The organism is Streptomyces sp. NPDC019443 (genome assembly GCF_044389785.1).
Taxonomy (GTDB): Bacteria; Actinomycetota; Actinomycetes; order Streptomycetales; family Streptomycetaceae; genus Streptomyces.
On the sequence record NZ_JBIRYJ010000011.1, the window covers coordinates 57,001 to 113,228 of the forward strand.

52 protein-coding genes and 4 pseudogenes (1 of these 56 running past the window's edge) are annotated in these 56,228 nt (G+C 68.6%); 32 read left to right on the top strand and 24 right to left on the bottom strand.

The features are described 5' to 3' along the window. The first annotated feature begins 239 nt into the window (after positions 1–239). The 3 genes and pseudogenes from ACH492_RS28695 to ACH492_RS28705 all read left to right on the top strand — a co-directional run bounded on the left by ACH492_RS28695 (position 240) and on the right by ACH492_RS28705 (position 3,064). Positions 240–1,381, top strand: a pseudogene (locus ACH492_RS28695) (transcriptional regulator). Positions 1,382–1,642: 261 nt separating this feature from the next. After that, entirely contained in the window at positions 1,643–2,059 is a 417-nt protein-coding gene (locus ACH492_RS28700; RefSeq protein ID WP_398990575.1) for a hypothetical protein, read from the top strand. 186 nt (positions 2,060–2,245) lie between these two features. Further along, positions 2,246–3,064: a hypothetical protein gene (locus ACH492_RS28705; protein ID WP_398990577.1), complete on the top strand. Its 819-nt coding sequence runs from the start codon at positions 2,246–2,248 to the stop codon at positions 3,062–3,064. Positions 3,065–3,633: 569 nt separating this feature from the next. Here ACH492_RS28705 and ACH492_RS28710 read toward each other — a convergent pair. Both ACH492_RS28710 and ACH492_RS28715 read right to left on the bottom strand, forming a co-directional pair. Further along, positions 3,634–3,929, bottom strand: a pseudogene (locus tag ACH492_RS28710) (serine/threonine protein kinase); the annotation flags it as partial. Between the two features lie 18 nt (positions 3,930–3,947). Beyond that, a complete protein-coding gene (locus ACH492_RS28715; protein WP_398990578.1) occupies positions 3,948–5,474 on the bottom strand; it encodes a substrate-binding domain-containing protein in 1,527 nt (508 codons plus the stop codon). A gap of 263 nt (positions 5,475–5,737) precedes the next feature. Between ACH492_RS28715 and ACH492_RS28720 the strand changes: the two genes are divergently transcribed. From ACH492_RS28720 to ACH492_RS28730, 3 genes are read left to right on the top strand one after another with little or no spacing between them, the layout of a single operon-like run. After that, positions 5,738–6,004, top strand: a complete 267-nt coding sequence (locus ACH492_RS28720) for a hypothetical protein (protein ID WP_307662067.1) — start codon at positions 5,738–5,740, stop codon at positions 6,002–6,004. Beyond that, positions 6,001–6,441, top strand: a complete 441-nt coding sequence (locus ACH492_RS28725; RefSeq protein ID WP_398990580.1) for a hypothetical protein — start codon at positions 6,001–6,003, stop codon at positions 6,439–6,441. Before ACH492_RS28720 ends, ACH492_RS28725 begins: the two co-directional genes overlap by 4 nt. Continuing rightward, a complete protein-coding gene (locus ACH492_RS28730; RefSeq protein WP_398990582.1) occupies positions 6,357–6,689 on the top strand; it encodes a hypothetical protein in 333 nt (110 codons plus the stop codon). Before ACH492_RS28725 ends, ACH492_RS28730 begins: the two co-directional genes overlap by 85 nt. Before the next feature lie 44 nt (positions 6,690–6,733). On the opposite strand, the gene ACH492_RS28735 is transcribed toward ACH492_RS28730, so the two are convergent. Genes ACH492_RS28735 through ACH492_RS28745 form a run of 3 tightly spaced genes read right to left on the bottom strand, consistent with a single transcriptional unit; the run spans position 6,734 to position 9,199 of the window. Further along, positions 6,734–8,110, bottom strand: a complete 1,377-nt coding sequence (locus ACH492_RS28735) for a cytochrome P450 (protein ID WP_398990584.1) — start codon at positions 8,108–8,110, stop codon at positions 6,734–6,736. Between the two features lie 19 nt (positions 8,111–8,129). Continuing rightward, complete coding sequence (locus ACH492_RS28740) at positions 8,130–8,366, bottom strand: DUF397 domain-containing protein (RefSeq protein WP_398990586.1); 237 nt, start codon at positions 8,364–8,366, stop codon at positions 8,130–8,132. Next, positions 8,363–9,199, bottom strand: a complete 837-nt coding sequence (locus tag ACH492_RS28745; protein WP_398990588.1) for a Scr1 family TA system antitoxin-like transcriptional regulator — start codon at positions 9,197–9,199, stop codon at positions 8,363–8,365. The genes ACH492_RS28740 and ACH492_RS28745 overlap by 4 nt, the downstream gene beginning before the upstream one ends. Before the next feature lie 158 nt (positions 9,200–9,357). Here ACH492_RS28745 and ACH492_RS28750 point away from each other — a divergent pair, with 158 nt between their 5' ends. Further along, positions 9,358–9,765: a hypothetical protein gene (locus ACH492_RS28750; RefSeq protein WP_398990590.1), complete on the top strand. Its 408-nt coding sequence runs from the start codon at positions 9,358–9,360 to the stop codon at positions 9,763–9,765. A gap of 140 nt (positions 9,766–9,905) precedes the next feature. Beyond that, entirely contained in the window at positions 9,906–11,225 is a 1,320-nt protein-coding gene (locus ACH492_RS28755; RefSeq protein ID WP_398990592.1) for a S1 family peptidase, read from the top strand. Positions 11,226–11,229: 4 nt separating this feature from the next. On the opposite strand, the gene ACH492_RS28760 is transcribed toward ACH492_RS28755, so the two are convergent. Continuing rightward, the gene (locus tag ACH492_RS28760; RefSeq protein WP_398990594.1) at positions 11,230–12,882 is read right to left on the bottom strand and encodes a serine/threonine-protein kinase; all 1,653 of its coding nucleotides are present in this window, start codon (positions 12,880–12,882) and stop codon (positions 11,230–11,232) included. 296 nt (positions 12,883–13,178) lie between these two features. Between ACH492_RS28760 and ACH492_RS28765 the strand changes: the two genes are divergently transcribed. After that, on the top strand, positions 13,179–13,346 hold the full coding sequence (locus ACH492_RS28765; RefSeq protein WP_398990596.1) for a hypothetical protein: 168 nt from the start codon (positions 13,179–13,181) through the stop codon (positions 13,344–13,346). Here ACH492_RS28765 and ACH492_RS28770 read toward each other — a convergent pair. Both ACH492_RS28770 and ACH492_RS28775 read right to left on the bottom strand, forming a co-directional pair. Next, positions 13,306–13,788, bottom strand: a complete 483-nt coding sequence (locus tag ACH492_RS28770) for a MarR family winged helix-turn-helix transcriptional regulator (protein ID WP_398990598.1) — start codon at positions 13,786–13,788, stop codon at positions 13,306–13,308. The two genes, ACH492_RS28765 and ACH492_RS28770, sit on opposite strands and share 41 nt — an antisense overlap. An 8-nt stretch (positions 13,789–13,796) precedes the next feature. Continuing rightward, positions 13,797–14,387 carry a type 1 glutamine amidotransferase family protein gene (locus ACH492_RS28775; protein ID WP_398990600.1) on the bottom strand — a complete coding sequence of 197 codons (591 nt, stop codon included), beginning with the start codon at positions 14,385–14,387 and terminating at the stop codon, positions 13,797–13,799. Positions 14,388–14,694: 307 nt separating this feature from the next. Between ACH492_RS28775 and ACH492_RS28780 the strand changes: the two genes are divergently transcribed. Next, positions 14,695–16,050: an aspartate aminotransferase family protein gene (locus tag ACH492_RS28780; RefSeq protein WP_398990602.1), complete on the top strand. Its 1,356-nt coding sequence runs from the start codon at positions 14,695–14,697 to the stop codon at positions 16,048–16,050. A gap of 217 nt (positions 16,051–16,267) precedes the next feature. Here ACH492_RS28780 and ACH492_RS28785 read toward each other — a convergent pair whose 3' ends face one another. Continuing rightward, on the bottom strand, positions 16,268–17,200 hold the full coding sequence (locus ACH492_RS28785) for an NADP-dependent oxidoreductase (protein ID WP_398990604.1): 933 nt from the start codon (positions 17,198–17,200) through the stop codon (positions 16,268–16,270). 105 nt (positions 17,201–17,305) lie between these two features. Here ACH492_RS28785 and ACH492_RS28790 point away from each other — a divergent pair, with 105 nt between their 5' ends. Beyond that, positions 17,306–18,340 (top strand): GlxA family transcriptional regulator, encoded by a 1,035-nt coding sequence (locus tag ACH492_RS28790; protein WP_398990606.1) that lies wholly within the window; start codon positions 17,306–17,308, stop codon positions 18,338–18,340. Here ACH492_RS28790 and ACH492_RS28795 read toward each other — a convergent pair. Then, positions 18,320–18,760, bottom strand: coding sequence for a hypothetical protein (locus ACH492_RS28795; RefSeq protein ID WP_398990608.1), 441 nt, complete (start codon positions 18,758–18,760; stop codon positions 18,320–18,322). The two genes, ACH492_RS28790 and ACH492_RS28795, sit on opposite strands and share 21 nt — an antisense overlap. A 155-nt stretch (positions 18,761–18,915) precedes the next feature. On the opposite strand from ACH492_RS28795, the gene ACH492_RS28800 reads away from it, so the two are divergent. The 4 genes from ACH492_RS28800 (at position 18,916) to ACH492_RS28815 (ending at position 23,845) form a co-directional block, all read left to right on the top strand. Beyond that, entirely contained in the window at positions 18,916–19,605 is a 690-nt protein-coding gene (locus tag ACH492_RS28800) for a GntR family transcriptional regulator (RefSeq protein ID WP_398990610.1), read from the top strand. After that, positions 19,602–22,028, top strand: coding sequence for a dolichyl-phosphate beta-glucosyltransferase (locus ACH492_RS28805; protein WP_398990612.1), 2,427 nt, complete (start codon positions 19,602–19,604; stop codon positions 22,026–22,028). The genes ACH492_RS28800 and ACH492_RS28805 overlap by 4 nt, the downstream gene beginning before the upstream one ends. Positions 22,029–22,118: 90 nt before the next feature. Next, positions 22,119–22,769, top strand: a complete 651-nt coding sequence (locus ACH492_RS28810) for a hypothetical protein (RefSeq protein WP_215097229.1) — start codon at positions 22,119–22,121, stop codon at positions 22,767–22,769. Positions 22,770–22,864: 95 nt separating this feature from the next. After that, positions 22,865–23,845, top strand: coding sequence for a class I SAM-dependent methyltransferase (locus tag ACH492_RS28815; RefSeq protein ID WP_398990614.1), 981 nt, complete (start codon positions 22,865–22,867; stop codon positions 23,843–23,845). A gap of 181 nt (positions 23,846–24,026) precedes the next feature. Here ACH492_RS28815 and ACH492_RS28820 read toward each other — a convergent pair whose 3' ends face one another. Then, positions 24,027–24,770 carry an SLATT domain-containing protein gene (locus tag ACH492_RS28820; RefSeq protein ID WP_398990616.1) on the bottom strand — a complete coding sequence of 248 codons (744 nt, stop codon included), beginning with the start codon at positions 24,768–24,770 and terminating at the stop codon, positions 24,027–24,029. 273 nt (positions 24,771–25,043) lie between these two features. On the opposite strand from ACH492_RS28820, the gene ACH492_RS28825 reads away from it, so the two are divergent. From ACH492_RS28825 to ACH492_RS28870, 10 genes are all read left to right on the top strand, one after another. Beyond that, positions 25,044–25,379, top strand: a complete 336-nt coding sequence (locus ACH492_RS28825) for a YbaB/EbfC family nucleoid-associated protein (protein WP_215097232.1) — start codon at positions 25,044–25,046, stop codon at positions 25,377–25,379. 54 nt (positions 25,380–25,433) lie between these two features. Further along, positions 25,434–26,033, top strand: a complete 600-nt coding sequence (recR, locus tag ACH492_RS28830) for a recombination mediator RecR (protein ID WP_398990618.1) — start codon at positions 25,434–25,436, stop codon at positions 26,031–26,033. Beyond that, a complete protein-coding gene (locus ACH492_RS28835; protein WP_398990620.1) occupies positions 26,026–26,685 on the top strand; it encodes a DUF5063 domain-containing protein in 660 nt (219 codons plus the stop codon). Before recR ends, ACH492_RS28835 begins: the two co-directional genes overlap by 8 nt. A gap of 154 nt (positions 26,686–26,839) precedes the next feature. Then, the gene (locus tag ACH492_RS28840) at positions 26,840–27,187 is read left to right on the top strand and encodes a hypothetical protein (protein ID WP_398990622.1); all 348 of its coding nucleotides are present in this window, start codon (positions 26,840–26,842) and stop codon (positions 27,185–27,187) included. Between the two features lie 93 nt (positions 27,188–27,280). Beyond that, complete coding sequence (locus tag ACH492_RS28845) at positions 27,281–27,946, top strand: ABC transporter ATP-binding protein (RefSeq protein WP_398990624.1); 666 nt, start codon at positions 27,281–27,283, stop codon at positions 27,944–27,946. Beyond that, positions 27,943–30,153 (top strand): hypothetical protein, encoded by a 2,211-nt coding sequence (locus ACH492_RS28850; protein WP_398990626.1) that lies wholly within the window; start codon positions 27,943–27,945, stop codon positions 30,151–30,153. Before ACH492_RS28845 ends, ACH492_RS28850 begins: the two co-directional genes overlap by 4 nt. 276 nt (positions 30,154–30,429) lie before the next feature. Beyond that, entirely contained in the window at positions 30,430–31,701 is a 1,272-nt protein-coding gene (locus ACH492_RS28855; protein WP_398990628.1) for an aspartate kinase, read from the top strand. Beyond that, a complete protein-coding gene (locus ACH492_RS28860) occupies positions 31,698–32,801 on the top strand; it encodes an aspartate-semialdehyde dehydrogenase (protein WP_398990630.1) in 1,104 nt (367 codons plus the stop codon). Before ACH492_RS28855 ends, ACH492_RS28860 begins: the two co-directional genes overlap by 4 nt. Positions 32,802–33,140: 339 nt before the next feature. Beyond that, positions 33,141–33,716 (top strand): SigE family RNA polymerase sigma factor, encoded by a 576-nt coding sequence (locus tag ACH492_RS28865; RefSeq protein ID WP_398990825.1) that lies wholly within the window; start codon positions 33,141–33,143, stop codon positions 33,714–33,716. Positions 33,717–33,832: 116 nt separating this feature from the next. Then, the gene (locus tag ACH492_RS28870) at positions 33,833–34,903 is read left to right on the top strand and encodes a hypothetical protein (RefSeq protein ID WP_398990632.1); all 1,071 of its coding nucleotides are present in this window, start codon (positions 33,833–33,835) and stop codon (positions 34,901–34,903) included. 45 nt (positions 34,904–34,948) lie between these two features. On the opposite strand, the gene ACH492_RS28875 is transcribed toward ACH492_RS28870, so the two are convergent. Together ACH492_RS28875 and ACH492_RS28880 are read right to left on the bottom strand one after the other, a co-directional pair. After that, positions 34,949–35,704 carry an SURF1 family protein gene (locus tag ACH492_RS28875; RefSeq protein ID WP_398990634.1) on the bottom strand — a complete coding sequence of 252 codons (756 nt, stop codon included), beginning with the start codon at positions 35,702–35,704 and terminating at the stop codon, positions 34,949–34,951. A 433-nt stretch (positions 35,705–36,137) separates the two neighbouring features. After that, positions 36,138–38,009, bottom strand: coding sequence for a prolyl oligopeptidase family serine peptidase (locus tag ACH492_RS28880; RefSeq protein ID WP_398990635.1), 1,872 nt, complete (start codon positions 38,007–38,009; stop codon positions 36,138–36,140). 70 nt (positions 38,010–38,079) lie between these two features. On the opposite strand from ACH492_RS28880, the gene ACH492_RS28885 reads away from it, so the two are divergent. Together ACH492_RS28885 and ACH492_RS28890 are read left to right on the top strand one after the other, a co-directional pair. Next, positions 38,080–38,907 carry a class I SAM-dependent methyltransferase gene (locus ACH492_RS28885; protein WP_398990637.1) on the top strand — a complete coding sequence of 276 codons (828 nt, stop codon included), beginning with the start codon at positions 38,080–38,082 and terminating at the stop codon, positions 38,905–38,907. Positions 38,908–38,989: 82 nt separating this feature from the next. Continuing rightward, positions 38,990–39,364 carry a nuclear transport factor 2 family protein gene (locus ACH492_RS28890; RefSeq protein WP_398990639.1) on the top strand — a complete coding sequence of 125 codons (375 nt, stop codon included), beginning with the start codon at positions 38,990–38,992 and terminating at the stop codon, positions 39,362–39,364. Here the strand turns inward: ACH492_RS28890 and ACH492_RS28895 are convergent. Then, entirely contained in the window at positions 39,358–39,654 is a 297-nt protein-coding gene (locus tag ACH492_RS28895; protein WP_398990641.1) for a DUF6191 domain-containing protein, read from the bottom strand. The genes ACH492_RS28890 and ACH492_RS28895 overlap by 7 nt on opposite strands. 80 nt (positions 39,655–39,734) lie before the next feature. Continuing rightward, positions 39,735–40,433 (bottom strand): 4'-phosphopantetheinyl transferase family protein, encoded by a 699-nt coding sequence (locus ACH492_RS28900; protein ID WP_398990643.1) that lies wholly within the window; start codon positions 40,431–40,433, stop codon positions 39,735–39,737. Positions 40,434–40,524: 91 nt separating this feature from the next. Here ACH492_RS28900 and ACH492_RS28905 point away from each other — a divergent pair, with 91 nt between their 5' ends. Beyond that, positions 40,525–41,163, top strand: a complete 639-nt coding sequence (locus tag ACH492_RS28905) for a TetR/AcrR family transcriptional regulator (protein WP_398990645.1) — start codon at positions 40,525–40,527, stop codon at positions 41,161–41,163. Positions 41,164–41,225: 62 nt separating this feature from the next. Here ACH492_RS28905 and ACH492_RS28910 read toward each other — a convergent pair whose 3' ends face one another. Next, a complete protein-coding gene (locus tag ACH492_RS28910; RefSeq protein WP_398990647.1) occupies positions 41,226–41,801 on the bottom strand; it encodes a TerD family protein in 576 nt (191 codons plus the stop codon). 228 nt (positions 41,802–42,029) lie between these two features. Between ACH492_RS28910 and sigJ the strand changes: the two genes are divergently transcribed. Further along, positions 42,030–42,914: an RNA polymerase sigma factor SigJ gene (sigJ, locus tag ACH492_RS28915; protein ID WP_398990649.1), complete on the top strand. Its 885-nt coding sequence runs from the start codon at positions 42,030–42,032 to the stop codon at positions 42,912–42,914. 212 nt (positions 42,915–43,126) lie between these two features. Here sigJ and ACH492_RS28920 read toward each other — a convergent pair whose 3' ends face one another. Continuing rightward, positions 43,127–43,387, bottom strand: coding sequence for a DUF6355 family natural product biosynthesis protein (locus ACH492_RS28920; RefSeq protein WP_398990827.1), 261 nt, complete (start codon positions 43,385–43,387; stop codon positions 43,127–43,129). Continuing rightward, a complete protein-coding gene (locus tag ACH492_RS28925; protein ID WP_398990829.1) occupies positions 43,284–43,964 on the bottom strand; it encodes a type ISP restriction/modification enzyme in 681 nt (226 codons plus the stop codon). The genes ACH492_RS28920 and ACH492_RS28925 overlap by 104 nt, the downstream gene beginning before the upstream one ends. Here ACH492_RS28925 and ACH492_RS28930 point away from each other — a divergent pair. Further along, a pseudogene (locus ACH492_RS28930) lies at positions 43,896–44,036 on the top strand (LacI family transcriptional regulator); the annotation flags it as partial. The gene ACH492_RS28925 and the pseudogene ACH492_RS28930 overlap by 69 nt on opposite strands. Positions 44,037–44,705: 669 nt before the next feature. Here ACH492_RS28930 and ACH492_RS28935 read toward each other — a convergent pair. The 6 genes and pseudogenes from ACH492_RS28935 to ACH492_RS28960 all read right to left on the bottom strand — a co-directional run. Next, positions 44,706–46,718, bottom strand: coding sequence for an N-6 DNA methylase (locus tag ACH492_RS28935; RefSeq protein ID WP_398990651.1), 2,013 nt, complete (start codon positions 46,716–46,718; stop codon positions 44,706–44,708). Beyond that, the gene (locus ACH492_RS28940) at positions 46,715–47,455 is read right to left on the bottom strand and encodes a restriction endonuclease subunit S (RefSeq protein ID WP_398990653.1); all 741 of its coding nucleotides are present in this window, start codon (positions 47,453–47,455) and stop codon (positions 46,715–46,717) included. Before ACH492_RS28940 ends, ACH492_RS28935 begins: the two co-directional genes overlap by 4 nt. After that, a complete protein-coding gene (locus ACH492_RS28945) occupies positions 47,433–47,648 on the bottom strand; it encodes a hypothetical protein (RefSeq protein WP_398990655.1) in 216 nt (71 codons plus the stop codon). Before ACH492_RS28945 ends, ACH492_RS28940 begins: the two co-directional genes overlap by 23 nt. Positions 47,649–47,859: 211 nt before the next feature. Continuing rightward, positions 47,860–48,354 (bottom strand): hypothetical protein, encoded by a 495-nt coding sequence (locus ACH492_RS28950; protein ID WP_398990657.1) that lies wholly within the window; start codon positions 48,352–48,354, stop codon positions 47,860–47,862. 235 nt (positions 48,355–48,589) lie between these two features. Beyond that, entirely contained in the window at positions 48,590–49,237 is a 648-nt protein-coding gene (locus ACH492_RS28955) for a hypothetical protein (RefSeq protein WP_398990659.1), read from the bottom strand. Between the two features lie 447 nt (positions 49,238–49,684). Next, positions 49,685–50,283, bottom strand: a pseudogene (locus tag ACH492_RS28960) (serine hydrolase); the annotation flags it as partial. Between the two features lie 533 nt (positions 50,284–50,816). On the opposite strand from ACH492_RS28960, the gene ACH492_RS28965 reads away from it, so the two are divergent. After that, complete coding sequence (locus ACH492_RS28965; RefSeq protein WP_398990661.1) at positions 50,817–53,858, top strand: helicase-related protein; 3,042 nt, start codon at positions 50,817–50,819, stop codon at positions 53,856–53,858. Beyond that, a protein-coding gene (locus ACH492_RS28970) for a DUF1156 domain-containing protein (protein ID WP_398990664.1) crosses the window boundary here: on the top strand, positions 53,855–56,228 show its 5' portion. 374 nt of this gene lie beyond the right edge of the window; only the first 2,374 of its 2,748 coding nucleotides appear in the window; it begins with the start codon at positions 53,855–53,857; its stop codon lies off the right edge, out of view. Before ACH492_RS28965 ends, ACH492_RS28970 begins: the two co-directional genes overlap by 4 nt.

Consider the following 56,228-nt stretch of genomic DNA (forward strand, 5'->3'; position numbering starts at 1 on the left):
CAGGTCGCCTTGGTGGTGAACGGCCCGGCGCTTTCGGCGAGTTCCTCGGTGCGACCCACGCGCGGCGGCGTAGAGCGCGTCGGCCGGGTAACGATGGAGGCACCTGCGCAGGGTCGTGTCACCGGCACCTCGTAGGCTCCCGCCCATGAGCGACGGGGAATCCGGCAGACGGGTCATCGACGGCGCTTCGAGCTGGAGGCGGTCCGTCACGTCGTCGGCGCGCTGTCGCCCACCGCTGCCTGGTGCTGTACTCCTACAGCTTGCTCACTCAGGTCGAGAGCGGCCACAAGCCTGCGAGTCCTGACCTGGTCGCCACGGTCGCCAAGGTCCTGTGTGTCGACGTAACGTCGCTGACGGGGCAGCCTTACGTGACCGAACTTCAGCAAGATCGGCTGGCAGAGCTGGTCCGCCCATCAGGGAAGCATTGGATCTCTACGACCTGGGGCCAGATTCCGCGATCGCACCCCGCCCCACGCCTCAGCTCGTGGCGGCGGCCGAGAACCTGTGCCGCCTGGTGCGGGCGACGAAACTCCATGACGCTGCGCTCGAACTTCCCGATGTCATCGCCGAGATCACCACGGCCGCCGACCGTGCGCCGTGGTCAGAAATCTGGGCGGCGCTGTCCAGTACGTATCGCACTGCTCACGACGAGACGGTGAAACTCGGCTACTACGACTTGTCCACCGTGGCGCTCGATCGCGTGGACTGGGCCGCTTCGCGTGCCTCTGATCCCTTGCTGGCGGCGGTCCGGCAGTACATGCGGGCGCTGGTGTACTTCCGGGAAGGCGAGTACACCATCGGCCAGCGCCTCATGGTGGCTGGTCCACCCTGGGACAGGCTCAGTCGTCTCGGGGAACGCTTCGCCGTGGCGGGTCAGCTCCACCTCGGAGCGTCGATCATCGCTGCTCGCGCTCATGATCACAGTGAGGTCACGGCACATCTGGCAGAGGCACGCGCCTATGCCTCCCGGGTGGGCGAAGCATCGGATGTGCTGTGGCTGTCGTTCGGTCCGACGAATGTGAGGATTCACGCGGTGTCGGCCCATATCGAAATGGGCGAGTTCGGCGAAGCACTGCGTCAGGCCGAAGAGGTGCGTATACCGAATGACTGGGCGGTGTCCCGGGCTTCCCACTTCTACGTGGACCGAGCTCGCGTGCAGATGGAGGCCGGCCGCACCGAGGCGGATGCAGACGCAACTGCTGCGGCGGGACTCGGCTCCCTGCTCGACGGGGGGACGCAGAGGCGCGCCATGGCCGCCATGAGCGGGCGCTACCCGTGCGTTGAGGGGTGTGCCGACCTTCCGTGGTCCGGGACACACCGGCATTGGCTGCTGTGGGGGCCGTGCTCGAGCAGGGCCTCTACCCACCGCTCGGGCTCGTAGCGAGCAGGTCATCGTCGTCGAACTGGTTGATGTACGAGGCCAGACATTCGGTGCAGCCCTCGAACGGCGGACGCTGGGAAAAGGCCAGTCAGAGAGTACGTTATGCGGACAATAGCGGTCCTATATTGGCATTTTCGGCTGCCTGCAGATGACGTTTCCTTCTCAGGGATAGTCGGATGATCGCATGCATGTTAAAGTCTGAAAGTTAAATTGAGAGAGTGGTCAGCGATGCCTCTTCGCGGCGCTCGGCAACATGAAGGGATGATTGAAGTGAAGCGAAAGCTGCTGAGGGTGACTTTGGTGTTGGCAAGCTCGCTCGGATTGAGTGTGGCGTCGACGAATTTGGCGCATGCCGGTCCCGGAGGGACGTGCGCATCGGGAGAGGTTTGCCTTTACTATAATTCGCTCGAAAATAACCTTAATGCATATTTCGTGCAAACTTCAGATATCCCTGATTATCAGGGATATAGTTTCAGGCAGTCGCAGTATGGCAGTTACGGGGCGGGGCAGGGTGTGAAGAATAATGCCGCCGCTGTAAATAATCGAAGCTCCTATCATTTCCGTGTTTTTTACAATAGCTACTACAGTTGTGCGGTTGCTTGCCAGCAGATCCCATCTCTCACATTCGTGAATCTGAACTCGGCAATGAAAAACAACAATGCGTCCGGCTCGATGTGATGATTTTTCGTCTCTGTGGTAAGGCATGCCGCCGGAGGGGCAAGGTCTAGTATGCCCCGACCTCCTAAACCTCCGGGGCGCAGGTCGATGGTAGTGATCTTTGCGGTGATGGCAGTGCTCGTTGGCTGTGTGGCTAGGAAAGAAGGGGAGACCACGCGACAGCACGCCGATACGCAAGTGCCTCGCTTGACGAATGCCAACAATCAAGAGATGCCGCTAGATCAATATCTCTTGAACCCTGATCAACTGGAGTCGGTTTCTTCGGCTTACTCCCTGCGTGTCGCAGGCTGTATGCATAAGTACGGGCTTTCGTTTGAGGCTCCGAAGCAATCGATCGGTGCTGGTATAGGGGCTGATGCGCCGAGCAGTCGCGTAGACGGTCGCTTCGGTTATCAGAGTATGGCTCACGCGAAGGAGTGGGGTTATCACCCTGCTGGCGGCTTCCCTAAAGGTGAGACGTGGAAGACCAGCCCAGATAATGATCCTGAAAAGTGGTTCGTGTTGACCGGGGCTCGAGATACGGATGTTCTATCTGGTCCTGGCGGGCTTACCCGAAGTGGCAGTAGAGTGCCTAGTCATGGCTGTGTCGGTTCTGCATTGATGGAAATCACGGGCTCTCGCAATGGGCGCATCGGGGATGCTGACATTGCGACAAATCTTAAATTCGACACCCTGGTGGCGGCTCAGAAAGATCCTCGAACACTCAGGGTATTCTCGCTCTGGTCGCACTGCATGCAAAAACATGGCTACTCTTATCGCAGCCCGCTTGACGCACTGAGTGATCCGCGATGGGTGAAGTCGAGTCGGCCGTCTAGCGCAGAAATTGAAACTGCTGTGGCTGATCAGGAGTGCCGAGCTCGGCATAATGTTGTAGGTGTTTGGTTCACGGTTGACTTCTCTTATCAAGAGCGGGCCGTGGCGGATAATCGGGATGAACTCCTCAAAGTGAGGAAGCGGATAGATTATCAGGTGAAGGCGGCTCAAGAAATCCTCAATAAAACCTAAAAGACCACTGAGATTCTTGAAATCGCGCCCGGCTTGCACCGGTTCAACACGATTGACATTTACTGGCAATCCGGCATGAGTCGGGCGGCCGGAGCAAGATCTTCAGGGCCGTTGTGGAGCGCTGAACGGCGGGCACCGGCTGGAGCTGGAGCTGACCTGCCCTCTTCCGGCACCTCGACCACCGGCATTCCTGCGGTTGAGGCTCGCCCCGGTCGGCCTCTCCGCCGCCCGGGGCGCTCTGCGTTCTTACGGACCCGTTCTTACGGACGCCAGTACTCGCGGGGCGAGTTGCCCGTGTCGAGGAAGGTTCGATTCAGCGTGCTGCCGCACCGTCAGGACCGACGAACCGGCCCGCCGCGCAGTCGCCGCTCAGTACCCGGGAAGGACCGATCACAACGCGTTCTCCCCCGAGAACAGCTCGGCGCCCGACGTGCAAGTCGCGCCGCCCGTCGTTGTGGTGAAGGTGACAACGGGGCTGCCCACCGCGCCCTGCGAGACCGTCAGCGGCTGCGCACCCGCGGAGCTGCTCAGCGATCGCTCCCAGATGCACTGGAAACGTTCCTGGGCAGCAACGAGGGTCCGGCGACATACCCGGTCGCCACCCAGGTTCCGCCGCTTCGGTGTCCGCGTCCAGCACGGGCGCGGTCCACTCCCCGCCGACCCGGCGCGCGGCGGCCACCTCCTGCCGGAACTGGTGACGGAACTCCGGCTGCCCGGCGAGCTCGGACTTGATGAGCTTGACGGCGACCGTGCGGCCGTCCGCGGAACGCGCAAGGTAGACCCGGCCCATACCGCCCTCACCAAGGCGGCCGAGCAGACTGTACTCACCTATGGAGGGCGGATCCTGGGGCGCGAGCTGTTCCATGCGCCGAAGCCTGCGCAGTCAGCCCTCGCCGCAGATCCGCAGCCCCTTCGGCGTCGCGCACGGCAGATGGCCGTGCGTGCGGATGACGTCCTGCCCGTTTCCCCGGCTCATGTAGCCGAGGAAGCTGGAGGCCAATGAGTCCGCCGGCGGCTGCCCGTAGGTGTACGCGTACTCGATCTCCCGGTACGGATACGTGCTCTCGCCGATGTCGTCCACGGACGGCGGCTCCCCGTCGATGTTCAGCCGGTGCAGCCCCTTGAGCCCTGCCCCGGCCCGCAGTTCGCTGTAGCCGATCGCTCCCGGCAGCCGGGCCACGGTGTTCAGCACCTGTTCCGTGCTGTCGAGCTCGCAGCGTACGACCTTGGCCTCGCCGTCGTCCTTGCTCTCGCAGTCGCGCGAGGAGTTCGCGGGCTCGTTCCGCCGCAGCACCCGGCGCTGGAACACCTCGCGGGTACCGGAGTTGGCGTCCCTGCTGACCAGCAGCACGGGCATGTCGGGCCCGGTCAGCTGGTTCCAGTTGTTGATCTCGCCGCGGTAGAGCCTGCGTATCTCGTCGGCCGACAGATTCCGCACCGGCACCCGGTCGTTGACGACGAGCGCGAAGACGGAGACGGCGACGCGGTTCTCGCGCAGCTGCGGATAGCCGCCCGGCTTGGGCCCGTCGGCAAGGGCGATCAGTGCGGGGGAGCCGTTCTTGGCCTGTGCGCCGGCCTCCGCGAGCGCTCTTATCCCGGCGGTGCTGCCGTGCGCGTCGACGATGACGGTGGAGCCCTCGCAGTCCTTCTCGTACTTCTTCGCCAGCTCCTTCACCACCGGCGCGAAGGCGGTCGAACCGGTCAGCGTCAGCGTGCCTTTGGCGCAGCCGATCGGAGGCCGGGTGTCGTCCCGTACGACGATGATCGACGCGAGCGTGACGACGCAGGCCGTGAGCAGCACGGTGATCAGCCGCGCGGGCCTGCTGAACTGCGGCGGCTTGTCGTCGGGCGTGATGGAACGGTTCGGCATCACCTGGCCGTCCCGGATGCCGCCGCTGACGGTGATCTCGCTGCCGACGCCCGCGCCGGTGAGCAGCACCAGCAGCTTGAAGTGCTGCCCGCGGTTGAGCGGGACGCGCGGCAGATAGATCGTGCTGCCGCTGTGCCGCATGCCCGCGGCGGGGGTGAAGTGGTCCATCAGGTGCTCGGCGCCGAGCGGCTGTGTGACGGCGATGGCGCGGATGGTGCGGTCGGTGAACTCGGCGGTCAGGCCGTGGACTTCGCGCCCGGTGTAGTCGTTGTCGGCGATGCTCTGCGAGCCGTCGTTCTCGATGCGCAGCAGTACGAGCGTGGCGTCGGACATCTCCGGCGTCTCGTTGAACAGCCCGAGCCGGAAGTTGGGCCGCCCGCTGCGTACGTTGCTGCCGATCGGGGTGTCCAGCTGGACCCGGTACCCGATGCGCTTGCGCCGCGGCACCCGGCGTTCGTACCAGAGCACGGCCCCGGAGGCCAGGATGCCGAGTACGGCGGTGAGCACGGCCACGACATTCTCGGCGCTGAGCCACTCCACGGGTTCTTCTCCTCGCACTCCCCCTGCACTGCCTGGCGGGCGGCAACGGTAGGAGGGCAGCGGGGGGTGTGGGGGCGGGTTACTGGTCCCGATGCCGGATGTTCGTCCTGAGGTCACCCTGGGGGGTGAACGGCTTCGATGGGCCGGGCAGCTGAACTCGGGCGCTGGCATAGTCCGTTGGCACGTACCCCTACTGAAGGAAGGTCGTCGTGACCATCGCATTAGAGCGCCCGGAAGTGGTATACCGTCGGTATACTGTGACCATGGCTGACACCACGATCAAGGTCGACCCTGCCGTCCGTGACCGTCTGCTGGAGCTCGCTCGCGAGCGCGGGATGACCATGCGCGACCTGGTCGCGCAGCTCGCCGGTGCCACGCCCACCAAGGAAGAGCTCCAGAAGCAGTACGAGGAGACCAAGGCGTACGTCGAGGAGCACTTCCTCGGCAGGCCGTACACGGAGGAGGACGAGAAGGCCGGCGAGCAGCTGTGGGCCGACCTTGAGGCCGGACGGATCGGGGAGATCCAGTGACGGCCCGGAAGCAGTATCCGCTGCCGCGTGCCGTCGTCTTCGACGACACCGCCGCCCTCGCGCTCGGCGCAGGCAACAGCATGGCCTCGCGCCTTGTCACCGAGGCCGAGAAGAACCCGGCGCAGCGCGTCTACATCCCGGCCCTGTGCCTGACTGCCGCGGAGGCCGAACGCGCAGGCGTGGCCGAGCACATCGGCGCGCTGCCGTCCGTGGACATCACGGCGCTCGACTTCGCCGGAGCCATGGCGGTCGGCAAGCAGCTGCGCATTGACGCCGACGACGATGCCCCGGAGAAGGCGGAGAACGACTGGAGCGGCGCGCACGCGCTGCACCTCGCGCGGCCGTCCGTCGAGTGGCCTCGCGGTCGGCCCGTGCTGACGCGGACACCTTCGCGGTACCGGGGCACTGGCATCCGGACGATCCGGATCGTGGAGTAGTACGCGGTGCGGGACCGGGGCCGTGCCTGCTGGAGGGTGCGATTCCGGTGGCCCGCGTGCACGCGCTGGAGCAGCAACTGCCGGGGCTGACCCGTGGCGAGGGCGTGCTGGAATGCGCCTTCGACCACTACCAGCAGGTCCGCGGCACAACCCCGGCCCGGCCGCGGACGGACAACGATCCGCTCAACCGCGAGGAGTACCTGCTGCGCGTCGTGCGGAGGGTGGCGGGGCGTGGGGCGGGCGCGTGAAGCGGCGCGGGGCCCGGATCACGCCCGGGCCCCGCGACTCCGCGTCAGGCGGACGCCCCGTCCACGCGGCGCAGTGCGCACCGAGCCGGGCCCGCCGCGCGCAGGGTGATCCCGGTGTCGACCGGGACGTCGACGTCGACGGCGTCCAGCTCGTACTCCTGCAGGATCGTCGCCAGCGCCAGCACCGACTCCAGCATCGAGAAGTGCTGGCCGATGCACGCCCGTGGGCCGCCGCCGAACGGGAACCACGCGTACCGCGGCCGCTCCTTCTCCCGCTCCGGCGTGAACCGTTCCGGGTCGAAGCGCTCCGGATCGTCCCAGTACCCCGGATGCCGGTGCGTCACCCAGGGCGCGAGGATCACATCCGCGCCGGCCGGGATCGTGTACCCCCCGATCTCCGCCGCCGCGACCGCCTGGCGGCCGATGACCGGAGCCGCCGGATAGAGGCGCATCGCCTCCTTCAGCACCTGTGTCAGATACGGGAGTGCGTCGAGGTCCGCGGCCCCCGGGGTCCGTCCGTTCAGTACCCGTACGACCTCGTCCCGCGCCCGCGCCTGCTGCTCGGGGTGGCGGGCCAGCAGATGCAGCGCGAACGCGAGCGAGGTGGCCGTCGTCTCGTGCCCGGCGAGCAGGAATATCAGCACCTGGTCGCGGATCTCGGACGCGTCGAGCGTCCCGTCCTCCGCGCTCTCGGCCTGGGAGAGGAGCGTCAGCAGATCATCGCCCGTCGCCGTGTCCCCCTCCGCGCGACGCTTCTCGATGATCCCGTCGCACACCGCGTGCAGATCTTCCATCGCGGCGGCGGCCCGCCGGTTGGCGGGAGTGGGCCAGCTGCGCGGGAAGTTGGCGGGGGAGTAGCCGCGGGTGAGCGTGTACTCGCCGATGATCGGGAAACAGCGCTGCACGACGTCGACCGCCGCCTCGACGTCCGTGCCGAACAGGATGCGGGCAACCGCCCGCAGCGTGAGCCGGGTCGTCTCGTCGACGACGTCCACCGTGGCGTCCGGGGCGGTGCGCCAGGTGGAGAGCAGGGCCGAGGTCTCGGCGGTGACGGCGTCGGCGTAGCCGTCGACCCGGCGGCGCGTGAACAGCGGCTGCACGAGCCGCCGCTGCCGGAGGTAGTCCCCGTCCTGGCTGGTCAGCAGGCCATTGCCGAACGACTCCCGGACCTCCTGGTAAAAGGCGTTGTCCTTGCGGAAGTTGGCCGATTCTGTCGCCAGCACCTGCTGGGCGCCCTCCGCGGAGAACACCGCGTACAGCTCGGCCCGCAGCCCGGGCGGTCCCGCGGTGATCCTGACAACGTCGCCGTGCTCGCGCTGTGCGTTGAGGTAGGTGCCGAGCGAGTCCCGCTGGAGCTCGAACATCGAGCCCAGTAACGGCAGACCCGCCGGACCCGGTACCGCCGTGCTCGTTATCGTCATGGCTTCTCCTCCGTACGGTTCAGCTCGCCCAGTCGAGGAAGTTCGTCCAGGCGGTGGGGGCGACGGCGAAGGTGGGGCCGTCGGTGACCTTGGAGTCGCGGATGTGGATGGTGTGGGGGCAGGCGGCGACCTCGACGCAATCGCCCCCGCTGGAGCTGCTGTACGAGGACTTGCGCCAGTCGAACGCGACCTCGATGCACTCGCCGCCGCTGGCGCTGCTGTAGCTGGACTTGAACCACTGCAGGGTGCTGCTCATGGATGCTCTCCTGCCAACCGCTCGATGAGGCCCAGCGATTCACGAGGACCCAGGGCCTGTGCTCGGATCTTCGCATACCGCTGGGCACACGTGCTCACCTTTGCAGGGTCCTTGATCAGCAGGCTTTCGTCCTGCGCCTCCAGGTACACCAGGTGGTCGTGTTGCGGTGTTTCCACCAGCGTCAACTCGCTGTGGGCGCCCGCGTGCTCGCCACTCAATCCGCAGTCCAGCGGTAACACCTGAAGCGTCACGTTACGCCGCCGCGCACACTCCGCAAGGTGCCGCATCTGGCCGTGCATGACCTCCTCGCTGCCGATCGTCCGCCGTAACACCGACTCCTCCAGCACCAGCTCGATCAGCGCCACCGGCTCCCGCTCGAACAGCGCCCTGCGCGCCATCCGCACCTCGACCAGCTCCTCCACCCGAGCCTCCGACAGCAGTGGATACCCGCCCCCGATCAGCGCCCGCGCGTACTCCTCCGTCTGGAACAGCCCATGCACGACCAACGTCGCGTACAGACACAGCCCCACCGCCTTCTGCTCCAGCAGCGCGTAGTTCTTGAACTGCGCCGGGTACTTGTCCAGCCGTACATGCGTCCTCGCCTCCTCGAAGATCCCCGTCCCACCCCCGAGCACCCTCTCCAGCTCCACCAGCATCTGGTCGCTCGCTGGCTGCGCGCATGTCTCCATCGCGCTCACCGCCGCGCCCGTGAAGCCGATCTCGTTCCCCAGCTGCTCCTGCGTCCATCCTTTCTGGACGCGCATATTGCGCGCGACATTCGCGACGAGCCGCGTCGCCGGACCCGCTGCTTCCTTGTTTTCCGCTCGTGCCATTTGCGATCACCGCTTCGACTCAACCGGACTCAACCGGTCTCAACCAGTCCCCCGCCGAATTCGACCCACGTAAAGGTGAGTTCGGGCAGGTCAACGCATGCCCGACGCCCTTACGCGAGCCCTGGAAAACGCTAGCCAAGGTCACTCAGACTGTCCTTGTGGATACGCAAAGTCGCCAACTAAACCTCGATTGGATTCCGGCTTCCGGATTCCAGCTCCGCAAGGCCGGCGTGCAATTCGACGCCGTACGCGTCGACGACGAGGACGGCCGTCGTCTCGCCGACCTTCTGGAGCAGCTGACCGGCGGTGACCCCGGGCCCGTCGTCATCGAGGCGTACGGGCGGCGGTCGGTCTACTTCCTCGTACCGGCGGGGACTACCTCCCACCGGCCCTGGCCGCCTGGCGTGACCCGGCTCAACTCAGGCCCCGCGCACGTGAGCTACATCCCCGTGCCCGCCCTCCGCGGCCGCACCTGGCCGCTGTCCTGGCGCTTCCCGCCGACCACGGCGGACCGGTTCGTACACCCGCTGCTCCTGCGTAACGCCGCGTCAGCGCTGCTCAGCTGACCCCGACGGGCGTCCTGCGCGATCCGACTCCGACGCGGGGTGAACAGGACGGCGCGGCGGTACGTACTGAGTGTGGGGGCCCCTGGTTTCAGGGGCCCACGGGCTTGTGACGCCATGTCGGTACGACCTTGGGGCCGCGTATGAGGCACGCACGACGCAAACTCCAGCGGATCGCGCGGCTGGCGGCCGTCGGCGGACTGGTCTGCGGCGGGCTGATGGTCTCGAGCGCGATGGCGGGCGAACCGCCCGACCCGTCCGCCGATCCGGTCGCCAGTCTGGTCTCGCGGCTCGGCGCCTCCCGTACCGCAGGGAGTTGGATGGGCGCCGACGGGCGCCCGGTCGTCGCAGTGACCGATGTGGACGCGGCGGACGAGGTACGGGAGGCGGGGGCGCGCGCCGAAGTCGTGCGCTACAGCATGGGGGAACTCCGCTCGGCCACCGAGGCCCTGAGTGCGGCGCCTCGGGTGACCGGTACCGCTTGGGCGGTGGACTACGCGTCCAACAAGGTCATGGTGCGCGCCGACAGCACCGTCTCCGCCGACGACTGGTCGCGTATGTCCGGTGTCGCCGAGGGGATCGGCGGCTCCGTCCAGATGGAACGGACCGAGGGCACGTTCACCACCAGGGTGAACGGCGGCGTCCCGGTCTTCTCCGGCGACGGCCGCTGCACCGCGGGCTTCAACGTGACCGACGGTCAGAACACCTTCATACTCACGGCCGGGCACTGCGGCCCCGTCGGCACCACCTGGTTCCAGGACCGGCAGGGCAACCAGCTGGTCGGTACCACGACGAACGGCTCCTTCCCGGGCGCTGACTTCTCCCTTGTGCGGTACGAGAGTGGCAACCCACCCGACGGAGCCAACATCGTGGGCATCGGCGGTGGCCGGGCGGTGCGGATCGTCGGCGCGGCCGATCCCGTCGTCGGTCAGCGCGTCTTCCGCAACGGCAGCACCACGGGGTTCCGCTCCGGAGAGGTGACCGCGTTGAACGCGACGGTGAACTACCCCGAGGGCACGGTCACCGGCCTGATCGAGACCACGGTCTGCGCCGAGCCCGGAGACAGCGGGGGCCCGCTGTTCTCGGAGGGTCTGGCGCTCGGCGTGACCTCGGGCGGCAACGGGGACTGCACCACCGGGGGTACGACGTTCTTCCAGCCGGCGACCAAGGCGCTGGAGGCCCTCGGGGTGAGCCTGTCGCTCGGTGATCCGGGTTCCGGTGGCGGGGGCGCTCCGGCCGACCCCGCTCCATCGGCGGCCGGAGCCGTCCCGCCGGGGTCGCCCGGGTCTTCGGGGGTGGCGGACGGATCGAGGAGGATCACGGGGATCACGGACTTCGGAAGTCTCGGCTCCGGGCTGGTCGTCATCGGCGCGAGTCTGGTCGGACTGGTGGGCGCCCGCTGGATTCTGTCGGCCCAGGAGCGGCGGAACTTCCGGAGCTTCTACAGCGCGAGCTGGGGCTGAGGTCTCAGCCCTGCTTCGTGTATGTGATCGGCTGCCCGCCCGAGCCCACCAGCTCGCGGACGATCGTGGTGTCGTCGGGCATGTCCAGGCGGCTCCACTGGCCCGGTGAGCACTGCTTCGGGTCGCCGAACGTGACCTGGGTCGGGCCCAGTTCGAGCGGCGGGCCCGGGGCACGGAGGGTGGCCGACCAGCGGCAGTCGTAGTTCGGGCCGGTGCCCGACAGGGTCATGACCGTCTCGCCCGTTGTCCCCTGGGTGATCGTCATGACGCGGGTGTTGGTGCCGTCGGCGGTGTCGAAGGAGCCCTGCCAGGTGCCGACGTACTTCTGCGGGACGCTGCCGTCCTGGGTCGGGGGCGGGGAGGAGGACGTACTCGGGCCGGGTGTCGCCGAGGTGGCCGGTGCCGAGGTCGTCGGTCCCGGCTTGGGATCGTCGGCGGGCTTCTTCTTGCCGATGTCGCCCAGGAACGCGTAGACCGAGGTGCCTGCCGCGACCGCGACGAGCAGGGCGACGGCGACGAGGGCGACGGTGCCGCGGCGCCGCGGGGGCGCGGGGGCAGGGAGTGTGGGGAAGTGCGGGGCGGGACCCTGCTGCCGGGGGTAGCCGTAAGCGGGCTGCTGGGGGGAGCTGTAGGCGTAGTTGTTGTGGCGGTACGCCACGGGCAGGGGCGGCGGGGGTGTGGGCATCCGCACGGGCGGCTTCGGGGCGTCCACGCTCACCGAGGTCATCGTCGGCGGTTGCTGCGCCGGTGCCGCGGGGGGCTGTTCCACCTCCAGCAACTGGACCGCGTGGCGGCCGAGTTGGGCGATCAGCGCCCCGGGCAGCCAGGGCTCGGGGTCCGCGTCGGAGGCCGTGCGTTCCAGGATCTGCTCGATCGTCGGGCGGGCCTCGGGGTCCTTGTCGAGGCAGTCCCGTACGAGATCCAGCAGGCTCTCGGGGAGGTCCGACAGATCCGGCTCCTCCTGCGCGATGCGGAACATCAGCGCGTGCACGCCGCTGTCCGCCGAGCCGAAGGGGAGCCGGCCGGTCGCCGCGTACGCGAGGACCGAGCCGAGGCAGAAAATGTCGCATGCGGCACTCACGCGGTCGCCGCGTACCTGCTCGGGGGCCATGAAGCCGGGGGAGCCGACGAGCGCGCCGGTGCGGGTCAGGCCACCGTCGGTGACCGTTTCCAGGGCGCGTGCGATGCCGAAGTCGATGACGCGGGGGCCGTCGATGGTGATGAGGATGTTGGACGGCTTGAGGTCGCGGTGGATGAGGTCGGCCGCGTGGATGTTCTGCAGGGCGTGCGCGAGGCCGTAGGCGAGGATGCGGACCGAGCGCTCGGGGAGCGGGCCGTGGTCGCCCGAGACGACGGTGTGCAGGGCGGGCCCGGCGATGTAGCCGGTGGCGACCCAGGGGATCGGGGCCTCGGTGTCGGCGTCGAGGACGGGGGCGGTCCACTCGCCGCCGACCCGCAGCGCGGCGCGTACCTCCTGGCGGAAGCGGCTGCGGAACTCCTCCTGCTCCGCGAGTTCCTGGCGTACGAGCTTGACGGCGACCGTGCGGCCGCGGTCGGAACGGGCGAGGAAGACCTGGCCCATGCCGCCCGCGCCGAGGCGGGCCAACAGGCGGTACTCGCCGATGCGCTGTGGATCCCCTGGTGCCAGCTGCTCCATCGCCGCGCGCCTTCCCCCCGGTACCGCTTCTGTTGGACGGACCGAGGATAGTGCGCCATCAGCCCGGGTCTTATAGGCCAGGATCTGACCTACTCGCCGCCTACCCTCGGCCCCACGAGCCCGACCCCCGTACGCGAGGAGACTGTCATGGCCGTCAAGCCGGTTTCCCGAGGGCTGCACCAGCGTCACCCCGTGGATCATTTCGCAGGACACGGCGGGCGTCATCGACTATCTGAAGGCCGCTTTCGGGGCGGTCGAGCTGGGGCGGATGACCGGCGAGGACGGCCGGATCGGGCATGGGTGGGCGGGTGCGGGACCCGTTCGGGAACCTGTACTGGATCCAGACGCACATCGAGGATGTGACCGAGGAGGAGATGGAACGGCGGCTCGGGGACCCGGCGTTCACGAAGGCGATGGACTACGTCACCAGCGCGGACTTCTTTCCGGGGGCTCCTCGCCGCTGATGGTGTCCAGGGCCTTGGACAGCTGCTCCAGGACTCTGACCGTCTCGGCGAACTGCACGGTGCCGAGGGCGGATTCGAGGCGGCCGGCCAGCCACGCGTGACCGGGGTCGATCTTCCCGATCGCCGCGCGCCCCCCGTCGGTGGCGTGGAGCAGCTTGGCCCGGCGATGGGCCGGGTTGGGGCCGTACGCCGCGAGGCCCTGCTCGACCATGATGTCGGCGATGCGCTGCACGCTCTGGCGGGTGATCCCCATCGTCCGGGCGATACCGGCGACGGTCTGGGGCTCGCGCAGCACGGCTCCGAGTACCTGCCACCGGGCCGCGGTCAGTCCGGCCTCCCTCGCCAACTCGTCGGAGACGGTGAGGAATTGGCCGTTCAGCCGGAAGACGCCCAGCGCCGTCCGGGTGAGCAGCTCCTGCGGGTGGGTCTCGGGACGGCTCATGCTTCGAGTCATCCTTCGAGGGTCTCGTACGCGGAGGCGTCCGAGTCGTGGAAGAGCCGGTACCAGGCGTCCAGCTTCTCGCCCTCGTACACACCGAGCCGCGCGAAGACCTCGCGGGCGAAGGCGACGGGCTCGGTGGGTCCCGCGGTGATCAGGTCGCCGTCGGTGACGGCGTCCGTGTCGCGGTAGTGCTCACCGCCCTTGTAGCCGGTGGCGTCGAGGTAGAAGGAGACGGCGCTGGTGTGCTCGCGATCGTCGAGCACCCCCTCGCGGGCGAGCCCGGCGGTGGCCCCGCAGATGGCGGCGACGGGCACCCCGGCATCGAGGAACTCGCGCGCCTTGCCGGCGAAGGGGGCGAGGTCGTCGCCGGTGTCCCAGAGGTTCGCGCCGGTGAGGATGAGGAGGGCGCTGTCCTCGGGGCGGAGGTCGTTGAGCGCGAGGTCGGGCTGGATGCGGATGCCGCCCATGGTGGTGACGGGGTCGGCGGTGAGGCCGACGGTCTTGACCGCGAAGCCGTTCTGGGTGAGGTGGGCGGTGGCGTGGCCGGTCTCCCAGTCGGCGTAGGTGTTGTAGACGGCGAGATGAACGGTGCGGTTCATGGTGGCCTCCTGGTTGGATGACAGCAGCCTGTCATGTCGACAGCATGCTGTCAATGCCCATCGGGACGCCCGGTCCCGGTCGAGGCTCCGCCCCGAACACTGCGCCTCAACCGCCGGCGGGGCTGGAAAATCCAACCCGTCCTCCGATTGAGGACATGCGGCCGAAGGTCGCATACGGGGGCGGGGCTTGCCACGGTTCGGGAAGGGGCGGGTAGGGGAAAGGCCCGACACACTGCCCAGCAAAGTGGCCCAAGCCATACACCGTGGCCATGTCCGCCCCCACCTGCGCGTCTCTACCCTGAGGCCCATGACCCCTCATCCCGACCCCCAGGCCGGCGCTGCCGTGAAGGCCGCAGACCGTGCGCATGTGTTTCATTCCTGGTCCGCCCAGGGCCTGATCGACCCGCTCGCCGTCGCCGGTGCCGAGGGCTCGTACTTCTGGGACTACGACGGGAACCGCTATCTCGACTTCACCAGCGGCCTCGTCTACACCAACATCGGCTACCAGCACCCCAAGGTCGTCGCCGCGATCCAGGAGCAGGCCGGCAAGCTCACCACCTTCGCGCCCGCGTTCGCCGTCGAGGCGCGTTCCGAGGCCGCACGCCTCATCGCCGAGCGCACCCCCGGCGACCTCGACAAGATCTTCTTCACCAACGGCGGCGCCGAGGCCGTCGAGCACGCCATCCGGATGGCCCGTCTGCACACGGGCCGTCCGAAGGTCCTGAGCACCTACCGCTCGTACCACGGCGGCACCGCCACCGCGGTCAACGTCACCGGCGACCCGCGCCGCTGGGCCTCCGACAACGGCACCTCCGGCGTCGTGCACTTCTGGGGGCCGTTCCTCTACCGCTCGCCGTTCTACGCGACGACCGAGGCCGAGGAGTGCGAGCGCGCACTCCGGCACCTGGAGGACACCATCGCCTTCGAGGGTCCGGCGACCATCGCCGCGATCATCCTGGAGACGATCCCCGGGACCGCCGGGATCATGACGCCGCCGCCCGGCTACCTCGCGGGCGTACGCGAGATCTGCGACCGGTACGGGATTGTCTTCGTACTCGACGAGGTCATGGCGGGCTTCGGGCGCACCGGCAAGTGGTTCGCCGCCGAACACTTCGATGTGACGCCCGACCTGCTGACCTTCGCCAAGGGCGTCAACTCCGGTTACGTGCCCCTCGGCGGCGTCGCGATCAGTCAGAAGATCGCCGCGACCTTCGAGACCCGCCCCTACCCGGGCGGACTCACCTACTCCGGCCACCCCCTCGCCTGCGCCGCCGCCGTCGCCACGATCAATGTGATGGCGGAGGAGAAGGTCGTCGAGAACGCGGCCCACATCGGTGAGACGGTGCTCGGCCCGGGCCTGCGGGAGCTCGCCGAGCGGCACCCGAGCGTCGGCGAGGTGCGCGGCACGGGCGTGTTCTGGGCGCTGGACCTGGTCAAGGACCGGGAGACGCGCGAGCCGCTGGTGCCGTACAACGCGACGGGCGCGGCGAACGCCCCGATGGCCGCGTTCGCCGCCGCGTGCAAGAAGAACGGCCTGTGGCCCTTCGTCAACATGAACCGTACGCACACGGTGCCGCCCTGCAATGTCACCGAGGCGGAGGCGAAGGAGGGGCTGGCGGCGCTGGACGCGGCGCTGTCGGTCGCCGACGAGCACGCGGCGTAGGCAGCCGGGGCTCCGCCCCGGACCCCGGTCCTCAATCGCAGGCGAGGCTTGATTTTCCCGCCGGTCGGGCTGAATTCTCAGGCCGGCCGGCGGAAACTCAATCCCGTTGGGGGTCCCCCGGACGAAGTCTGGGGAGATTGAGGACATGCGGCCGAAGGCCGCATACGGGGGTCTGGGGGCTTGCCCACAGTTCGGGAAGGGGCGGGCCGGGGAACAGCTACGCCACCGTGAGGACGATCTTGCCGGTCGTACGGCCCGCCTCGCCGATCTCGTGTGCCTTCCCCGCCTCCTCCAGCGGCAGCACCGTGTCGACATGCACGCGTAGCTTCCCCGCCTCGATCAGCGCCGCGATCTCCTTCAGACCGCCGTTGTCGGGCTCCACCATGGTGAACCCGGCCCGCAGGCCCTGCTGTTCGGCCACGGTCGTCAGCGACGCCTCGGCCGGGGACGCGATCGAGACGACGATACCGCCCGGACGCAGGGTCTTCAGCGAGCGCGGACCGTACTCGCCGCCGATGGTGTCGAGTACGACGTCGATGTCGCGGGCGGCCGTGACAAAGTCGGTCTGCGTGTAGTCGATGACCTCGTCCGCGCCGAGGCCGCGCAGGAAGTCGTGCTTGGGCGAGCGCGCCGTGCCGATGACATACGCGCCGCGGGCCTTCGCGATCTGGACGGCGAGATGGCCGACCCCGCCCGCCGCCGCGTGGACGAGGACCCGCTGACCGGGGCGTACATGGGCGGTGTCCACCAGACACTGCCAGGCGGTGAGCCCGGCGAGGGGGAGCGCGGCGGCCTCCATGTGGGAGATCCCGGCGGGCTTGCGAGCCAGATGACGCGAGGGAGAGGTGATGAACTCCGCGTACGTACCTCCCGGTTGGGGCAGCCGCGGCATGCCGAACACCTCGTCGCCCGGCCGGTACATCGTCACGCCCAGGCCGACTTCCTCCACCACGCCCGAGACGTCCCAGCCGAGCGGGATCGGCTGTTCGCCCAGCAGCCCGCCGGTCGAACGGTGCCACCAGTCGGTCGGGTTGACGCCGGCCGCGTGCACCCGGACGAGGACCTCGGAGAACCCGGGCTCGGGTCTGTCGATCTCGACGACTTTGAGGACTTCGGGTCCACCGAGGGTGTCCTGGCCGATGGCGCGCATGGTCCCAGCTCCTTGGGGTTGTCTGTCGGTGTGTGCGGACAACCCTGCGGGAGACGACCACGCCCTTCGAGTGGCCAGATGGTCAAGGTATGCAAGGATCTGGCCATGCATCGTGTCGTTGTACTCGCGCTCGACGGCGTCTATCCCTTCGAAATGACCATTCCCGTCCGGATCTTCGACACCGCGGAGGGAGCGGACGGCGAGCGGCTCTACGAGGTGATCACCTGCAGCCTCGACGGCGGTCCCGTCCGCACGAGCGCCGACTTCTCCGTCACCGTCGCCCACGCGGCCGACGTGCTGGCGACCGCGGACACCCTGGTGATCCCGCCCTTCGCCTGTGGCCCTGACGAGCAGCGGGACTGGCTGCCCGAACCGCTCGCCGAGGCGTTCGCCCGGCTGCGGCCCGGCACCCGGATGGTGTCGATCTGCACCGCCTCGTACGTCCTCGCCGCCGCCGGGTTCCTCGACGGCCGCCCTGCGACCACGCACTGGAACGAGGCCGCACGCTTCCAGCGGATGTTCCCGCAGGTCAAGGTCGATCCGGGTGTGCTGTTCGTCGACGACGGCGATGTGCTCACCGCGGCGGGCGTCGCCGCGGGCGTCGACCTGTGCCTGCATCTCGTACGCCGCGACCACGGCAGCGAGGTCGCCAACCGGGTGGCGCGGCTGTGCGTCGTACCGCCGTGGCGGGAGGGCGGCCAGGCGCAGTTCATCGAACGCCCGGTGCCGGAGCCGTCGGCGGCGACCACGGCGGCGACCCGCGCCTGGGCGCTCGGGGAGCTCGGACGGCCGCTCACGCTCGGGGAGTTGGCCGCGCATGCGCGGATGAGCGTGCGGACGTTCTCGCGGCGGTTCCGGGACGAGGTGGGGATGACGCCGGGGCAGTGGCTGACGCAACAGCGCGTCGAGCATGCGCGCAGGCTGCTGGAGACGACGGACTGGCCGGTGGACCGGGTGGCGGGGGAGGCGGGGTTCGGGACGGCGGCGTCGCTGCGGCAGCACATGGCGGCGGCGACGGGGGTGTCGCCGATGACGTACCGCCAGACGTTCCGCGCGCGGGTCTCGCCCATCAAGGATGGCCGGGGCCGTCCGGCGGCAGTTTTGTCTTCAACTTTGTCCTCAACGGCCGGACGGGCTTGAGCCCGCCGGTTCCACCTCGAGGAAGCGGCGGTGGCGGGGGCCGCGGTACAGCAGCGCATCCCAGCCCAGGGCCGTCAGCTTGGCGGCGCACTCCGTGAGCTTCGTCTCCTCCTCCTGGGGCGCACCGCTGCCCGGCGGGCCCAGCCAGTCCACGCAGACCATGCGCGGGCTGTCGGCCGCGCGTACGCGATAGCCCGTCGCCGTCCGGGTGCCCGAGGCGTCCAGGGCGGACGGCGGGATGCCCGCGGCCTCCAGGGTCAGGGCGACCGCGCGCACCATCTGGTTGAGCTCCCAGGCGGCGGGGGCGGTGCCGGTGACGCGGCGGATCTGGAGCAGGCCGTCGAACGCGGTCCGCACCTCCGCGGCCCGGTCGCGCACAACCTCGCCGTCGCCGGTGGCCGGCTCGAAGACATGAGCCATGGCCGCCACAGTAGCGGCCACGGACCAGGTCGCCGCGGCCGTCGCCGTGTTCAACGCCACAGCCGCGCCCGCGCCGTCCAATCCGTATGCCCCTCACCCGGTTCGTAACCTCTGGCCTATCGTGTCCGGGACCCCCGGCGAAGGAGAAGGCCACGATGCGCGGTACCGACAGCAGTACCGCTGTCACCCGCAACACCCTGCGGCGACAGATCGCGGACGCGCTGCGTGACGAGGTTCTGGCGGGGCGTCTGCAGCCGGGACAGGAGTTCACCGTCAAGCAGATCGCCGAGCAGTACGGCGTTTCCGCGACGCCCGTCCGCGAAGCCCTCGTGGACCTCTCCGCCCAGGGGCTGCTCGACTCGGACGAGCACCGGGGCTTCAAGGTGCACCAGTTCTCGGTCGAGGACTACCGCGGCATGATCGAGGCCCGCTCCCTGATCGTGGACGGTGTCTTCCGTCACATCGCCAAGCGCCGCCCCAAGCGCGGCCCCGGCGTCCACGGCAAGGCACTCGTATCCGTACGCCGCCGGGCCGAGGAGGCCGCCCGCGCGGCCCGCAGCGGGGACCTGGACATACTCATCGGCTACGACCTGCGCTTCTGGCGCGAGCTCAGCGCGGTCGTCGCCAACCGCTACATATCCGACTTCCTGCACCGGCTGCGCGTCCAGGCATGGGTGTTCGCCGTCCCCTATCTGCGCGCCGACGCCGAGCTGCGGGACTGGCTGTGGAGCGGCCACGAGGACCTGGTGGACGCCGTCGCGCTCGGCGACGCCGACAAAGCGCGCGCGGTCATCGACTCGTACAATGACCATGGGCTCGCCTGGGCGGATCGACTGGAGCGGTGAGCGTGGATCTGAGCGTTGTCGTCCCGGCGTACAACGAGGAAGAACGGCTGGGCCCCACCCTTGACGCCATCTGCGCGCATCTGCGCGGGGAGCCGGGCCGCTGGGGCGACTGGGAGCTGATCGTCGTCGACGACGGCTCCACCGACGGCACCGCCAAGATCGCAAAGGCTGCCGCGGCCGAGGAGCCGCGCATCCAGGTCGTCTCCGGCGACGGCAACCACGGCAAGGGCAGCGCCCTGCGCCTGGGCGTGCTCGCCTCGTACGGCCGGCGCGTCCTGATCACCGACGCCGACCTCGCGACGCCCATCGAGGAGCTCGACCGCCTAGACAAACAGCTCGCGGCGGAGGACAGCGCGGCGGCGATCGGCTCGCGCGCGCACCCAGACTCCCGTATCGAGGTGCACCAGCGGCGTTCGCGCGAATGGCTCGGCCGGATGGGTAACCGGCTCATACGTGCTGTCGCGGTGCCCGGCATCCACGACACCCAGTGCGGCTTCAAGCTCTTCGACGGCGACAAGGCGCGCGCGGCTTTCGCCGATTCGCGGCTCGACGGGTGGGGGATCGACGTCGAGATACTGCGGTTCTTCCGGCGCGAGGGCTGGCCGGTCACGGAGGTCCCGGTGCGCTGGTCGCACCAGGCGGGCTCCAAGGTCAGACCGCTGGACTACGGCAAGGTGCTGCTGGAACTCGTCAGGCTGCGGGCACGTGCCGTACGCCCCGTCGACCTCGCCGTCACCGGCCTCTTCCTGCTCGCTTCCGTACTGCTCTACAAGGGGCTGTGGACCGACCTCGACCGCGGCTACCTCGCCGACGCGGGCTCGGACCAGAACCAGTGGGAGTGGTTCTTCGCGGTCACCGCCGACAATGTCGCGCATCTGCGGAACCCCCTGTTCACGACCTTGCAGGGGTATCCCGACGGCGTGAATCTGATGGCGAACACGGTCATGCTCGGGCTCTCCGTCCCGCTCACGCCCGTCACGCTGCTGTTCGGCCCGACCGTCACCTGGGCGCTGGTGCTCACGCTGGGACTGACGGCGACGGCTACGGCCTGGTACTGGCTGATCGCCCGGCGGCTGACGACGAACCGGTGGGCGGCCGCGCTCGGCGGCGCCTTCGCCGCCTTCGCGCCGCCGATGATCTCGCACGGCAACGCGCACCCCAACTTCCTTGTGCTGTTCATGATCCCGGTGATCATCGACCGGGCGCTGCGGCTGTGCGATGGGCGCAATGTCGTACGTGACGGGGTGCTCCTCGGCCTGTTCGCGACGTATCAGATCTTCCTCGGCGAGGAGCCGCTGCTGCTCGCGTCGATGGGCATGCTGCTCTTCGCGCTCTCGTACGCGCTCGTGCGCCGCGATGTGGCGCGGACGGCCTGGCGGCCGCTGCTGCGCGGGCTCGCCGTCGCCGCGGGCGTCTGTCTGCCGCTGGTCGCCTTCCCGCTGGGCTGGCAGTTCTTCGGCCCGCAGAGCTATACGAGCGTGCTGCACGGCGACAACATGGGCAACAGCCCGCTCGCCTTCCTGGAGTTCGCGGGCCGCTCGCTGATGGGGTCGGACGAGGGCGCGGACCCGCTCGCGTTCAACCGCACCGAGCAGAACGCTTTCTTCGGCTGGCCGCTGGTCGCGCTGGCGGCGGCGATCGTGGTGCGGCTGTGGCGGGTTGCGCTGGTCAAGGCTCTTGCCTTTACGGGAGTGGCGGCGGCGTTCCTCTCGCTCGGCCCGAAGTTCCGCATCCCGTACACCGACATCGTGCTCACCGGCCCGTGGCGGGCGCTGGCCCATCAGCCGCTGTTCGAATCGGTCATCGAGTCGCGGGTGGCGCTGATCTGCGCGCCGGTGCTGGGCGTGCTGATCGCGCTGGCGGTCGACCGGCTGCTGGCCACCCGGGAGCGGGTGAACCGGGCGGTGGGTCTGGCGGCGGTGGCCGCGGCACTGCTGCCTGTGCTGCCGACGCCGTATCCGGTGCGGGAGCGGGCGGAGATCCCGGCGTTCGTCACGGAAGGGATGTACAGCGCATACCTCTCCGAGGGTGAATCGGTGGTCACGGTGCCGCTGCCCTCCCCCGGCAACGCGGAGGCCCTGCACTGGCAGTCGGCCACCGGGCTCGACTTCCCGGTCGCCGGCGGCTACTTCAACGGGCCGTGGGGCCCGGAGCGCATGGGCATCTACGGCGCGACGCCCCGGCACACCTCCAACCTCTTCAACGATGTGCGCAGCAGCGGGCGGGTACCGGTGATCGGCCCCAACTGGCAGGCGCAGGCGCGCGGCGATCTGGCGGCGTGGCGGGCGGGTGTGGTGGTGCTGGCGCCGCAGTACAACGACGCGGCCCTGTATGCGACGGTGGAGGAACTGCTCGGCCGGCCGGGCAAGCGTGTGGGCGGCATGTGGGTATGGGATGTGGGGGCGGAGCGCGTGCGGGGCTGACCGGCACCCTTCGCTGAATGTACCTGGGGCACTACGCTGTCCCGACCATCGCACGAAAGCGTTCGTACCCCTTGGAGAGCGAGCCTTCCCTTGGCCTGTGACCTGTGGCTGGTCCCACTCGTCGATGTGCTGTGCCACAGCCCCGACAACCCCTTCGCCGAAGAGATCGCGTCCTACGACAAGGCCCTCACCGACGCGGGTCTGCCGACTGTTCCCGTCTTCGCCTATATGCCGGGCCTGTCGGGCGATGTGGCCCCGGTCGCGGGCTTCGACTACGACGCGCTGCACTTCCTGCGGCGCGCGTATCTGCTGCAGCTGTGCGGGCTCGCGGTGACTCCGGTGGACGAACTGGGCGGCGACTACGAGCAGTTGCTGGAGATGTTCGAGTCGACGGCGCAGCAGTCGCACCTTGTGTGGCACTACGACCACGCGGGGGCGTATGTCCCGGTGGACTTCACCTCGCCGCTGTTCAACGACGAACTGCTGGCGGGAGGCGGCCCGTTGGGCTCCACGCAGGGTCTGCTGCGGGAGCTGGAGTATGTCGCGCCGTCGATCGGCATCGACCCGGCGAACCCGCCGGAGGCGCCGCAGCCGCCTGACCGGCCGACTTCGCTGGAGGAGCCGGCGGGGCCGATTCCGTACGACGAGAGTCCCTTCGCGCGGGAGCGGCATGTGTGGCTGGGGCTGCACGCGGCGGCGACGCGGAGCCTCGGCCAGGGATCAATGATCATTTTCAGCTGACCCACAACTGACCCACAGCTGCCGCACATCCGACGCACATCTGCTGAACGCGCGGTCTTAAGCTGCGTGACACCTCGGTCCGGTAGGACCGGTGCATGTCACAGACGAGTACCTCGGCACAGTCCCCCGCGGCGACGATCGCGGGGGAAAGCGCGGACGAGACCGCGGACGAAGCGCTTCCCAGGCCGACGCGTTTCGCGGACGTGAAGGGCTGGTTCTGGCCCGCTGACCAGTTGCTCTTCGACTGGTTCCTGAGCCATCAGCGGGACACGGACCCGGACGGCCGGGGGGACCTGCTGGAGCTCGGCGCGTACCTGGGCAAGAGCGCGATCTTCACGGGACAGTACCTCCGGGACGGTGAGGAGTTCACGGTCTGCGACCTCTGGGACTCCGAGGCGCCGGACGACCCCAACAGCGCGGAGATGGACCGGTCGTACTCGACGCTGACGCGGCGCGCGTTCGAGGCGAACTATCTGTCGTTCCACGACGAGCTGCCCACGCTGGTGCAGGCCCCGACCTCGGTGATCACCTCCCGGGTCCGCGCGGGGAGCTGCCGCTTCGTGCATGTCGACGCGTCGCATCTGTACGAGCATGTACACGGCGACATCGAGGCGGCGAAGGCGCTGCTGCAGCCGGAGGGCATCGTGTCCTTCGACGACTTCCGCGCGGAGCACTGCCCGGGCGTCTCGGCGGCGGTGTGGGGCGCGGTGGCGACGACGGGCCTGAAGCCGATCGTGATCACGGGCACGAAGCTGTACGGCACGTGGGGCGACCCGGAGCCGGTGCGCGAGACGCTGCTGAGCTGGCTGGAGACGCGTACGGACATGTGGCACGGGGTGGAGGAGGTGGCTGGGGTCCCGCTGATCCGCATCAAGGGCAACAAGGCGGAGTCCCCGGTGCACCCGAAGTCCCGCCACAAGCCGGAGCCCGAGCCCGAGCGGGCCCCTGTGCAGCCTGCCCCGGCGCCCACTGCCGCGGCTCGCCCTCGCCCCCGCCCTTCCCGCACCCGCCGCCTGGCGAAGGACCTGCTCCCCCCGATCCTGACCCGAGCACTCAGGTCCCGCCGAACCGCGTGACAGCTCTGGGGCTCCGCCCCGGCGGGGCTTATTCCGGTGCTCCGCCCCGGACCCCGCGCCTCAATCTCCCCTCGGACGAAGTCTGGGGGAGATTCAGGACACGGCCGACGGCCGTACGGGGTCCGGGGCGGAGCCCCGGTTCGGGAAGGCGCGGCGCGCGGGAGCAAACACCGCGCCCACCTCAGCGCGGCGCCTCCGGAGGCCGCTGCCTCGGCATGTTCGGCCGCGTCCCCGGCGGCAACGGCACCCGCCCCGGCCCCCCTGCCCCGTCCGCCCGCCCCGCGCCGCCGATCCCCATCCTCGTCGGCTGCATCACCAACGGCGCCGGACCCGACCGGAACTCCACCGCCCATTCCGCCGTCTCCGACCGCACCAGCTCCGCGACGTCCTCCGAGAACCGCCGCAGCACCCCCAGACACCGCTCCGTCGCCTCGCTCGCCGTGCCCTCGGTCGGGCCCAGCACCTCCCGTACGCTCTCCGACGCCCAGTCGAACTGCAGCGCCAGCAGCCTGCGCTGCACCGCCTGAGCCGTCGCGACGTCCCTTATCCAGCCCGACGTCAGCCCGAAGTACCGGTCGCAGGCCAGGCACGCCGCCCCCAGCAGCAGCGACAGGTACCCCCACCCCGCCGCCCCGTCCAGCACGCCCCCCAGGTCGAGCAGGGGGAGCGCCGCCCCGGCGATCACCCCCAGGGCCGTGCCGAGCCGCAGCATCCGCGCCGTACGCCGCTTCCACACGCGGTCCGCGAGATACCACCGCGCCGTACGCAGCGCGTCCTGTTCGACCCACCTGTACAGCTCGTGGAGGCGCTCCGCCGGCTCACCCCAGTCGCCGAGCGGAAACGGCCTCCCGGCCAGGTCACCGCGCGGCGCCTCGCCCCGTTCCTCCCGGGCCGGCCCCCCGGGCTGCATCTCCGGCTGGCTCACCGGGGCACTCCTCTACGACGTGACGACTGACGTGACACTGCGTGACGTACGGTGCGCGCGTGCGTCCTGGTGCGCAACGCTCTTCCTACCGCCGAATGGTGGGCTGTGCGCCGGAAATCCCGGTATTTCCGCCCACACGAGGGTCTTGATCAGGTAGAGGTTTCCCGGTCCACTCACTCGAAAGAGTTGGTCCCCGCAGGGTGGGGCATGGTGCCCGGCAAGCACGTAGGCTCGGCTTACCGAACAATCGTCGTCGAAATGCCAGGAGTGACCGTGATTCCCGGTGGTGGCCAGCCCAATATGCAGGAGCTCCTCCAGCAGGCCCAGAAGATGCAGCAGGATCTCGCGCGGGCCCAGGAAGAACTTGCGCAGACCGAGGTCGAGGGTCAGGCGGGCGGCGGCCTGGTGAAGGCCACCGTCACCGGCTCCGGCGATCTGCGGGCCCTCGTCATCGACCCCAAGGCCGTCGACCCCGAGGACACCGAGACCCTCGCGGACCTCGTCGTCGCCGCCGTCCAGGCCGCGAACGAGAATGCGCAGCAGCTTCAGCAGCAAAAGCTCGGCCCGCTCGCGCAGGGTCTGGGCGGCATGCCGGGCCTGCCCTTCTAGGGCCGAGGCGTACCAACTACCGTACGTACCAGCAGAGAACAGGAAGGCATTCCGTTGTACGAAGGCGTGGTTCAGGACCTCATCGACGAATTGGGCAGGCTGCCCGGCGTCGGTCCCAAGAGCGCGCAGCGGATCGCCTTCCACATCCTCCAGGCCGAGCCGACCGACGTCCGCCGCCTCGCTCACGCCCTCCTCGAGGTGAAGGACAAGGTCCGCTTCTGCGCGGTGTGCGGCAATGTCGCGCAGCAGGAGCTGTGCAACATCTGCCGTGACCCGCGCCGCGACCAGTCGGTCATCTGCGTGGTGGAGGAGCCCAAGGACGTCGTCGCGATCGAGCGGACCCGGGAGTTCCGGGGCCGCTACCACGTACTCGGCGGGGCCATCAGCCCCATCGACGGCGTCGGCCCCGACGACCTGCGGATCCGTGAGCTGCTGGCCCGCCTCGCGGACGGCACGATCACGGAGCTGATCCTGGCCACGGATCCCAATCTGGAGGGCGAGGCCACCGCCACGTATCTGGCACGCATGGTCAAGCCGATGGGACTCAAGGTCACCAGGCTGGCCAGCGGTCTGCCCGTGGGGGGAGACTTGGAATACGCCGACGAGGTCACGCTGGGGCGTGCCTTCGAGGGGAGACGACTTCTCGATGTCTGACGCCAACCTGCACGCCGTCAATCAGGACCCGGACGACTTCGCGGTCCAGATCGCGGACTCGATCGAATCCTTCATCGTCGCGACCACGGAAGTCGCGAAGGGCGACGAGCCCGACAGTGCGGTGCCCTTCCTGCTGCTGGAGGTCTCCCAACTCCTGCTGACGGGCGGCCGGCTGGGCGCGCACGAGGACATCGTCCCCGACGAACGGTACGAACCGGACACCGGCCCCGACCTGGACGTCGATGACCTGCGCGAGCGGTTCGCCGTGCTGCTCGACCCGGTGGACATCTTCTCCGAGGTCTTCGACCCGTACGAACCGCGCAAGGCCCCGGTCGCCTGCCGGATCTCCGACAACCTCGCGGACATCGTCACAGACCTGCGCCACGGCCTGGCCCACTACCGGGCGGGCCGCACCAGCGAGGCGCTGTGGTGGTGGCAGTTCTCGTACTTCTCCAACTGGGGCCCGACCGCCTCCGCGACACTGCGCGCCCTGCAGTCGCTGGTCTCCCATGTCCGCCTGGACCAGCCGCTGGAGGAGCTGGACGGCCTGGACACGGACGAGGATCTGACCGAGGAGGCGCTGGCGGAGGAGGCCGGCAAGGTCATGTCGGAGGAGATCGCGGGCCCGCTGGGCCTGCGTACGGCCACCTGACGGGAACGCTTGCCCGAATATGATCTTGGACGTAAGATCAACAACAACGGGGAGTGCGTGACCACTCGCTCTCCGTTCGGGCGAGGGGGGCGCCACCCTTACCCATGCCCTGTGCCGTATTCGGCCGGGGTTCAAACAGGGGAAGGGATTGCGCATGCAGCGCAAGATTGCCATCAGGACCGCCGCGATTCTCATCGGCGCCGCCGCAGTGATCGGCAGCTCGCCGGCCATGGCGAAGGACCTCGACTCGTACGCCACCGGCGCCCACGCGTGGAGCCACGGCACGAACACCCAGGTCGCGATCCAGGACACCAAGGCGGACGGTGACTCCGTCTACGTGAACTACTTCCGTTCGTCCAGCTCGAGCGACATGAAGACGCTGCACAACAAGAGCGGCAACGGCACGAAGGCGTACAGCCCGACCGGCTCGACGGTCAAGAAGATCCAGGCCTGCCTCTCCCTCGACTGGGAGTCGGACAGCTGTGACTCGTGGCGCTCGTAGTTCTTAGCGCGTAGCACGTCTCAGGTGTGGGACCACTGTCCGCGGCGGTGGTCCCACACCCCTGTCCAGTGAGGAACCATGGCGAGGACGAACATGACTGATCACCCCACCGCGCTCGAGATGACGGCCCTGAACTACTCGATCGGCGGCCGCAGTCTCATGTCCGGCCTCGAACTGCGCCTGAGCGCCGGGGAGTCAGTGTCCGTCATGGGACCCAGCGGAAGCGGGAAGAGCACGCTCATCTCCTGCGCGCTGGGGCTGTTGAAGCCCGATGACGGCAGTGTCAAGGTCGCGGGGGCGGAGCTCTCCGCACTGAGCAGGCGGCAGCTTGCCGAGCACCGGCGGTCGCACATCGGCGTGGTGTTCCAATTCGGCGAGCTGCTCCCGGAGTTGACGCCGGTGGAGAATGTGGCGCTCGCCGCGCTGCTCTCCGGGGCTTCCCGGAGTGCCGCCTACGAGGAGGCCGCCGGTCTGCTCCGCGAGCTGGGTGTGCCCGAGTCGAACGCGGCCACCGCGACCCTGTCCGGCGGTGAACGTCAGCGTACGGCTGTGGCCAGGGCGTTGGTGAACAAACCCAAGTTGCTTCTCGCGGACGAGCCCACCGGCGCGCTGGATGCGGCGAACCGCGACAGCGTGGCCGACCTGCTCTTCAGTGTGCCGAGCCGGTGGGCCTGCGCGCTGCTCGTGGTCACCCATGACTCCGAGGTGGCCGGACGCGCGGACCGCACCCTCGCGCTGTCGGACGGGAAGCTGCTGTGAGCACCCGCTCCGAAGGCCGCTCGCTGTGGTGGCAGTTGATCCGCATCGGCTGGGCCGCCGGCCGCTCGGGAACCTCCAGCAGGGTCCGCAATGTGGCACTCGGCTGCGCGGCGCTGGCGATGACGCTCGCGCTGTCGGCCGTGGCGGCGGTACTCGCCACCTACGACGGCCGCGACGCCCGCGCCGCGGCGCGTAGTCCGCAGTTCACCGAATCGGCCAAGGGTCCGGATGCGCGCGCCCTTTGGTCGGACAAGTTCGACGATGTCGAGAACCGTCAGTTCTCCGTCGTCCACATCGAGCCACTGACGGACGACGCGCCCCTTCCGCCCGGTCTCTCCCGCTGGCCCGCGCCCGGTGAGGCCGTGCTGTCCGGCGCCCTCCTCGAAGCGGGAGCCGACGAGGGCATCGCCGGCCGTTACGGCAAGGCCGTCGGTTCCATCGACGAGTCGGGGCTGGCGACGCCGGGGGAGCGACTGGCGTACGTACGCCCGTCGGCCGGAGTGCTGGACCGTGCCGCGATGAACCCGATCTCGGGATACGGGGCCGCGAAACCGGCGGCGCTGGGCGACATGCTCGCGGTCAAGCCGCCATACATGCTGCTGGTCCTGATGCTCTTCATGCTGATCCTGCCGGTGGGCGCGCTGGCCGTCGCCGCGGCCCGCGCCGGCTCGGACGCCCGCGACCAGCGGACCGCCCTGCTGGGCGTGCTCGGCGGGGGATGGCGAGTACGCAGCGCGCTGAACGTCGGTGAGGCTCTGCTGCCCGCCGCCTGCGGCGCGTTGCTGGGTGCGCTGCTGACCGTTCCCGCGCTGCTGACCGACATCACACTGCCCGGTGTCGCGTACGAGCTGTCGGCAGCCGACGTCCGAGGCTGGTCGTGGGCCGTCGTGGGCTCGGCGGTCCCGGCCTTCCTGCTGATACTCCTCGTTGTCGTCCTGATGCATCCCGCCCAGCACAAGCGCGGCAAGTCGACGCGCCCGCGGCTTTCCTCCTCACGGCTGCCCCGCTGGTGGCCCTATCTCTGCCCGCTCATGCTGCTGCTCGCGGTCCGCGGCCCCGAGCTCGCGCCCGGAGGCGGTCTCCGACTGCTCGTCTACGCCGTCGGTGTCCTCGGTACCGTCGCCACGCTCCCCTCACTCCTGGCCCTGCTGTGCGCCGCCGCCGGGCGTGCGATCGCCGCCACCGGCCACAAGTACGGCCGCTCGGGCGCCCTGGTCGCGGGCCGCTGGACAGCAGCCTGGCCGGGCACCACGGCCCGGGTGACCTCCGGCGTCATCATCGCCTTCGTCCTGATCGGCCAGGTCCAGCTCTGGCAGAGCCGCAACAGCGGACCGGCCGCCGAAGCCCGCGCCACGCAGGCCCGCGTCGGCAGCAGCGTCGTGGTCGTGGAAACGCCCGAGGACCGGGCCAGGACCCAGGCGTTCCTCCGGGCGCTTCCCGCCAACGCGAACGCGCTGTGGCTGGCCATCGACCACAACAAGGGCACAGCCGAGATCGTGGGCTCATGCCGGGGGCTGACCGAACTGGAGCTCCCCTGCTCGTCCAGGAGTGCGGCGCTCTCTCCCGGGCACCTGGACCCGCGGGTGAGTGAGCTCGCCTACTGGCACACCCCCATGGGTGCCGGAAACGGCCTCAAGGCGCGCGTCGCCGAAGAGCTGCCGAAGGACCCGTCCAGCCAGACACTGCTGCTGGTCGGCGCCGACGGGAAGCAGCTGTCCGTACCCGGCATCAAAACGATCGCCAATGCCCACCTCGGTACATCACCGGCAGTCGGGACGATCGGCAGCAGCTGGCTGAGCGGGGCCAACCTCCTTGCCCTGCAGAGCCGTTGGGTGCTCTTCTTCGGAGCGGCGGGCGTATTGGTGATCGCGGCCTCCATCACCGTCGGAAACCTGGCCGAGTTCCTGCGCTTCGCCCGCCGTATGTCCGCGCTGAGCGTCCTCACCGGACGCCGGACGATCTTCTTCAGCGTGGCGGCCTTCACGCTGCTGCTGCCGCTGGCACTGGCCGGCGTGGTCGGCCTGGGCACACATGTCTGGCTGGCCACTCCGCTGACCAGCGCCGCCGACAGCCTCAGTTTCGAGCTGTCCTGGTCCATGCTGTACGCGGCCACGGCGGGAGCCGGAGTGCTGGCGCTGGTGGTGTGGGTCTGGGGTTCGCTGGCGGCTGTCCGGCAGAGTGCGTCGTGGCGCCCCAAGGCGGACTGAGCCGAGCCGCTCGTGTTCTGTGACCCGCCTCGTGGGTCTGTGACCTGTCTCATGGTCTGTGGCTCGTCTCGTGTTCTGTGACCCGCCCCACACCCGGCGTACCCTGCATCCGCCGGGGCAGGCATGTCCACCGAGCGGCCGTGCCCCACTCCCGATGATCACAGAGTGAGCGGGACATCTCACGATGTGATAGCACCGGGCCGGAGTGCGGCCGCTCGTTAGACTGAGCCGACCGCAGTAATGACTACTGCAGTAAGAACCGAGCGAGGAGCGCACGTGGGCCTTGTCGTGCAGAAGTACGGAGGCTCCTCCGTTGCCGATGCCGAAGGCATCAAGCGCGTCGCCAAGCGAATCGTCGATGCCAAGAAGAACGGCCACCAGGTGGTCGTCGTGGTATCCGCGATGGGCGACACGACGGACGAGCTGATCGATCTCGCAGAGCAGGTATCCCCGATCCCTGCCGGGCGCGAATTCGACATGCTGCTGACCGCGGGAGAGCGGATCTCCATGGCCCTGTTGGCGATGGCGATCAAAAACCTGGGCCACGAGGCCCAGTCGTTCACCGGCAGCCAGGCAGGCGTCATCACCGACTCGGTCCACAACAAAGCGCGCATCATCGATGTGACGCCGGGCCGGATCCGTACGGCGCTGGACGAGGGCAACATCGCCATCGTCGCCGGCTTCCAGGGTGTGTCCCAGGACAAGAAGGACATCACCACCCTCGGCCGCGGCGGCTCCGACACCACCGCCGTCGCCCTCGCCGCCGCGCTGGACGCGGAGGTCTGTGAGATCTACACCGACGTCGACGGCGTCTTCACCGCCGACCCCCGGGTCGTGAAAAAGGCGCAGAAGATCGACTGGATCGCCTTCGAGGACATGCTGGAGCTTGCCGCCTCCGGCTCCAAGGTGCTGCTGCACCGCTGCGTCGAGTACGCACGCCGATACAACATTCCGATCCACGTCCGCTCGTCCTTCTCCGGGCTGCGCGGTACCTGGGTCAGCAACGAGCCGCAAGGGGACCAGCAGATGGAGCACGCGATCATCTCCGGAGTCGCCCACGACGTCTCCGAGGCGAAGGTCACGGTCGTCGGGGTGCCGGACAAGCCGGGCGAGGCCGCGGCCATCTTCCGCACGATCGCGGACGCCGAGATCAACATCGACATGGTCGTGCAGAACGTCTCGGCGGCCACCACCGCCCTGACCGACATCTCCTTCACCCTCCCCAAGACCGACGGCCGCAAGGCCATCGACGCCCTGGAGAAGGCGAAGACCGCGATCGGCTTCGACTCGCTGCGCTACGACGACCAGATCGGCAAGATCTCGCTCGTCGGCGCGGGTATGAAGACCAACCCCGGCGTCACCGCCTCCTTCTTCGAGGCGCTCTCCGACGCGGGCGTGAACATCGAGCTGATCTCCACCTCGGAGATCCGCATCTCGGTGGTCACCCGCGCCGACGACGTCAACGAGGCGGTACGCGCCGTGCACACCGCCTTCGGCCTGGACAGTGACTCCGACGAGGCGGTCGTCTACGGAGGCACCGGGCGATGACCCGTAAGCCGGCGCTCGCGGTTGTCGGAGCGACCGGAGCCGTCGGAGCGGTGATGCTCCAGATCCTGTCGCAGCACGCGGACGTCTGGGGCGACATACGACTGCTCGCCTCGCCGCGCTCGGCCGGCCGCAAGCTGGCCGTGCGCGGCGAGGAGTGCGAGGTCGTCGCGCTGAGCGAAGAGGCCCTGACGGGTGTCGACGTCGCGATGTTCCTCGTACCGGACGAGGTGTCCGCGCAGTGGGCGCCGATCGCCGCGGCCAAGGGCACGGTGGTTGTGGACAATTCGGCCGCTTTCCGGATGGACCCGGATGTTCCGCTGGTCGTCCCCGAGGCCAATCCCCATGCCGTACGGGTCCGTCCGCGCGGGATCATCGCGAGTCCGCACTGCACGACGCTGGCGATGATTCCGGCGGTGGGGCCGCTGCACGCCGAGTTCGGACTGCGCGAACTGGTCGTCTCGTCCTACCAGGCCGTCAGTGGCGCCGGGCGGGACGCCGTCGCCGCGCTGCGTGCGCAGCTGTCGCTGGTCGCCGGTACGGAACTGGGCGCCGGGCCCGGAGACGTACGCCGTGCCGTGGGCGACGATCTCGGGCCCTTCCACGCGCCGCTGGCGCTCAATGTGGTGCCCTGGTCCGGCACGTTGGAGGACGGCGGCTGGTCCTCCGAGGAGCTGGGGCTGCGGGCCGAGACTCGCAAGATCCTAGGTCTGCCGGGGCTGCGGGTGGCGGCGACGTTCGTACGCGTACCGGTGATCACCACACACTCCCTCGCGGTGCATGCGCGCTTCGAGAGCGAGGTCACGGTGGAGCGGGCGCACGAGATCCTGGCGACCTCGCCCGGGGTGGTGCTCTACGACAATCCGGCGGCGGGCGACTTCCCCACGCCCGCGGATGTGGTGGGGACGGATCCGACATGGGTGGGCCGCGTGCGGCGGGCACCGGACGACCTCTGTGCGCTGGACCTGTTCGTGTGCGGAGACAATCTCCGCAAAGGTGCGGCGCTGAACTCCGCCCAGATCGCGGAGGCGGTCGCGGCCGAAATCGGGCCGGGGCTGGGCTCCGGCGGTACTGCGCGACCGGGCCACCGGGGGGCTTTGTAGGATATGTGAACGCCCTGTGAGCAAGTCGAAGGTCTGTACCGCTTGAACTGGGGTGCAAGGATGTTCGAAAATTCGCTTCCCCCTTACTGCAACCGGTAGTTGGGCGGGAAGCGTCTTTGCGGTCGCCCCTTCATGGTGCCGTGAAAAATGGGGCATTGGGGAAGAGCGGGTACGCATGAGGTCATATGGATCACCGTCAAAAACGGTGGCGTACGCGTACAACCCTGACGGGGGGAAGCGTGTCCAACAGGCGTGGCAGAGGTTCTCGACATCACAGGGGTGGTCCCGGTCCGTGGCGCTTCGGTGCGCCCGCTCCGCAGGCCCCGCCCGCCCGGCGGCATGCCGGTGATCGCCCCAATGCCCGCGCCCCGCACCACCCGCATACCGTCCCAGCGCGAGGGCGCTGACGAAACGATGGCTGCGGGCACCACCGTCGATCACCTCACCGAGACCTACCGAGCCCACTACCGGTCGCTGCTCGGTCTCGCGGCCCTCCTGCTGGACGACACGGCCTCCTGCGAGGACGTCGTCCAGGAGGCGTTCATACGCGTCCACTCCGCGCGCAACCGCGTACGGGACCCGGAGAAGACCCTGGCGTATCTGCGCCAGACCGTGGTCAATCTGTCGAGGTCCGCGCTGCGCCGCCGCATCCTGGGGCTGAAGCTGCTCTCCAAGCCGATGCCGGACATGGCGAGCGCGGAGGAGGGGGCCTACGACCAACTGGAGCGGGACGCGCTGATCAAGGCCATGCGCGGACTGCAGCGCCGCCAGCGCGAGGTGCTGGTGCTGCGGTACTTCGCCGATATGACAGAGGCTCAGGTCGCCGGGACGCTGGGCATTTCCCTGGGCTCGGTGAAGGCGTACGGCTCTCGGGGCATCGCGGCGCTGCGCGTCGCCATGGAGGCCACGGCATGAGCGGGCGCAGGGACAAGTGGCACAGGTTGCACAGGTTGCACAGGTTGCACGGATTGAACAGGTTTGAGCAGTACGGGCCGGACGGGCCGTTTGACGACCGGACTGGGAACGAAATTGTGAACAACGGGCCGGAAAATGAGCTGGGCGGCCTCGGGCAGGTGCCCGGTGAGGGACTTGGCGGGAGCCTTGCCGAGGAGCTTGGCGAAGGGCTTGGCGGGGACGAAGTGGCCCTGCGCCGGATGCTGCAAGGCGCCGTGGAGGACCTCAAGCCTTCCGACGGCGCCCTCGACCATCTGCGAAGGGCGGTCCCCGCGCGGCGCGCCCGCAAGAGGCAGGCGCTCGTCGGCATGGCTGCCGCGGCGCTGCTGATGGGCACCGCGGTCCCCGCCTTCGTCCATGTGGCGAACTCCAGCGGCGACGACGCCCGCCCCGTCAACGCCGGACACGGCGAACAGGCGCAGGGCGGCACCGGGTCCGAGACGGGTGACCTGGGCGGCGAGTCGGGCTCCGACGGTCTCTCCGCCGGCAGCCAGGGCAACCGTCAGGACCAGGGCGGCGCGACCCGGACACCGGGGGAGAAGCCTTCCGGCGCCACGGACGGCGCGACGGGCGGCGTGGTCAACCCGCCGGGCACCGTGGCAGTGACCTCGCCGGTCTGCGCCGCCGACCAGCTCGGCGTCACCTCGGCGCAGGCGGCCAAGCCCGAAGCCGACGGCAAGGTGTACGGCACCTTCCGCATCGCCAATGTCTCCAAGACCGACTGCGCGGTCAGCGGCGACGGCACGGTCGGCTTCCAGGCGCTGGGCGCGGCCGACGCCGCCAAGATCAGCGTGGTCGAGCACACCGCGGGCGACCCGGCGACCGGACTGCCCGACCCCTCCCAGGAGGCGGCCGCGCTGATGCTGAAGCCCGACACGGCGTACGAGGTGAGGTTCGCCTGGGTCCCGACGGACACCTGCCCGACCACCGGCACCTCGCCCGACCCGACCCCCTCCGCGAGCGCCGGCACGGGCACGACCGGGGACAACAGCCAGCCCCAGCTCGGCAGCGAGGACGGCGGCGGTACCGCGGACGGCAGCGTCGCGGTGACCCACACGGCTGAGCCGGGCGCGCCGAACGCGGAGACGACGATCCCCAACGCGTGCTCGGGCACGATCTACCGCACGGGTGTCCTGAACGCACAGTGACGGCCCACAGCCGGGGCTCAGGGTGCCGGGGAGGGCGCCCGGCGGCTACACGGGCTCGGGCTCCAACCCCAGCTGCCGGTCCCGCGCCGCCTCCGCCTCGCGTCGCAGCAGCCGGAACCACATGAACAGCACGAAGCCGGCGAAGACGAACCACTCCCCGGTGTAACCCAGGTTCTGGAACGCCTTGAGGTCCAGCCCACTGCCCTCGGGCGCGGCTGCGGGCACAGCCTTCAGCCCGCTGTCCGCATCGGCCAGCGTGACCCACGCGTCGTACACATCGTCCGGCACAAGGTTCACCAGCGAGGCCGCGCTGATCATCCCCAGCTGCCCGCCCGGCAGCCCGCCCGCCGTGTGCACCCCGTCCGTGCCCGGGGTCTCGGAGGCCTGCAGCGCCCCGGCCACGGTGACTTGGCCGACGGGCGCGGCCGGGGCCGGCTCGCCCTTGGGCAGCCAGCCGCGGACCACCGGCAGGGTCCGGCCGGTGTCGGTCTTGAGCAGCGTCAGCACATACGAGCCGCGCTCGCCGTCCAACTCCCGGTCCGGGACGATGAATTGCTTCCCGTACCGCCCGGTGGCCATCGCCTGCCGCCCCGACGTCTCCTTGTCGACGGGCAGCAGCTCGTCGAGGGGCGCGGCCTTCTGCTCACCCGGTGCGGGCTGCTGCTTGGCCTCCTCGTGCGTGGCGACGCGGTCCTCGAACTTGCCGAGCTGCCAGGAGCCCATGAAGACGCAGAAGGGGATCGCCAGCACGACGAAGATATTGATCCCCCACCAGCGGGGAGTCAGCAGGAACCGGTACACACCCCCACGGTACGGAACGCGCCCGCGTTCGCTCGGCCCACCCCCCTGCCCGGCACCACCTCCCGGCCCATGGGGCCGGGAGCCCGGTCGTGGTTCCGCCTCCCGGTCGTGGTTCCGCCTGCGGGGCGCCACCTCCCGGTCCGGGGCTGCCTCCGGGTCCCGGGCCCACCCTCTGCCCGGCACCACCTCCCTGGGCCCCGGGGCCGGGTTCCCGGGTCCCGGGGCCGCCTCCCGGTCCTGGGCCCACGCCCTGCCCTGCACGACCTCCCCGTTCCGGGGCCGGGATCCCCGTCCTGGCGCCGCCTCCGGGCCTGGCGCCGCCTCCGGGCCTGGCGCCGCCTCCGGGCCTGGCGCCGCCTCCGGGCCTGGGGCCGCCTCCCGGTCCCGGCGTCGCCTCCCTGCCCCGGCGTCGCCTCCTCCTCCGCGCAGTGCCCTAGCCCAGGTCCGCCCCCCGCCCCAGGTGCTCCGCCGCGAAGGCGATCTCCAGCCGCACCTGCTTGATCCGCTCCTCCACCACAAGCGAGCCGTGCCCCGCGTCGTACCGGTACACCTCGTGCACCGCGCCGCGCGCTGCCAGCCGGTCCACATAGTTCTCGGCCTGGCGGATCGGGCAGCGCGGGTCGTTGACCCCCGCCGAGATGTAGACCGGGGCCCGCACCGCGTCCACGTACGTCAGAGGCGACGAGGCCTCGAACCGGTCAGGTACCTCCTCCGGGGTGCCGCCCAACAGCGTGCGGTCCATCGCTTTCAGGGCCTCCATCTCGTCGTGGTACGCCGTGACGTAGTCGGCGACCGGAACCGCCGCCAGCCCCAGCGCCCACGCCTCGGGCTGGGTGCCGAGGCCGAGCAGGGTCAGATAACCGCCCCAGGAGCCGCCCGCCAGGATCAGCTTCTCCGGGTCCGCGAGCCCGGAGCCCACGGCCCACTCCCTGACCGCCGCGATGTCCTCCAGCTCGATCAGCCCGACCCGGTGCTTGAGCGCGTCCGTCCACTCCCGTCCGTACCCCGTCGAACCGCGGTAGTTGACCCGCACCACCGCATACCCGTGGTCGACCCATGCCGCCGGGCCCGCCGCGAAGGCGTCGCTGTCGTGCCAGGTAGGGCCGCCGTGGATCTCGAAGACGGTCGGCAGCGGACCCGTCGCACCCGCCGGCTTCTGCACCAGCGCATGGATACGGCCCCCCGGCCCCTCCACCCAGGCGTCCTCCACCGGCACCGACTCCGGCGCCTTCATCCCCGGAGGATCGAGCACCACCCCGCCAGCCGTCGAGCGCACCTGCGGCGGCTGCGCGGCCGAGGACCACAGGTACTCCACCTCCCCGTCCGGCCGGGCCGTCGCGCCCGAGACCGAACCGGCCGGTGTCTCTATCCGCACCAGCGCACGCGTCGCCAGGTCGTACCGCCACAGCTCGCCGCGCGCCTCGAAGCTGTGCGCGACCAGCAGGCCGGAGCCGTCCGGATACCACTCGGCGTTCACATCGCCCGGCAGGTCGATCGCGAGATCGGTCTCCTCACCCGACGCAACGTCCCAGATCATCGGCTCCCAGCGGCCGCGTCGCTGATGCCCGATCAGCAGCCGGGTGTCGCCGTCCACCGGAGCGAAGCCGAGGACCTCCAGCCCCAGTTCCTCCGTGCCCCTCTTCGTATCGTCCAGCTCGGCCACCGCCGAACCTCCCCCACAGCCTTCGGCGTGGGAGGTGCCCCCAACGCGCACCACCCGCAGCGCCGAGTGCATCGCGTCGCCGTGCTCGGTGTGCTCGATCGCGATCAGCGTCCCGTCGTGCGACAGGTCGCCGACTCCGGCCGATTGCCGGTGCCGGTATATCTCGACCGGCTCCGCACCGGTCCTGACGACATGGATCGTCGTGCCGTCCTCGTCGGTCGACCGGCCGACCACCGAGGTGCCGTCCCGGCCGATCGCCAGCCCCGCCGGGTACGAAGGCTCAAGCCCGGGCGCCGCGGGCTCGTCCTCCCCGCCTCCGAAGGGCTGCCGCATCCACACCCCGAACTCGTCCCCGTCGCTGTCCGAGAACCACCAGATCGACGAGCCGTCGGGCGAGAGCACCCCGTCCGTCGTGCCATTCGGCCGGTCCGTCGCCTGCCGCTGCTCGCCGGTCGCCCGGTCCCAGGCATACAGCTCATACGTCCCGGTGGCATTCGACACGAAGAGCGAGCGGTGCGGCGCGTCCTCCGCCCAGTCGGGCAGGGAGACGCGCGGCGCACGGAAGCGCTTCTCCCAGTCCGCCATGCCGGGCAGCTCGGACGTGCCGGGCAGCTCCGGCGTGGAGTCAGTGATCTCAGTCATGACCCCATTCTGCGCCGGACCCCGGACAATCCGTTCGCGCCGTCCGCAGCCTGTGGATAACTTCGTCTGCATGCACTCTCCGACCCCCGCGGACTGGCGCGAGGCCAACCGCTCCCGCTGGGACGAGCGCGTTCCGATACAGGTGGCGAGCGACTACTACGACCTGGATGCCTTCCGCTCGGGCAAGGACGTCCTGCGCGATTTTGAGGTCGCCGAGGTCGGTGACGTCACCGGCCGTACGCTTCTCCACCTTCAGTGCCACATCGGCCTCGACACCTTGTGCTGGGCCCGCCGAGGCGCCGCGCACGTCGTGGGCCTGGACTTCTCGGAGCCGGCCGTCGAGACGGCCCGCGGTCTGGCCGCGGACCTCGGACTCGGCCCGGACCGCGCCGCGTTCGTCGCCGCCGACGTCTACGACGCCGCCGAAGCCGTCCCCGACTCGTCGTACGACATCGTCTGCACCGGCGTCGGCGCGCTGAACTGGCTGCCGGACATCACCCGCTGGGCCGAGACCGCCGCGTCCCTCGTCGCGCCCGGCGGTTTCCTCTATCTGGCCGAGTTCCATCCGCTCACCGACGTCCTGGACGACGCGACGGGCTCGCGGATCGTCAACGACTACTTCGCGCGCGACGCCTGGATCGACCAGACGCCCGGCACATACGCCGACTTCGACGCCGCGACCGACCACAACCGCAGCGTCCAATGGCAGCACCCGATCGGCGAGGTCGTCTCGGAGCTGATCGCCGCGGGCCTGCGCCTGGACTTCCTGCACGAGCACGACATCTCGCTGTTCGAACGCTTCAGCCCGCTCACACGCCACGACGACGGCTACTACCGCTTCCCGGCCGACCGCCCGCGGATCCCGCTGATGTACTCGTTGCGCGTCTCGAAGGCCTGAGCGTCGCAGGGCCTGAGCATCGAAAGGCCTGATCAGAGCCGGTGCAGGGCCGATTGTCAGTGGCGCGTTGCACACTTCCCGTATGACCGAACTGCGCAAGACAGTTGAGGGCTACTGGTCGGCTGCGGAGGCACGCGACTGGGCCGCATTCGCGTCCACGCTCGGCGAGGACGTGCTCTACGACCTGCCGCAGACCCGAGAGCGGATTCACGGCAGGGAGAAGTACGTCCAGTTCAACCGGGAGTATCCCGGCGACTGGCACATAAGCGTCCAGCGCATCGTCGCCGACGGCGACCAGGTCGTGACCTGGGTACACGCCGTCGTGGGGCTGGAGGAGATGTACGCGATCACCTTCTTCACCGGCGACGAGGAGGGCCGGATCACCGCGATCACGGACTTCTGGCCCGAGGAGTACGAACCACCGCCGGGCCGCGAGCACTTGGTCGCGCGCTACTGAGACGAGGACGGCAGCCGGATCACCGCGGTGCCACTCCTGAGGTCGACCGTGGAGCGGTGTGGCGGCGTGCCGTCCTCCTCGTCGTCCCGCATCACGAGCGAGCTCTGTCGTTCCTTGAGCTCGTTCTGTTTGCCCTGCGAGAACGTGGCGTGCAGCTGCTCGAACCCGGTCGCGGACACCTGCCCCTGCCGCCGCCCGTGGCCCGTCGCACGCAGCAGTTGGTCGCCGAGGGCTATGACGACGAGCAGGATCACCAGCCCTGGGAGGGTCATGAAAACGACGAACTCCATACCCCCAGTCTCCAGGACGGCCCGGACGAACGGGCAGAGTTTGGAGTGGGTCAAGATCGACGCCTACGGAAACGTGCCGGCTAGTACGACGTCGCGCCGGGCCCGGTGAGGCGTACGGCGATGGCTGCCGTATAGCCGGGGTCCGTGGGCAGGTCGGCCAGCAACCAGTCCGAGTTCGCGGCCGGTTGGGGCCCGGCCCCCACATAGGTGAGGGACAGGTCCTCGCTCAGCCCGACACCGGTCGCCTTCAACAGGGCTTCCTTACGCGTCCAGCAGCGGGTGAACGCGGCGGGGAGTTGCGCCGCCGGCAGCGCCGCCAGTTCCGTACGCTCCCGCGGGTGCAGCTGGGAGGCGACGTCGGCGACCGTGTCGGGGTCGGGGACACCCTCGACGTCGATACCGACCGGCGCCCCGGCCAGGGCGATCATCACCAGGCCGCTGGTGTGCGACAGCGAGAAGTGCACGGCGTTGCCGGGTACGACGGGCCGCCCGTGCGGGCCGCCGCAGTGGGCGCAGGGTTCGCGCGACAGCGTGACCGCTTCCGGGGCCTGCCCGAGCCGTTCGCCGAGCAGTCGGCGCAGCGCCACATGCGCCACGGCGTAGGCGTCCCGGTCAGCGTCCCGGAGGAAGGCGTCAAGGCGCGCGGACTCCTCGGCGTCGAGGAGGTGCCGGTGGGCGGCGGCGTCGGGGGCGTGGTCGGCGACCCGCCCGGACCACAGCAGCTCCACGCCGGGCAGGGCCGCCGCGGCGTCACGGTCGGTGGGTGTGTCAGTCGGCATGCTGTCCATGATCGGTGATCGTTTCGCAGCTGTGGAGGCGAGGTCGAGAGGAGAGCATCTAACGGACCCTAGGTTCCGTTAACGTGCCACTATGACTTCCGAGAATGCGGATCCGGGCACCCCCGGCACCGTACGCCCCGGCGGCCGCACCGCCCGCGTCCGGGCGTCCGTCCTGCAGGCCGCGGGCGACGCCCTGGTCGAGCACGGCTTCCGCCGGCTCGACCTCGCGGATGTGGCCCGTCGCGCGGAGGTGGGCAAGACGACCCTCTACCGCCGCTGGGGCACCACCACCGGCCTGATCGCCGATCTGCTGGCGGTCATGGCCGAACAAACCCAGCCGCCTACGGACACCGGTTCCCTGACCGAGGACCTCAAGGCCAACGCCCGCCTTGTGACCCGTACCCTCGCCGACCCCCGCCAGGGCCCGCTCTTCAAGGCTGTCATCGCCGCGGCCGGGTGCGACGAGCGCACCGCGCAAGCCCTGCACCGCTTCTTCGCGACCCGGATCAAGGAGTGGGCCCCGTGCGTCGACGCGGCCGTCGCCCGCGGCGAACTCCCCGCGGGCACGGACGCCGAGGAAGTGATCCGCGCGGTCTCGGCCCCGCTCTACTACCGCCTCCTGGCCAGCGGCGACCCGCTCGACGACGTTGCCGCGGCCCGGGCTGCCGCAGCGGCAGAATCCGCCGCCCGTGCGGGGGCGTACGTGAGCCGAAACGCGCCAAGGGTCTGACCCTCACCGAGGATCAGACCCTTGAACAGCCGGACGAGCCGGACGGAACGGCTATCGGCGGATCAGATGTTGACGCCGAAGTCCTGCGCGATGCCGCGCAGCCCCGAGGCGTAGCCCTGGCCGACCGCGCGGAACTTCCACTCCGCGGCGTTGCGGTAGAGCTCGCCGAAGACCATCGCGGTCTCGGTCGAGGCGTCCTCGCTCAGGTCGTAGCGCGCGAGCTCGGCGCCGCCGGCCTGGTTGACGACGCGGATGAACGCGTTACGCACCTGGCCGAAGGACTGCTGACGGCTCTCGCCCTCGTGGATCGAGACCGGGAACACGATCTTGTCGACCTCGGGCAGCACGCCGGCGAGGTTGACCTTGATCTGCTCGTCGTCGCCCTCGCCCTCACCCGTGAGGTTGTCACCGGTGTGCTCGACGGAACCGTCCGGGCTCTTGAGGTTGTTGAAGAACACGAAGTGCTGGTCGGACACGACCTTGCCGTTGGCGTCGACCAGCAGCGCGCTGGCGTCGAGGTCGAAGTCGGTCCCGGTGGTGCTGCGTACATCCCAGCCCAGGCCCACGATGACCGCGGTCAGGCCCGGGGCCTCCTTGGTGAGCGAGACATTGCCGCCCTTGGAAAGGCTGACACCCATGGAAATCCCCTGCGCAATCCGGCGCGGGCCGCGCCTCTTGACGATTCCTTTGCCCACGAGGGCAACGAGCGGCCGCGGGCCCAGGTTCCCGTCATCCCCCGTATGCCGACCTCATCCGTCCCACCCGCACCTTCCCGTCTTATCCGCACCTCATCGCTTCTTCTTGTCACATCGGCTCGGTCTCGTCCGTCATTGCTATGACGGACCATGACGAGGGGAACGTGACCGATGGACGAGAACGACTGGCTGGCGGAGCGATTCGAGGTCAACCGCGCCGACCTGCGGGCGGTGGCGTACCGGATGCTGGGCTCGCTGAGCGAGGCGGACGACGCTGTCCAGGAGGCGTGGCTGCGGCTGAGCCGTTCCGACACCAGCGACGTGAACAACCTGAGCGCATGGCTGACGACGGTCGTCGGGCGTGTGTGCCTGGACATGCTGCGCTCGCGCAGGTCACGGCGCGAGGATCCACTTGACGTGTACGTGCCCGACCCCGTCGTGAGCCGCGCCGACGGAATCGAGCCCGAGCAGGAAGCGCTGCTGGCGGACTCGGTCGGCCTCGCACTGCTCGTCGTACTCGACACGCTCGCCCCCGCCGAACGGCTCGCCTTCGTACTCCACGACATGTTCGCCGTGCCCTTCGACGACATCGCCACGATCGTGGACCGCACCCCCACGGCGACCAGGCAACTCGCGAGCCGGGCCCGCCGCCGGGTCCAGGGATCGGCCCCGGTCCCCGAGGCCGACCTCTCCCGCCAGCGCGAGGTCGTCGACGCCTTCCTCGCCGCCTCGCGCGGCGGCGACTTCGACGCCCTGGTCGCCGTCCTCGACCCGGACGTCCTGCTCCGCGCGGACTACGGCACTCTGCCGCTGGGCGTGTCGAAGCGGGTCCGCGGTGCGCAGGCGGTGGCCTCGCAGGCCCTGCTCTTCTCCAGGTTCGCCCCCTTCGCGAAGCCGGCCCTGGTGAACGGCGTCGCGGGACTCGTCACGGCTCCCGACGGACAGCCTCTCTCGGTCATGGCCTTCACGGTCACGGACGGAAAGATCGTAGAAATCGACATCCTCGCCGACCCCGAGCGCCTGCGCCGGCTCGACCTGGCGTTCCTCGACGACTGACGGGCCCAGGGCGAACTCGCAGTGGGCGGCAAGGTCCCTCCGTTCAGGTCCGCGGGGAACGCCGAAGGCCACCGACTCAGGTGAGTCGGTGGCCTTTGACAGGCGTCGGGGTGGCGGGAGTTGGGGTCTGCTACGCCGACGACTGCAACATCATGGGGGTGTTGCAGCCGTCTGCGACCGGGGCAGCCAGCTGGGACGCCTGTAATCAGTGGTCAGCAAGTGCGCCCGACGTACGCCGCGCCGTCGATTTGGCCAGCCGATCCCAGCCAGGTGATGCCAGGGCCCACGCATCGCTCGTAGTTGGGGCCCCATACCTCCACTTCGATGATCACGCGCGAGCCGTCGCTCGTGCAGTGGTTGTAGTACGCGTCACTGGAGGTCTCGTAGAACCCGCAGGGGTCGGCGGCCGCTGACGGCGCGGCGGCTGTGGACAGTCCGAGGATGAGGGTTACGGCACCGAGGACGGCCGGCAGGGAACGGCGAACGCTCATGGGGCAACTCCTTCTTGAGGGCGCGATGCCCGAGGACTGGATGAGCTGTGCACACGTAGAGCGTTCCATTCCTTACTCTTGGTAGTAGTTGATCTAGCTCGCACGAATGAAGGACTTCACCAGATCGGGTGCGAATGCGCCTGAACTGCAACAACGCCCGTCTAGGCAGGGGCGATAGCGACCAAGCCCATTGCTCAGCCGCGAGCACGTCCATGCATGCGTACGTCGTGCTGGCGCTGCTCACAGGGGCGTGTACGGAGGGGCGGCGCGGCGACAGTCCATCCACGATCTTCATGGTGTCCAGGCTGACCGTCACGATCCGCTTGAGGAGGTTGATGATGTATCGGGGGTCGTCGGACCAGTCGGCAGGGTCGTTGGTGATCTCCGATGCCTTGTCGACCTCGACCTGGCACCGGTCGCTGATCCACTCGATCGCGGAACGGGCGCCGAGCTGGTAGCGATACGCCTCGTCCGGGATGTTGGTGAGGGTGACGCCCAGGCGCGAGCGGACGCCTGCTCGCCGCCGATCGCGAAGGGCCTCACCCCGCACGGCATTCACCGCTCCCACCGCACACTCATGGAGGACCTGGGCACGGAGAAGGTCCTCATGGAGCAAGCACCGGGGCCGGTAGTCCCACCGCGTGCCGCGAACTGATCGTACTGGGATCAGGACTCCGAGTGGATCGCGGCCCTGGGGTGTTCGAAGGGGTCTCCGTCCGCGCTGTTCAGCAGATCACGGCGATGCCCGTTGCGGTCTGGCGCAACCGGACTACCGGGGCACTGGTCTGCCTGGCCCTTGCTGTCGTCACGAACGGCCGGTCGATTCGATGTGCTGCTGGAGCGTCTGAGCGATCTCATCGACGCTTCCGTTCGCGGGGAGAACCCAATAGGCGTCGTCGCCGTTGTTCAGCGCCAATTCGCTGGTGAAACTCCCAAGAGACCCTACAAACGACTCAGGGGCCCGATCCGCTCTCGCGGATCAGGCCCCTGACCTGGTGTTTCAGCTGTCGGGGTGGCGGGATTTGAACCCACGACCTCTTCGTCCCGAATGAGGTACGAGCAGTCCGGCCAGCTGGGTTGATGGCATTGCCGCAGGTCAGGCTGATGGCCTCGGTTGGTGTGGGGTGGTGTCGAAGGGGCTCGGGGAGCCAGTCGGCTCCCAGATGGCTCCCAGCGGGGAGCGGTAGATCGGTGCAGGTGCAGGCTGCGCAGAGCCGTGGTGGAGCCATCCGGTTGTAGTGAGACGGGGCCGAAGGGGAGGTCGGCGACCGTGCGGATGCGACTGTGGCGCTAAGTCAGGTCAGGCCGGTCCGGTGTAACCAAGCGCCTCCAGGCGAGCTCTGAGCCGTGCCGCAGTGTCCTCGCTCTGCCTCTCCAAGTCCGTGAGCGAGGTAGCGTATCGGTCGCCCCATGAGCGGTAGACATCGACCAGTCCCTGTCGTTCCGCAGCGACGAGCCTCTCCATGCGAGATCGGAGATCGTCACCAAGAACATCAAGCACGCGTTCGCGCGCCAGGGTCTCAGGAAGGTACGAACGCTGGCCGTCGGCCGCCGCCCACCGGTCGATCACCCCGAAAAAACCCCGCTGGTCCAGGCTTCTGAGGTCGTCGTGCCGGTCTGACCACCATGCTGCGAAGACGCCGGCCAGTTGGTACCGGTCCAGGATCCCCTCCGGCAGGAGCTCCTCACGGAAGGAAGCCACGAGCCGGGGGCGCAACATCAACAGCTTCCCAGAGCCCGCGAGCTCGGCAATACGTGATTCCGTTCCCTCCCACCATGCACGGCAGTGGTTGATGAAATCCCGCTCTCGAACAGCAGCCAGTTCCGGGATGCGCGCTGCAGTCGCCCCACAGCCCTCGCTCAAAAAATCGAGGTAGTCGGAACCCTGCGGCGCGAACAGGTCAGCGAGGCCGATACCAAAGACGTGGAACTTCCGTGTCTCCGCGTCGACTTCGCTTCTTGGCACACCACCGGACAGCGCCGCACGGACGTCCAGCGGTGGCTCGGCAGGCGGACCGGCGTCGACGTAGCGCCGAATGTTGAGGTTGAAGTCGTTCGCTGCGATCTCATTCAGCGAGACCACCCGAGAGAAGCCGGGGATGTCTGCCCACTCGCGGAAAGCACCCACGATCTTCTCCACGTTCTGCGGTTCCAGGCGGTTCTGCGATCGCCCCGTGACCACTTCGCGCTCGGCGTTGATGAACAGCACCTGGCCGCGCTGATCCGCTGGTGTTCCGTTCGTGCCCCGCAGCACAAGGATGCAGGCGGGGATGGCTGTGCCGTGGAAGACGTTCGGTCCAATACCGATCACCGCTTCGAGCCGGGCGTCCTCGACGATTCCCCGGCGGATCTCAGCCTCCGCCCCGCCCCGGAACAGCACGCCATGCGGGGTAACCACCGCTCCGATGCCGTCCGGACGGAGTGTGGCCAGCACATGCTGGACATTCATCAGATCGGCCTTCTTGCCTTGCCCGGGTGTCCAGCCGTACTTCATGCGCTCCGGATACCTCACTTCCTTCTCGGAGTAGTTCATCGAGAAGGGAGGATTGGTCAGCACACAGTCGAAGCGCCTGAGATGCCCGTCCTCCAGTGAGTGGAGCGGATCGGTCAGCGTGTCCCCGCAGAGCACCGAACTGTCCGTAATGCCGTGCAACAGGAGGTTCAACCGGGCCGTGGACCACGTTGCGCCGTTCACTTCCTGCCCGAAGAGGGCGAGGTCTGCACCCTCCCCGCCGTGCTCGTCGATGTACTGCCTGGCCTGAATGAGCATGCCTCCCGAGCCAGCGAACGGATCGTAGACCGACTGACCCTCTTGCGGCCGGACCAGGCGGACCATCAGCCGGACCACAGAACGGGGCGTAAAGAACTCCCCACCGCGTTTCCCGGCACTGTCGGCGAACGCGCTGAGGATCAGGTCGTATGCACGACCGCCCACATCGCCGAACTCCAGATCGTCGTCACTCAGCGGAATGTGGTCGAAGTGATCGACCAGTGCGCTCAACTCGGCACGGCCCAGCCTTCTGTCGAAGTCAAGGGCCTCGAATACGCCCTCTAGTACTTCCCGGTTGCTTCGCTCAAGTTCCCAGAGGGCCTCGTTGAGCACGTGCCCCAACGCCTTGCCCTTGTAGCCGACGATGTGGGACCAGCGCGCACGCTCGGGCAAGTGAAGGATGCCTGGCTGATCAGAGGCCCGCTTGAGGACCAGCATCCCGGAGATGACGTCACGGTACTGCGGCACATCCATTTTGCCGCGCAGCAGGTCGGCGGCACCGAAGAGGGCCCGTGCCAACTGCCCGTGGGCAAGGGGACTCATGTGTGCCTCGTTCCTTGAATCAGCTCTCCGAAGATGGCTGGCCGCAGCGCCTCCAGGCGGTCGGCAATCTGCCGCTGGATTCTGATCCGGGCGTCCACATCGGCCAGGGCTTCGACGACAGCGTGCTGCCGGTCCAAGGGCGGCACGGTGACCGGCAACGCATTCAGCATCGCCGAGTTGAGCGAGGGGACCGTACCTGGGAGGGACTGTCCCAGCATGCCCCGTTGCACGGGTGGATAGGACAGATACGACACGAGGTACGCAGGCAGGATGAGCTCACGCCGGGGCCTGATACGCAGACAAGACGAGCCGTAGAACCATGTGGCGTGCTCTGCCTCGATCAGCGCCAACCGGCCGAGTGTCCCCTGCCGCACGACGAGGAGGTCGCCTTCCCGCAGCGCGAAGCGGGAGAGCCGGTTGGCCTCGCTCCACGGCACCCGCCGCAGCCGCCGGGTGTCCACCGTGTGGTGGTCGGTGAGATCCGGCGGTGAGATCACCGGCGCCCCGTCGGGCCCGTCGTTCAGGCTGTCCAGCAGCGACCCGGACGGGCCGGCTGTCACCTCACAGAGACTCCCGAGCGGAATCTGCTCAATGTGAGCCGGGGATGCGTCGTCTACTTGCACAGCACCTCCTTCGTCTCCTCGTACCAAACTTCTCTGCTTCTGCGGGTGGGGGAGCTGTACGTGCGTGGCTCCCCCACCGCCCCTCGGTTCGTCAGACAGTGCGCAGCCAGGCATGCATCGCGGTCCGCACCAGTTCCTCCGCCACGACAGTCAGCATGGCGGCAGCGACTACGGCCAATGCGGCCATGCCATGTCCCATGAATGACGCGCACGCCACAGCCACCACGGTGATCCCCAGGAGAACCAGCACAGCTCTCCTGGCCCGGGGCGGCAGGGACCATGCATGATGGACGTCGACAATCCTCATTGGGTTGTCCTTCCTGTCCCCGCGCACTGCGTGGGAACGGTATAGCCGCACCGCCCTGCCGGGCCTGCAAACCATGCGGGGTGGTGCGGTGGATATTGGTCAGATGATCTTCCCTGCGGAGCCGGACGGGAAGCGACGAACCTCTCCCGCCCCGCCACAACGCACATAGCCCGAGCACGCCCGAGCTTCGATACTCAAATCATACACACCGTCAGACCGCGGAGCTAGCTTCGCAGTTGATTGATGGTCTTCTACGCCAAGGTCCGAGTCCCCGGGCACCTGACGGGAGGGGGAGGCGAGCTGTTCCGCCTGGCTCCGCAAGTCGGCATTGCGCCGGCGGGAAGACTTCCTTCTCCGCAGCGGCCAAAGAGCTGAGGCGCTTGTGGAGGGTCTCGGCGCCCTGCTGCGGACGGGTGCCGAGGAGGGTGGAGACCTCTTCGAGGATGCGGCGCTCGACGTCGTGGTGGCGCAGAGCGCCGTGGCTGGTCAGGGCCTCGATGCGGCGGAGGTTGGAGCCGATCGAGCCCTCGCTGAGCAGGCGGAAGGTGCCGACCTGGGAGCCGTGGGCGACCTGGGTGCCGCCGCACAGTTCGCGGGAGAAGTCGCCGATGTCGACGATGCGGACGGTGTCGCCGTACTTCACCCCGAACGAGGTTCGGGCCCTGATCTTGCCTGCGCTGATGACGTTTGTGCTGGTCAGAGGCACGGTCCCGATTGGTGTCGGGTGGTGTGGAAGAGGGTTCGGAAGCGGGTCGGCTCCCAAGCGGCTCCCAGGATGAGCCCCGTCGACTGCCTCAGGCTGTTCGGCAACAGCACACGCACGATCGTCACATTTGGGCTGATGGGCCCCTCGAGGGAGCTGAGACCTACGCATTACGAGGCCCCACAAGATCATCTTGACTGGTACCGGACAGTGTCGCCAGATCCCGTTCTTTCCCAGGTCAGAGACTTCCGCTCCAGAACCCGCGTGCCGCCCACCCCGTGCCACCCAGTCCGCTCACGCACCGCTCACGCAGTGCGTCGCCCTGGGCAGAGGGGCTCAGCTGCTTCTGGAGCTCCTCGATCCGGTTGCTCGTGGCAGCAGCACGCTGCTGCTGGCGCCGGAGCTGCTCCTTCGCCTTGGCCAACTCGGCAGCGAGACGTGCCTGATCCGCCTCGCTCTGCGCTGCCTTCACACCCGCGTCCGTATATGCGGGCCCGAGTCGCTTGCTGTCGACGACCCCGCGTCGCGTCTGACACTCAGGGCAATCGACCACTCCCCGGACGTAGGTGTTCTCCCGGTGCTGGACGAAGGTGGTCACGTGATCGCAGGTGAGGATCAGTTTCCAGGCGTCCAGGTCCTTCTTGCGTTCCTCGGCAGAGGGGAAGGACTGAAAGAGCCGACTGAGCTTCTCGATCTGCGCCGGCCCCAGCGGCGGTGGCGGGCAGCACAGACAGCAGTGAGTCACGCGCGACCCGCTGGTGCCCCAGCGGCCGCTCTTGCAGTCTGGGTGCAGCTGCCGGAAGCGCTCCTCCATCGCCTCGTGGTCGCGCTTCTCCTCCTCGGTGAGGTACATCAGCCCCGGCCAGTCCCCCAGTCCGTCATACATGGGTTCGCCACAGCCTCGACAGCGCACCCCGGCCTTGTACTCGTCCCAGGTGAGCCGTGTCCCTTCACGCGCCCATGCTTCACGCTGCTCTACATCCCGGCGATCCTTCTCCTCAGCTGCGAGAGCCTCACGGCGCGCTCGTGCAGCTGCACGCTTCGCCTTCTGCTCTTCAGTCAGCTTGGCCATCGATTCCCCTCAGGACCAGACGCGTACGGGGGCCAACAACGCTGTCGCGCCTGCGCGGCCGACGGAGGTGCTACAGGACCGACTGCGCAACCCGGGACGCAACGATTGGCCCTTCACTCTATGGCGTGATCCGACTGCCCGTGGGCCCGCGCTGCGACCTCACAGAGAACCATCCACCACAGAACCTAGGGGAAGGAGGCGCACGTTGGATCCCACGGAACGTTCGCTTCGATGCCCACGTCAGCTGGGCCAACGCAGGGAACCGCCGCGGCTCGGTACCACCAGTACCTGGTCCATCCCAGCGGCCTGCTCTCTGGTCGCCGATGCGAGGGTTTCCGGGGTGAGCAGGCGGATGCCGTCCACATCCCCGATCAGCGCCGCGTACATGCGGGCCAGGCTGCGCGCGGTGCCTATGCCGTTGGAGGCTGGGAGTTCTGCGGCCTGCACCTCGGGCGGGTTGAAGTCCATCACTGCTGGGTCGGTGGCCGTATAGGCCCTGGTGCTTTACGAGTTCGGGTCGCTCCAGGCAGCGATCTGTTCGCGGAGGTCCTCGGGGACCGATTCCGGGGGCGCGGTGGTGAGGTCGACGCCGGGCTTGCGGTGCACCATGTGGCTGAGCCGGTCGCGTTCGTCCGCCGGCAGCCCGATGAAGAAGTCGAGGACCAGCGGCGTGGCGATCTGGTCGGCGAAGAAGCGGCCCGGAGTGCGGCCGGACCCCGGCGGATGACCTCGCCAACCAGCCAGCCCCAGGTTCGGCGGTGATACCCGTGCGCGGTGCCCGGCGTCCAGACAGGACGTTGCGCGACCAGTGCCGCTGCCATCGGGTGCCAGGCCAATGCCTCGGCCAGCGGTACCGGTTGCAAGACGTCTCAGCGGCGAGGCAAATGACAGTTCCCCAACCGCCCTGCCCACGCCTCCTTGTACAGCCCGTGAGTTGACCTGGCCGACCGGCATCGCGCTCCAACCGATCCTTCCGCCCCTAGAAGTGGGTGGCTGGAATCCGCCGCTCCCACCCCTATCGCTTACGTCCCGTGTATTGGAAGTAGCTTGCAGCTACTGTAAGTTGACCAGTCGTTAGTCGGCCAAGGTTGGGGAACCCTGGGTGGCCGAGGGGGAGGGACCAGCACATGGCTTGTCCACGTCCAGCGGGTTGGCTTGTGGCCAGTCTCATCAGCTGGATTCCGGCGCGCCTTGTGGCAGATGCATAAGCATGCAGCCCCAAGGCACCTTTGAGCGAGGCCAGAAAGTACGGGTCCAGGCAGCTGGCGTACCAGAGTTCGCCACAGTCAGGTTCGCCCTGCCCGGAGACCAATCGGGGTCATGGGATCTCATCCTGGTCGATGACGAAGACCGTCGACACGAAGTGAATCTGGCAGCCGGGGATACCGAGACCGTGCGACCTCTCGTCAGCGACGGGCGAGCTGACTCCGCCCGTGTGCTGGCCGCGATGTGGACCCAGTGGATGAACGCCGCGGCGACGAACGCCGAGTCCAGCGCGATGGCAGCCACACCACTGAAGCCGTACGCGCACCAGACGACTGCCGTCTACGGAGCGATGCTCCCCCAACCCCTGCTGCGTTTCCTCCTCTGTGACGAGCCGGGTACCGGCAAAACGATCATGGCCGGCTTATATCTGCGTGAGATGCAGAGGCTCGGCCTGATAAAGCGGGCGATCATCGTGTGCCCGGCGAACCTGGCCACCAAGTGGGTGGACGACTTCCAGCGACTACTGGGAGGCGGGCTGCGTCAGCTGACCTCGGCCACGGTGCGTGAGGACGCTCTGAACTCCAACGACCTGTGGGTGGTGTCGCTGGAACTGGCAGCGGTGAACCCCGCGGTGCAGGACGCCATCCGGCCGGACAAGGCCGGCTGGGATCTGGTCGTCTTCGACGAGGCGCACCGACTGACTCCAACTGCCGCCGGATTCCACCAGGTCGGACGGCTCCTGGCCAAGAACACCCCGCGGGCGCTGCTGATGACGGCAACGCCGCACCGGGGCAAAGAGTGGCTCTTCCGACACCTGCTGCATCTGGTCGACCCAGAGATCTACCCGGATCCGGGCAACGACCCCAACATCGAGCTCAGTGCGCTGCGCCCCGGCCCCATCCACTTCCTGCGGCGGATGAAGGAGGACTTGGTCGACTACGACGGCACGACCCGGTTGTTCAAGGGGCGCACCGCGCACAACCACAGCGTCCCGCTGTCGCAGACCGAGTACGGCTTCTACAGGGCCGCACTAGATATGGTCGACCGGTTCTTCCCCCCGGTGGCGCAGCCGCTTGCCCGCATGGTCTACGGCAAGCGAGCAGCCTCCAGTCTCTACGCGCTGGCCGAGACGCTGCGCCGGCGGCACGAGCACATGGGGGCGATGAGCGAGGCGGAGGCGGCGCTCATCGCCGACCGCGAGGATCACGGTGACGAGGCCGAGGTCGATGAGGCGAAGGTAATTCACACGGTCTCGGCCTCGACCAGGGCTGAGCGGGCTGCGATCAACAGCCTCGTGCAGCAGATCGAGGCAATGGTCAGTGACTCCCGCTGGCAGCCGTCGAAGTGGAAGCGACTCACTGACGATTGCCTGGCCGCCCACGGAATCCACCCTGGGAACGGTGAACAGGCTGTTGTCTTCACCGAGTACGCAGACTCGGCAGAGTGGATCGCCCGGCGGCTCCAGGACCAGGGATACACCGCCCATCTCTACTCCGGCCGCCAAGGAAAGACCGAACGCGACGAGGCGCGCAAGGCATTCATGCGCGGCGAATTTCAGATCATCGTCACCACTGACGCGGGCAACGAAGGTATCGACCTGCAGGCCGCGCACGTGCTCGTGAACTACGACATCCCGTGGTCTTTGGTCCGCCTCGAACAGCGGATGGGACGCATCCACCGCGTCGGTCAGCAGCGAGACGTTTACCTCTACAACCTGGTCGCCACCGACACCCGGGAAGGCGAGACCCTGCTCCGCCTCCTGGACAACTTCGTAACGGCCGCCAACGAGCTGCACGGCCAGATGTTCGACAGCCTTTCAGCGGTCGCCGAAATCACCGGCGTCGACTACGACAAGTGGCTGTCGGACCTCTACGGCAACGACGAGCTGAAGAAGCAGCAGGCCATCGACGCCGCCCAGGCGGTCCAAGCGCAGGAACTCAGCCGGGCAGCCCGGAAAGTCCGGGACAACGAGCGACGCCTGGCCAGCCAGGTGGACGCGGTGGCCGCACTGACCCTGCTTCAGCGTGATTTGTTCGCACGCATCAACCCGGCCATCGTCGAGGCATACCTCGACCGGCTCGCGGCGGCTGGCGTGCTGAAGTCCGCTCCGACCGCGGCCGGGCCCGGGTTTCGGCGGCTCTCCTTAAGCGGCAAGGCCATATTTCCGGCCACTCTGGGCGGACGGAACGAGGTTCACGTCGCCACCAGCGGGGACGTGGTGCGCGAAGCCTCGGAAAGCATCGACATCGGTGACACCGTCACCCTCGGCCCCGGTGAGCCAGGCTTCAGCGACCTGATCAACACAGCCGAGCACACCCTGGCCGAGGACCTGTACCAGTCCGGCGCCGCATCCGACCCCACCAGCCTCACCCCGTACGACCTGTACGCGTACGAGGCGACGATGACCGAGAGCAACGGCAAGCGCGCCAGCGTATGGGCCACCTTGATCAAGGTGGACGACAGCGGCAATGCCCGCCCGGTGCGATGGGAGTCCCTGGCCAACCTCGTGCCCACCGACCAGAACGGCGGCTCACCGCATCCGGCTCGGGAGGGCCACGCGCTCACAGCGGCCCGCGAAGTAGCCGCCGCGACCGTCGCGGAGCACCGGAAGGTGCGCGCCGACTGGTTCGCCCAGGCCCGCCGCGACCTGACCAACCTGCCGCTGACCCTGACGGACCGTATCGACGACCGCCTTGCCCGCCTTGAGCTGCGGCACCGGCTTCAGGCCCAGACCGCTCAGCGACTCGAGGAGCTGGAGCGGCTCGCGGACGTGCATCTGACCGAACCGAAGCAGGTGGGTCGAATCCGCGTCCTGGCCACCGCCGACATCAGCGTCCAGGCCGAGATCGACGCCGAGCTGGTCTCCATGCGGCGCGTGCAGCAGCTCCTTGAGCACGACGGCTGGACCGTGGCCGATGTCCACACCGAGGGCCGCGGTTACGACTTGGAGGCCCGCCGCCACAGCCAGGTCCGCCATGTCGAGGTCAAGGGCGTGCTCGGCAGCGCGGCCAGCGACGGCATCCGGATGACAGGCAACGAAGTCCTCATCGCGACCCAGCACCGCAAGGAGTACTGGCTCTACGTCGTCGACCAGTGCGCCGACGGCAAGGGCCGATTCTTCGGCGCCTACCAAGACCCCGCCACCCTCTTCGCGAACGTCATGACCGGGAACGCGGTGTTCCGTGTCCCGGGCAGCAGCCTCAAGAACGCCCCCGGGAGCAACGCATGACCCGAATGATTGAACGCTGGTTCCCCTGTGCCGAGGTTTCGGCGAACAGTTCAGCAGGATGGGGAAGCGGTGCGACCGAGATCGGGCTGTTCCCGTGGTTCGCGAAGCGTCCAGTCGCACAGGCCAAGGCTGCCGTGGTCTGCTCGCTGCTGCCTTGGCCGGAGGATCAGGCTGAGCAACAGCGCCTTCAAGAGCTGGTGCACAGGGCCATGTCCGGGCGCTACGCCGCCTGGCAGATGCTCCACGACGAGATCCTCAAGGCGAACCCTGAGGGCGCATCAGTCCTGGACCCGTTCAGCGGGCGCGGAATGATCCCGCTCGAGGCGGGGCGGCTCGGGCTTGAGGCCCACGGTGTGGACTACAGCCCGGTCGCGGTGCTGGCCAGCACACTCCTCACCGACTTCCCCCTCCGGGACTGGTCTCAGGAGCCGAGCCTGCCGTTCGCCGAGGAGAGCGACGCCCTCTACGATGACCGGCCCCGGCTGCTTGTTGACGTTCGCGCAACTCTCGATGAGGTGGGACGCCGGTGGACGGCAGCCATGGCGGACTACTACCCCGAGGTCAACGGCAAACGACCGTGGGGATATCTGTGGGCCATCGCCATACCGTGCCAGGAGTGCGGCAACCGGTTCCCTCTGGCCGGCTCGTATGAGCTGCGAAGGCCGAGTCAGAAGCGCGGTCGGAAGGGCGCTCCGCCTGTCACCGATCCCGGCCAGTCGTTCTACATCGAAGCCGACCCGGCTGCCGGTACCTGCGCACCGGTGGTGCACGAGGGCCCTCCAAGGCGTACTCCAACACTGACGCGCGCTCGTACGGCTGAGGGGCGCACGCTCCCGGGGAAGTCGGCGATCTGCCCCTTCTGCAGTCATGTGCACCCACTCGATGTGCATCGACGACTCACCGACGAGAGGCGCGCCACAGACATGCTCCTGGTGGTGGCCGACCACTCGGACGACTTCGGCAAGGAGTACCGGGAGCCGACCCAGGCGGAGCTCTCGGCTGTCGCCGCAACGCCCGCGGCACTACGTGAGCTGTCCGACCCGAGTCCGTTTCTGAGTGCCGTACCAGACGAACGGATCGCACCGGGCAACAACAACATCATCGGGCCGTCCATCTACGGGGCGCGCACCTACGGCGACTTCATGTGCGATCGACAGACCCTGGCCTTCGTCATGCTCACCCGGTCCATCGCCGAGGTGGCCGACGAACTCATGTACAAGGCGGGGGTGAGCCCTGACTATGCGCGGGCGCTGAGTGGTTACGCAGGGGCCGTCGTCGCGCGGAAGCTGCGGAGGGCTACCCGCGGTTGCGCTCTCGATCCAAAGCTCAACAAGGTTCACGATATTTACGCGAATCAGGGGTCGATTGTGTTCTCCCAGGACTTCTTCGAGGTGGGGATCGGCACCGGTCCGGGATCATGGTCGTCACTGTGCAAAAGCAGCATGTCGACGCTCGCGAACCTGATGGCGGATATCCAGGGGATGCCGGTCAGCGTGACGCGGGGGTCCGCTACCGCGATGAACCTGCGGGACACATCCATCACCGCTGTGGTGACCGACCCGCCGTACGACGAGATGATCGCGTATGCCGACTCCTCCGATCTGATCTACGCATGGCTGAAGCGCGCCCTGCACTGCACCTGGCCCGAGCTCGTCGTCACTTCCGACGAACACGGCTGCCAGGAGAAATCGGAAGAGATCATCGTCAAACGGGTCCGGGGAGAGGCGCCTAACGAGCACCGAACTCGTGAGCACTACGACACGAAGATCGCCCAGGCGTTCGGCGAGATGCGTCGCGTGGTCCGCGACGACGGACTGGTAACCATCGTGTTCGGATCCGGAGACCCGGAGGTCTGGCAGCGCCTGCTCACGGCCATCGAGAAGGCCGGCCTGGTGATGACGGGGTCCTGGCCTGCGAACACCGAGGCCAGCAACCATCAGGGCAAGGCGAACATCGAGACCACCCTGACCATGACGTGCCGCCCCATGGCGCCCGGACGATCCCCTGGGCGCAAGGGCGCGGTCGAGGCCGAGATCAAGGCAGAGATCAAGCGGCGTTACCCGGACTGGGAGCGGTGGGGTTTGGCTCCGGCGGACATGCTGATGGCCGCTGCCGGACCGGCCATGGAGGTCGTCGGCCGTTACAGCGAGGTCCTCGACGCCAAGGGCGAACCCGTCGACATCTACACGTTTCTTCCGCTGGCGCGAGCTGCAGTCCAGGAGGCCATGGCCGTCGAGATCAACCACCAGCCGCTGGAGACCTTTGACGCTCGAACGCGGTTCGCGTTGTGGTGGATCACGCTCTACAACCGCCAGATCCGGGGGAAGTCCGAACTGCGCTGGCAGGCTCTGGCTTCCTCGCTCGACCTGA

Excerpts from the sequence above, each read along its gene's own strand:
- ACH492_RS28700 (WP_398990575.1), top strand. The coding sequence starts at position 1,643 with ATGATTGAAGTGAAGCGAAAGCTGCTGAGGGTGACTTTGGTGTTGGCA.
- ACH492_RS28720 (WP_307662067.1), top strand. The coding sequence starts at position 5,738 with ATGGCTGACACCACGATCAAGGTCGACCCTGCCGTCCGTGACCGTCTG.
- ACH492_RS28735 (WP_398990584.1), bottom strand. The coding sequence starts at position 8,110 with ATGACGATAACGAGCACGGCGGTACCGGGTCCGGCGGGTCTGCCGTTA.
- ACH492_RS28740 (WP_398990586.1), bottom strand. The coding sequence starts at position 8,366 with ATGAGCAGCACCCTGCAGTGGTTCAAGTCCAGCTACAGCAGCGCCAGC.
- ACH492_RS28745 (WP_398990588.1), bottom strand. The coding sequence starts at position 9,199 with ATGGCACGAGCGGAAAACAAGGAAGCAGCGGGTCCGGCGACGCGGCTC.
- ACH492_RS28755 (WP_398990592.1), top strand. The coding sequence starts at position 9,906 with ATGAGGCACGCACGACGCAAACTCCAGCGGATCGCGCGGCTGGCGGCC.
- ACH492_RS28760 (WP_398990594.1), bottom strand. The coding sequence starts at position 12,882 with ATGGAGCAGCTGGCACCAGGGGATCCACAGCGCATCGGCGAGTACCGC.
- ACH492_RS28765 (WP_398990596.1), top strand. The coding sequence starts at position 13,179 with ATGGGTGGGCGGGTGCGGGACCCGTTCGGGAACCTGTACTGGATCCAG.
- ACH492_RS28770 (WP_398990598.1), bottom strand. The coding sequence starts at position 13,788 with ATGAGCCGTCCCGAGACCCACCCGCAGGAGCTGCTCACCCGGACGGCG.
- ACH492_RS28775 (WP_398990600.1), bottom strand. The coding sequence starts at position 14,387 with ATGAACCGCACCGTTCATCTCGCCGTCTACAACACCTACGCCGACTGG.
- ACH492_RS28780 (WP_398990602.1), top strand. The coding sequence starts at position 14,695 with ATGACCCCTCATCCCGACCCCCAGGCCGGCGCTGCCGTGAAGGCCGCA.
- ACH492_RS28785 (WP_398990604.1), bottom strand. The coding sequence starts at position 17,200 with ATGCGCGCCATCGGCCAGGACACCCTCGGTGGACCCGAAGTCCTCAAA.
- ACH492_RS28790 (WP_398990606.1), top strand. The coding sequence starts at position 17,306 with ATGCATCGTGTCGTTGTACTCGCGCTCGACGGCGTCTATCCCTTCGAA.
- ACH492_RS28795 (WP_398990608.1), bottom strand. The coding sequence starts at position 18,760 with ATGGCTCATGTCTTCGAGCCGGCCACCGGCGACGGCGAGGTTGTGCGC.
- ACH492_RS28800 (WP_398990610.1), top strand. The coding sequence starts at position 18,916 with ATGCGCGGTACCGACAGCAGTACCGCTGTCACCCGCAACACCCTGCGG.
- ACH492_RS28815 (WP_398990614.1), top strand. The coding sequence starts at position 22,865 with ATGTCACAGACGAGTACCTCGGCACAGTCCCCCGCGGCGACGATCGCG.
- ACH492_RS28835 (WP_398990620.1), top strand. The coding sequence starts at position 26,026 with ATGTCTGACGCCAACCTGCACGCCGTCAATCAGGACCCGGACGACTTC.
- ACH492_RS28840 (WP_398990622.1), top strand. The coding sequence starts at position 26,840 with ATGCAGCGCAAGATTGCCATCAGGACCGCCGCGATTCTCATCGGCGCC.
- ACH492_RS28845 (WP_398990624.1), top strand. The coding sequence starts at position 27,281 with ATGACTGATCACCCCACCGCGCTCGAGATGACGGCCCTGAACTACTCG.
- ACH492_RS28860 (WP_398990630.1), top strand. The coding sequence starts at position 31,698 with ATGACCCGTAAGCCGGCGCTCGCGGTTGTCGGAGCGACCGGAGCCGTC.
- ACH492_RS28865 (WP_398990825.1), top strand. The coding sequence starts at position 33,141 with ATGCCGGTGATCGCCCCAATGCCCGCGCCCCGCACCACCCGCATACCG.
- ACH492_RS28880 (WP_398990635.1), bottom strand. The coding sequence starts at position 38,009 with ATGACTGAGATCACTGACTCCACGCCGGAGCTGCCCGGCACGTCCGAG.
- ACH492_RS28885 (WP_398990637.1), top strand. The coding sequence starts at position 38,080 with ATGCACTCTCCGACCCCCGCGGACTGGCGCGAGGCCAACCGCTCCCGC.
- ACH492_RS28890 (WP_398990639.1), top strand. The coding sequence starts at position 38,990 with ATGACCGAACTGCGCAAGACAGTTGAGGGCTACTGGTCGGCTGCGGAG.
- ACH492_RS28895 (WP_398990641.1), bottom strand. The coding sequence starts at position 39,654 with ATGGAGTTCGTCGTTTTCATGACCCTCCCAGGGCTGGTGATCCTGCTC.
- ACH492_RS28900 (WP_398990643.1), bottom strand. The coding sequence starts at position 40,433 with ATGCCGACTGACACACCCACCGACCGTGACGCCGCGGCGGCCCTGCCC.
- ACH492_RS28905 (WP_398990645.1), top strand. The coding sequence starts at position 40,525 with ATGACTTCCGAGAATGCGGATCCGGGCACCCCCGGCACCGTACGCCCC.
- ACH492_RS28910 (WP_398990647.1), bottom strand. The coding sequence starts at position 41,801 with ATGGGTGTCAGCCTTTCCAAGGGCGGCAATGTCTCGCTCACCAAGGAG.
- sigJ (WP_398990649.1), top strand. The coding sequence starts at position 42,030 with ATGGACGAGAACGACTGGCTGGCGGAGCGATTCGAGGTCAACCGCGCC.
- ACH492_RS28935 (WP_398990651.1), bottom strand. The coding sequence starts at position 46,718 with ATGAGTCCCCTTGCCCACGGGCAGTTGGCACGGGCCCTCTTCGGTGCC.
- ACH492_RS28940 (WP_398990653.1), bottom strand. The coding sequence starts at position 47,455 with ATGCCTGGCTGCGCACTGTCTGACGAACCGAGGGGCGGTGGGGGAGCC.
- ACH492_RS28945 (WP_398990655.1), bottom strand. The coding sequence starts at position 47,648 with ATGAGGATTGTCGACGTCCATCATGCATGGTCCCTGCCGCCCCGGGCC.
- ACH492_RS28955 (WP_398990659.1), bottom strand. The coding sequence starts at position 49,237 with ATGTATGACGGACTGGGGGACTGGCCGGGGCTGATGTACCTCACCGAG.